Raw genomic sequence first — 45552 nt, 5'->3', positions numbered from 1 at the left:
GGACGCCGCGATCGACGCCCACGCCGCCACCTTCACCGACGACGACCGCACCCTGAACCAGAAGCGCGTCGACGCCCTCTACGACCTGGTCGTCAACCGGCCCGTCACCGAGACCGTCCCCGGCGGCCGGTCAGCAGCCGTTGTCCAAGTCACCGTGTCGCTGGACACCCTCATCGGGGCCGATGAGGAACCCGCCGTGCTCAAGGGCTACGGGGCGATCAGTGCCGGGCAGGCACGACAGGTGGCCTTCGCCCCCGGCACCATCTGGCGCCGCCTGATCACCCACCCGAAGACCGGGGTGCTCATCAAGACCGACCCCACCACCTACCGTCCCACCGCAGAGACCGAACGCCACGTCATCGCCCGCGACGCAACCTGCGTCTTCCCTTCCTGCCAGATGCCCGCCCACCGCTGCGACCTCGACCACATCCGCCCCTTCAACCACCAGGACCCGAAAGCGGGCGGGCCGACGGTGCCGGACAACCTGATGCCGCTGTGCCGACGCCACCACCTCCTCAAACACCGCGCCGGATGGGAAGTGGAACGCGACCCGAACACCGGTGAGGTCCACTGGACCGCACCGACCGGCCACACCTACACCAACCCACCCCACACCCCCACCACCTAACCGCCGGGCACTGAACCGCTCCGGGCCCCGGCCGGGACAGCCCCTCCACCACCGCGCGGAGGGGCCCCCACCCATGCCCAGAACCCCGAAGTCCGGCAACACCCCGCAACCGTCAACGAGAGGCCACCCATGGGCAGTTCGGCTGCGAGCGACAAGACACTGCGGGTGACGGTCAGCCTTCTCGACGGCCTTCGCGACACCCGGGGCCGGGGCGTGAGACCCCAATTCCTCCATCTGCGAAACCCGGCCACCTGCCGCGACGCCCCGTCGCCTCCACGCCCACCCGCGACCCTCGCCCCGCCACCCGCGGCCCCCGAACCCTACTCCCAGCCTCAGCCTCAGCCTCAGTGGCAGTCGACCCCGTCGCTACAGCCCACGACAGCCGCCCACCACCGCTACCACCGACAGCCCGCCACGACGGCGGGACAGCCGAAGAGATCAGGCGCGCGTGTGCCTCCCTCAGCCACCCACCGGCACCAGCCACGCCATCGCATTTCGAACCGACCCCGGCGGCATAAGGCCCCGGATAGACGACCGACCACGGGCCCGCCCTCGGCACGGATGCCGTAACCCCAGCCGCAGCGACACCCGACGGCCCGCGACGCACCCGCCACCACCATCGCGCCGCCCACCCGGCGCCGTAACCCCAACCCACCCACCACAGACGGTCTACGAGCACGATCGGGGCCCACCCCGACTCCTCGCGTCCGCCTTAACGACTCGCTTGCTTCCCAAGCGGGCGCCAAGCATCGGCCCATGTGCCGAGCCTGAGTAACTCGCTGTGCGTGTCCCTCCGTTGACGGGATCCCTCCGTCCGAGGTTCGTTCGCGGTCCATCCCCGGTCCGGCCTCATCCCCGGTCCGGCCTCATCCCCGGTCCGGCCTCGTCCCCGGTCCGGCCTCGTCTCCAGGTCCGGCCTCGTCCCCGGACCCGTGCCCAGCCCCGTCTCCAGCCCCGTTCCCGTCCCCGGCCCAGATGCCGGACCGGGCCGGGCTCGGGACCGGAGGTGGGAGCGGTCGGCGGTCGGCGGGCCGGGGCGGTGCCCGGTCAGCCCAGGGCGGACGCGAGGAGTTCGGCGGTCTCGGCGATCAGTGCGTTGTCCGGTGCGGCGTCGGGGGCGGGCTTGGTGGTGAGGACGGCCAGCACGATCGGGGTGCGGTCCGGCGTCCAGGCGACGCCGGCGTCGTTGTTGGTGCCGTAGTCGCCTCCGCCGGTCTTGTCCGCGAGGTCCCAGGCGGCGGGCAGGCCGGCGCGGAACCGCTCGCCGCTGGTGGTGTTGGCCAGCATCCACCCCGTCAGCCGCTCCCGGTCGGCGGGCGAGAGCGCGTCCCCGATGGTGATCCGGGTGTAGGTGCGGGCGATGGCGCGGGGGCTGGTGGTGTCCTCGACGCGCCACGGCTCCGCAGTGTTGAGTTCGGGCTCCCACCGGTCCAGGCGGGTGGTGCGGTCGCCGACGGAACGGCAGAAGCGGGTGACGGCGCGGGGGCCGCCGAGTTCGCGGAGAAGGAGGTTGGCGGCGGTGTTGTCGCTGAAGCGGATGGCGGCGTCGCAGAGTTCCCCGACGGTCATCCCCTCCGCCACATGGTCTTTGGTGATGGGGGAGTGGGTGACGAGGTCGGTCTCGCTGTAGCGGATGCGCCGGGCGAGGAACGCGCCGTTCCGGTCGTGGTCGCGGAGGATGGCCGCTGCGGCGACCGGTTTGAAGAGCGAGCACATCGGGAACCGCTCGTCGGCTCGGCGGACGACCGTCTCGCCGGTGTCCAGATTGCGCGCGAACACCCCCAGCCGGGCGCCGTGCTCGGACTCCAGCGCCTGGAGCCGCCGGGAGACCTCCCGCGCGCGCCGGGACGGCGAGGGTGCCGGTGAGGCCGGTGGCTTCGACGATGCCGCGGAGGCCGTTCCGCCCGAGGGGACGCAGGCGGCCAGAGCCGCCCCGGCGCCGAGGACGAACAGCGCGCGGCGGGCCGGGCGGGTTGTGTGTGCCGAGTTCAAGACCGTGACTCCCGGGTGTGAGGGGATGGTGATCGCCGACCGGATCCTGTGACGAGTGGACCAGACCAATCCCCTAGACGCACGGGGCGCATATTCGGTTCTGGCAACCGACGAACCAGCACGCGTCCGCCGCGGATGGGGCCGAACGGCCCGCTCCGGTCCCCGGAGGACCCATACGCTCCGCCGCTGTGCCGTCCTACGGTCGCGCAGCGGACCCGGCGCCGGCTCACTCCGCCACGGGCACCGGTGGACTCTCCGCGCCACGCCCGCCCGTGGCCGTCCGGCATTCGTCTCGTGAGGAAAACCGTTGCACCGTCCCCGTTTCCGCCCGCACGTCCGTCCTTGCCCCGAGCCCGCATCCGGCCGGGCGGCCGCTGTGCCGGTCGAGCTGTCCACCGTCCGCCCGGAGACCCCGCCGGGGTACCGGGGCACCGTCCACGTCCCGTTCTTCACCGCCGCCGTGGTGACCGTCCTCACCGTCGGCGCGTCCTGGGGCGTCCTCATCCTGTGGCGGATCGGCTTCGGTGAACGCTTCACCGGGGTATCCGCTCACGAGATCAACGCGCACGGCTACGCGCAGATCACCGGATGGGTCGGGCTGTTCATCATGGGTTTCGGCTACCAGGCGTTCCCGCGGCTGTGGCGCACCGTCCTCGCCGCGCCGCGCCTGGTTCCGGCCGTCCTGGCGGCGACTCTCTCCGGCCTGGTGATGGCCGTCGCCGGCATGGGCGCCGCCGGCTACCGGGCCGAGGGGGAGTGGGCCGTGGCGGCCGCCCTGACCGGCCACGCCCTCGTGCTCACCGCGTCCCTCGTCTTCGCCGCGCAGCTCCTCGTGACGTATCTGCGGAGCGGGGACCCGATGCGCCCGGTGACGGGTTTCATCGGCTCGGGGCTGTTCTGGCTCGTCGTTCAGGCGGCCTTCGGGCTCTGGCACACCGGGATGACCATGACGGCCGCCGACCGGGCCGACCTGCTGTGGTACATCGCCACCTACCAGGCCCCGCTGCGCGATGTGCAAATCCACGGGATGGCGCTGCTGACGGTCCTCGGGCTGTCGAGCCATCTCCTGCCGCAGCTGTTCGGGGTGCCGAGGACGCCGGATCGCCGGAGCTGGACCGCCCTGCTGCTGATCAACGCGGGCGTCGTCATCGAGGTTCTCGTCTTCATCGCCTACCGCTGGGCGGACGACCACCGGCTCGCCGCCCTCCTGATGCTGCCCTGGCTGATGATTGCCGGCGGGGTGGCGGCCATGGCGCTGCCGTGGCGCCTGTGGCGGCGGCTGCCCCGGAACGATCACCGGTCCGGCAAGTTCGTGCGGGCCGCCTACGGATGGCTGGCGCTCTCGCTCGTCATGCTGCTGATGATGCCCGTGTACCAGCTCGTCAGCGGCCTCGCGTTCAGCCATGCCTACTACGGGTCGGTCCGGCACGCGATCACCGTCGGATTCGTCTCGATGATGATCACGGGGATCGCGGCCCGCGTGGCGCCCACCCTGCGCGGCATCCACCCCGGCACCCTCGGCTCGCTCACGGGCCCCTTCGTCCTGCTCAACGCCGGCTGCGCGCTGCGCGTCTCACTGCAGACCCTCACCGACTGGCACCCGTTCTTCTTCTCCGTCGTCGGGATCAGCGGGCTGCTGGAACTCACCGCCCTCGCCTGGTGGGGCACCGGTCTGCTGAGGATCCTCCACGGATCCGCCGCATCCGGCCCCGGAGTGTCCCGGCCGGCCGTGCTGCGTCCGGTCTGATCCCGGGGTCCGCTCCCGCGCCGGTCCGGCCACGCCCGCCCGGCCCCGTTCCACCGGGGGCGGATGGCTCGCGCGCCGGCCGGAGCGCCGGCTCCGGCCGGCCGGACGCTGATCGGCCGAGCGGAACGACGGGTCGGGGCGGGGCGGGTCGGGGCAGGGCACCGGCCCGGGCACGACCGCCGTATTGGTTCAGACCAAGTAATTGCCGCAGCGTTGGCACGGCGTCAAGCTACCCGCATGGAACTGGAGTTGCGGCACCTCAGGACGATCCGGGCCATCGCCGACGCCGGCAGTCTCACCAAGGCGGCCACCGCGCTCGGCCTCGCCCAGCCCGCGCTCAGCGCCCAGTTGAGGAGGATCGAGCGTTCGCTCGGGGGAACCCTGTTCGAGCGCGGCCGGACGGGTGTGCGGACCACCGCTCTCGGTGAGCTGGTCCTGGACCGCGCGCGTGTCGTGCTGCCCGCCGTGCGCGAACTCCAACAGGAGGCCGTGCGGTTCGCGCGGGGCGGAGAGCCGTGCGGTCCGCGGACGCCGCTGCGGCTCGGAGGCACGCACGGGCCGCTGCTCGGAGGTCTCGTCGACCGGCTCGCCTCCGCGGACCCGGGCGTCACGGTGGTCACTCACATCTCGTGGTCGGAGCGTGAGATCGCCGCGTCGGCCGCCGAGGGCCGGCTGGACTACGCGCTCATCGGCGTGTGCGGGGAGAGCACACCGCCCGGCTCGGGGAACCTCGCGTGGACGGAGGTGGCCCGCGACCCGGTGTTCGTGATGCTCTCCACGGACCACCCACTGGCGGGCCGCCCCGTGATCGAGCTGGCGGAACTGGCCGCGGAGGCATGGACGGACGTGCCGGGCGACGGCTGCTTCGCCGACTGTTTCGCCACCGTCTGCGTCCGGGCCGGATTCACCCCGGCGCGCGTGTACGAGACGGACATCGCCTCCTGCGTCTATCTGGTCCAGTTGGGGCGGGCCGTGGGCCTGTGCCGGGCCACGTTCCCCGACACGCCCGGCATGGTGACGCGTCCACTGGCCGGCACGCCGCTCGTATGGCGCCACCTCCTCGGCTGGCACCCCGAGGCGCCCGCCGTGACCCGGGCGCCCGAAGTCGTCGCACATCTGCGTGCCGCGCACGGTGACGCGGTGGCCCGCAGCGCCAGCTACTCACGGTGGCTGACGGCGCGGCGCGATGCTCCATAACGCCGTGGAGGGGGCCGGCCGGTAGCTGCCGCGCGGAGGTTCCCGTTCCCTACGGTTTCGCCACACCTTCAACGAACCGGAGGGCACTTTCATGCTCCACAGACACGCCAAGGCAGCAGGTGTCGGTGCCGCCGCGGCCGCGCTCGTCCTGACGACCCTGCAGGGCGCGGCGTCCGCGCAGCAGGACGGCACGCCACCCGGCGCCGTCGCACACACCGCTGCGGACACGCTCGCGGTCTCCGCCGCCCAGCCGGAACTGCTCCGTGCCATGCAGCGTGACCTCGGGCTCACGCGTGCCCAGGCCGAGCGGCGGCTCGTGAACGAGGCCGAGGCGGGCGCCACCGCCGCCGTGCTCCGGCAGCGGCTGGGCGGCTCGTTCGCCGGCGCCTGGGTCGAGGGGGCCGACTCCGGCACCCTGACCGTGGCCACCACCCGGGCCGCCGACGCGGCCGCCATCAGGGCCGCCGGCGCCGAATCCCGGACCGTGACCCACAACCTGGCCGAACTCGACCGGACGAAGGCGGCACTGGACCGGGCCGCCGAGCGGAACTCCTCGACGGACGTGCCCGTCTGGTACGTCGACGTCCGGGCCAACGCCGTCGTGGTCCGGGCCGTGGAGAAGGCCGCCGCGCAGACCCTGATCGAGGCGACCGCCGCCGATCGGGACCGGATACGGGTCGTCCCGACCGGGGAACAGCCGCGCCCGCTCTACGACATCCGTGGCGGCGACGCGTACTACATGGGCGGCGGCGGCCGTTGCTCGGTCGGCTTCGCGGTCACCCGGGGCACCACACAGGGCTTCGCCACGGCGGGCCACTGCGGCCGGGCCGGCACCGCCACCAGCGGCTACAACCAGGTGGCGCAGGGGACGTTCCAGGCCTCGACGTTCCCCGGCCGGGACACGGCCTGGGTGGCGACGAACGGCAACTGGACCTCGACGCCGTACGTCAAGGGCCAGGGCGGGCAGAACATCCAGGTGACCGGTTCGGTGCAGCAGCCCGTCGGCGCGTCGATCTGCCGGTCCGGCTCCACCACGGGCTGGCATTGCGGCACGATCTCGCAGCACAACACCAGCGTCACGTATCCGGAGGGGACCATCTCCGGCGTCACGCGGACCACGGTGTGCGCCGAGCCCGGTGACTCCGGAGGCTCGTACATCTCCGGAAGCCAGGCGCAGGGCGTCACCTCCGGCGGTTCCGGTGACTGCCGCAGCGGAGGCACCACCTACCATCAGCCGGTCAACCCGCTGCTGCAGGGGTACGGGCTGACGCTGAAGACCACCGTGGACCCGGGCGACCCCGGCGACCCGGGCGACCCCGGTGAGCCGGGCGGGACCTGGGCGGCGGGCACCGTTTACCAGGCCGGCGCGCAGGTCACCTACGGCGGCGCGACCTACCGCTGCCTTCAGGGCCACCAGGCCCAGGCGGGCTGGGAACCCCCGAACGCCCCGGCGCTCTGGCAGCGCCTGTGACCGGCTGACCGGCTGACCGATACCGGCCGCCCGGGGGTCCGGGGAAGCGCGTGCCGTGGCTGCCGGCCACGGCACGCGCTGCGCCGGTTCGCGGTGTCCGGAACCCGTGCCGTGCCGTGCCCGGCACGCTTCCGGCCCTCGCCGGTCGGGACCCGGGTGGTGTCACCGCACCCGTCAACGGACCGTTCCGGCGTGGGGGGCCTCCCGCCGGGCGCGCTGCCCGCGGCGCGGCGGTGTGGTGCGGGCCGGTGCGCCGGGAATGGTCCCTGCGCACCGGCCCGCGGACCCGGGCCGCCCGGCGGGGGCGGAAGAGCGGCCCGGGCTGCTGTGGGGCTAACCGGTGTAGTGGCCGGTCAGCGGCCCGAGAGCGGTGGTCGGGCCCCGCCCGCGGGCGGGGTGTCGGCGTGGCGGGGCCGTGCGTTCCGCCTCCGTCCCGGAGCGGGGTGCCGGGTCGCAGACTCCCGGACCGGTGTCCGCCGGCCGTGAGGTCACGGGACGCACCTCGCCCGCCAGGGTCAGCACCGCCACCGCCGCCGCGGCGGTCGTCACCGAGCTCAGCACCCGTTCGTAGCGGTCCGGGACGCGCGGGCCCCGGCGCCGCCGGCGGTGAGACGTGCGAGCCCGGTGCGCGGGCGACGGCCCGGCCGGTGCGGCCGGCTCCGTGCCGACGGCCCAGGACGGGACCGGCGGCGGAGCCTGCGGTCCGGAGTACGGGGGCGGGGGCGGGGAAGAGGAGCGGAAGGACATCGGCGGCTCACCCCTCCCCGCCGGGCAGCCAGCGCACATCGGCGACGGAGACGACCGCCGTCCCCTCGGTGTAGAGCATGAACGGCACGTCGACATGGCGAAGGTCCATGCCGAGCGACGCCAACTCCGCCAGCGGCACGCTCAGTTCGTGCCACCGGCCCGGCTCCAGCCCCGCCAGGCGCTCCGTCAGGTCCACTCCCGGCTGGGCCGGGTAGTCGTCGTGACAGGCCAGCAGGAGCGGCTGCGAGGGGGGTTCGGCGATCCGCAGGCGGAAGGCCAGCCGGCCGCCGTCCTCCGCGTAGCCGCGCAGGTCCAGCGGCTGCGCGTCCGGCTCCGGCCGCTCGGCGTAGACGAAGGCCACCGGATAGCCCTTGAAAGCGAAGGTGAGGGTCCCCGGGGGATCGTCCGGGCCGCCCGGCTCGGAGCGGACGATCAGGCAGTCCACCGGCTCCTGCGGTGAGACGTCCACCCGGGACCAGGTGTTGTGGCCGCCGATCCGGAAGCGGTAGCCGGAGCCCGCGCCCAGCACCGGCAGTGGTCCGGCCGCCGGGGGCGGGGGAGTGGTGTCCACGAAGGTGTCGGGCGGCAGCGGGTGGCGGTGCGGGTCCGTGTCGTCCAGCGACAGGCCGTAGCCGTACGGGAAGAGCGGCGTGTGCTCGCCCGCGGGCTCCTGCTCCTCCGGCGGGACCCGGTAGCCGGGGATGTGCGGCGGGATCCGGTTGGCGGCCGACGCGCGGCGGCTGCCCGGCCAGGTGAAGCCGAGCCGGCCGCGGAAGTCGTGGGCCCGTTCACCGTCCGGGCCGGCGAAGAGGACGTCCGTGATGCCGCCGGCCTCGGTACCGGGCAGCCAGGCGACCGCGAAGGCGTCGGAGAGGTTGATCTCCTCGGTGGTGTAGAGGGGGCGGCCGGTGAGCATCACCGTCACCACCCGCAGCCCCGCCGCCCGCAGCCGCCGCAGGGTCTCCAGATCGCGGGCGTAGGAGGCCTTCAGCTCGGAGTAGGCGAGGGAACGCCACGGCTTGATCGTGCCGCGCATCTCGGCGTAGGAGTCCTCGCCGATGACGACCAGCGCCACGTCGTGCGCCGTCGGGTCCACCGCGTCCGGATACGGGTCCACCGTGCAGCGGCCCTCGCCGGTGATCTCCCGTACCGCTCCCGCGACGGTCGTGGCGCCCGGCAGGTCGGACAGTTCGACGTCGTTGCCCTGCCAGGTCAGGGTCCAGCCGCCGGTCTGCTTCTGGATGTCGTCCGCCCCGCTTCCGGCGACCAGCACCCGGGAGGTGCGCGGCAGCGGCAGCACCCCGCCGGTGTGCTTGAGGAGGACGAGCGACTTGCGCACCGCCTCCCGGGCCAGCGCCCGGTGCTCGGCGCAGCCGAGGACGGCGGTGTCGTGGGTCGGGGCCCGGTCGCGGGGCCGGGGGCGGTCCCAGAGGCCGGCGCGCATCTTCACCCGCAGCACCCGCGTCACCGCGTCGTCGATCCGGGAGGCCGGGATCTCCCCGGTGCGCAGCCCGGCGAGGGCGTTGCGGTACACCGACTGCCACGCCTCCCGGCCGGCGACCATCAGCACGTCCAGGCCGGCGTTCAGCGCGTAGTTGGCGTTGCCGATCGAACAGCCGGCGACCTCCGCGTGGGCGTCCCAGTCGCTGATGACGATGCCGTCGAAGCCCATCGCGCGCTTGAGCACATCGGTCAGCAGATAACGGCTGCCGTGCACCTTGGCGTTGTAGGGCGGGCCGTGCCGCGGGGAGTGGTCGTAGTTGGCCGGGTCCTCCCAGCTGCTGAAGGAGGCCATCACCGACTGGGCGCCCGCGGCCAGACCGGAGACGAAACCCGCGGCGTGGAGGCCCCGCACCAGCTCCTCGGAGGCGAAGCAGGTGCCGCGGTCGCCGCCGTCGGCGGTGCCCCCGTCGGCCACCCAGTGCTTGACGCAGGAGATGACCCGCGCCGCGGCCGTCAGGCCGTCCGGGCCGCCGCCGCCCTGGAGGCCGGCCACCATCTCGGCCGCGTAGGCGTACACCAGTTCCGGGTCCTCGGACCAGCCCTCGTAGTAGCGGCCCCAGCGGCGGTCGCGCGGGACGGTGACGGTGGGCGCGAAGGTCCAGTCCATGCCCGTCGCGGCGATCTCGCGCGCCGTGGCCGCGCCGATCCGGCGCATCAGCTCCGGGTCGCGGGCGGCGCCCAGGCCGATGTTGTGGGGGAAGATCGTCGCGCCGTACACGTTGTTGTGGCCGTGCACCGCGTCGGTGGCCCACATGAAGGGGACGCGGAACGGCCGGTCCGCGTACGCCGCTTCGGCGGCCTCCCAGTAGAGGTCGACCGTCTTCACCCAGTCCGCCGGGTCGGCGTGCCGGTTGCCGCCCGGCCAGATCCCCGCGCCGTTGAGCGCCGAGCCGATCTTGTACGCGCGGACGTCCTCGGGCGTCAGCTCGGCCAGCTCGGGCTGGATCAGCTGCCCGAGCTTCTCTTCGGGCGTCATCCGCGCCAGGATGCCGCGGACGCGTTCCTCGACGGCCGGGTCGGCCGGCACGGCGGACGCGACGCGCGGCCACGCGGGCCAGTGGGCGAAGGGGGGCACCGATCCTCCTCGGGTGCGGGCGGGGGCTGCGGACGGGGACCGCGGGGGCGGCTGCCGGCGGGGCCGGGCCGGGCGGTCCGGGCTGTGGCGGACCGGCCGTCAGGCCGGCACCCAGAACTGCTCGACCTCCCGGGCGCGGACGCGGGCGGCGAAGACGTCCGGCACGACCGGCCGGTCCTGCGCGGGGCAGTAGAGCGTCACCTGGGTGCGGTGCTCCGCCAGCGCGGCCCGCTTGGTCTCCAGGTGCTCGCGGATGTCGAGGGAGAGCAGCCGCTCGCCGCCGCCGGGCACGGAGCGGCCGGGCTCGTTGCGGTTGGTGAAGCCGAACTCGGCCTCCGTCTGCTCGTCCCAGACCACGAACTTCCGCAGCCGGGGCGTCAGTCCGAGCTCCTTCAGGCAGTCGAGGACGACCTCGCCCGTCAGCCGGTGGTCGGCGTTCAGCTCCCGGACGTCGTGCGGCAGGAACACCTCCTCGACATCCCGGTGGGCCTCCAGCACCGCGCGGACGCGGGCCCGGAACTCCGGCAGCGCCTCGGCGAGCGCGGTGTCGGTGAAGCCGAGGAACTGCACCCCGTCCTCTCCCAGGCCCAGCGCGCGGGCCGCCGCCTCCGCCTCCTTCTGCCGGATGCCGGCCAGCTCCTCCGGGGTGGGATCACTGTCGATGCCGAGGACGGCCTGGTGCGAGCGGGAGCCGTCGGTGGAGAAGACGATCTGCACCCGGGCGCCCTCGGCGGCGCGGCGGGCGATGGTGCCGCCGCAGGCGATCACCTCGTCGTCCTGGTGCGGGGAGAAGACCAGCACCCGGCGGGGCGGGCCGTCCGGGCCGTCGGCGTCCGCGCGTTCGGCGGCGAGGTGCTCCGCGCAGCCCGGCAGTCCGCGGTCGCGGATGATGTCGTTGATGGCGAAGAAGTGGTTGCCGTCGACGAGCGAGGTGATGGGTGTGCCGTACTTGGAGGCGAGGTAGCGGTAGTTGGCCGCGACCGAGCGCATGTTCTCGGTGTAGCTCTTGCTGTGCGGCACGTGCACGGCGCAGGCGTCGCGGTTCATGACGAAGACGGCGCCGTCGCGGTGCAGCCGGTAGGAGAGGTCGACGTCCTCGGCGCCCCAGGCGCGGTACGCGTCGTCGAACAGGCCCACGGAGCGCAGCTGCTCGGTGCGGGCGGAGACGTTGCAGGTCCACCAGACCAGCCAGGGCGCGGGCAGGGAGGCGAAGTCCTCGCCGTACTTGTCGTAGAACTCCTCGCGGATGTCCAGCCAGCGGCCCTCGCGCCGCAGCCCCGCCATGAAGGCGTCCGGGTCCGCGTAGTCGATGGCGCGTTCGATCTCGGCGCCGTCCTCGTTGTCCTCGTTGAAGCAGAAGACGTAGCCGCAGACGGCGACGGGCCGGTCGGAGGCGGCGTGGCTGTCCAGATGGGCGCGGAGCGCGCCGCTGTGCAGCAGCACACCGGAGTCGACGAGGACGCAGATGCCGCCCCGGGCGTTCGCGATCCCGGTGTTGCGGGCGCGGGCGACGCGGTAGCCCTCGTCGGGGTGGGCGAAGTAGCGCAGGGCGAGGCGGTCCTCGTACTCCGTCACCAGCCGCGCGGTGTCGTCCGTCGAGCCGTCGTCGACGACCAGCACCTCGAACCGCCCGGCCGGCAGGGTCTGCCGGGTGAGCGAGTCCAGGGTGTGCCGCAGCAGGCCCGCGCGGTTGTAGGTGGGGACGACGACGCTGACGTCCGGTCCGGGAGTGCTACTCATCTCTTCCTCCGGTGACGAGCAGAAGGGCGGCCACCGCGCTCAGCGCGGCGCAGGCCCAGAACACGTGGGTGAAGCCGAGCCACTGGGCGACGGCGCCGGCCGTCATCCCGCCGAGGAAGCTGCCCGCCTTGAAGGAGGCCCCGTAGAGGGCCGAGGCGGCGCCGATCCGGTCGGACATGGCGTTCTGCAGGATGATCACGGGGATGCTGAGCACGATCGCCGTCCACAGCGCGTTGGGCAGCTGGAGCAGCAGCAGGACCACCGGGGACTCGGTGAACGGCAGTGCGGCGAAGAAGAGCGTGGCGCACACGGCCGCGACGGTCACCAGGCGCCATTTGCCGATGCGTTCGGCCCTGGCCCCCGTGTAGATCATCAGGGGGATCTCCAGGGCGGCGGCGAGCCCGAGCAGCAGACCGGCGAAGCCCTTGCCCAGCCCCAGGTCCTTGGTGACGAACAGGGCGATATTGATCTGGTAGACGCTGTTGACGGTCAGCATCAGCACGATGACGGCCATCAGGGAGCGCACCCGCGGGGTGAGACCGGAGAAGGCGTTGCGGGGCGGGGCGGGTGCCGTGGGCGCGGCCCCGGTCTTCCCGGGCGCTGCCTTGGGCGGCCCGGTCTGTGCCGTTTCCGCCTTCCGCGGCCCGGCCGCGCCCTCCGGTACGCCCTCCGCGCCGCCGTCGTTCGCGGGGCCGCCGTCCGCCGTGCCGTCGTTCGCCGGGCCGCCGTCCGCGACGGGTCCGGGCCGGGCCGTCGCCGTGTCCGGCAGGGCCAGCACGCAGAGCACCGCCGACAGCAGGTAGAAGACCGCCGCGGCGAAGAACAGGCTGGAGAAGCCGCGGGAGGAGATCAGATAGAAGCCGAACGGCGGGCCGACGATCCAGGCCACCGAGGTCACCGAGCGGAGCGCCGAGTTGAAGAACGCGGCGTCCGTGCCCCGGCTGTCCGCGAACTCCCGCGTATAGGCGAAGAGTTGCGAGAAGACGGCGCCGCCGATACCGAAGAACAGGGCGCCCGTCACCAGCAGCGCGTAGTAGTCGCGCAGCAGCAGGTAGGCGACCGCGCCGGCGGCCGAGCAGGCCGCGCACAGCGCGAGCAGGGAGCGCCGGCTCGACATCCGGTCCGACAGCGCACCGACGACCAGGTCGGAGAGGATCTCCGAGGCCGCGCGCGCCGCGAAGAACAGCCCGATCATCAGCGGCGACACCCGCACCGCGTCGGACAGGAACAGGCTGGTGGAGGTGACGACCATGGCCCCGGCGACCCCGACCATGCCGGTGACGCCGATCAGGCTGTTGAGCGCGCCGTCCTTGAGGACGCCGGCGACGCGCGTCCTGGCGGTGGCGGTGGTGGTGGTGTGCACGCTTCTCCCTGGCGCGGAACGGTCACGGGACGGGGGTGCGGGGCGGGCGGGACGGCAGGGCCGCGGGACTCGCGGGAGGCCCTCAGGGGCCGCGGAGGCCGCCGGGTGTCACCCGGGCACGGCCGCCGGCTGCCGGGAGCCGCGCCGCTGCCGGTAGGGCAGCCAGGGCGGCAGTTCCCGGCCCTCGGGGACGAGCAGCGCGGCCTCGTAGTCCGCCCGGCCGATCTCCCCGGCGGCCAGCAGGCCGTCCCGGTCGGAGAGGGGGAGGGCGGCGAGGACGCGGTGCCGGAGATGGTCCAGGTCGAACAGTCCGTCGTAGGTCGCGGGGCGCGGCCGGACCGGGCCCCCGGGGCCCAGCCGGGACGGAGCCACCGTGCCGGACACCAGCCGCCAGTAGGCGGCGAAGGCGGTGCGCGGGTCGGGGAGGGTGCCGGCGGCGAGACCGATGCGGATGGTCTCCAGCCAGCAGTCGAGGTAACGGCGGTCGTCCAGGCGGGCCAGATGCCGCTCGCACCAGACGGCCATCGTCTTCGCGTCCGGCAGGACGGCCCGCCCCGCGAACACGGCCAGCGCCCAGGCGGCGATGGCCTCGAAGTAGGGGCATGCGGTGCCGAACCCCTCCGTGTCCACCGGGGTGTTGATGACGGCGAGGGTCGGGTCGTGCCGGAAGAAGTGGTGCTCGTAGAGGTCCTCGCGGCGGAAGCCCTCGATGAAGCCGTAGTCCGGCATCCCGTAGCCCAGGCACAGCACGACGTCGTCATAGGTGTGTTCGCTGCCGTCGGCCAGCACCGCCGTGCCGTCGGGCCGGAATCGCTCGAACGCCGGGCGGACCGTGATGCCGCCCCGGTAGACCCGGGGGATCGCCTTCTCGTTCACGTGCACGGCGCCGTGGAAGCCGTCCGCCGGCAGCAGGCCCGTCTGCCGGTACATCGCCATGTACTCGGGCAGCAGTTCGCTCAGCCAGGCCAGATAGTCCCGGTAGGGCATCTCCTCCAGCGCGACCCGGCCCGCGTACGAGAAGAGCGCGTCGTTGTAGACGCCCGCGCAGTCGCGCGGCAGGAAGAGGGCCCGGCCGCGCACCGACCAGTCCACCCGCGCGCCGGCGTCCGACAGTTCGGCGGCGATGTCCGCGCCGCTGACCCCGCCCCCGACCACCAGCACCCGGCGTCCGGCGAAGTCAGCCGTGCCCCGGTAGGACTTGGCCGTCCACACCCGGACCCGGGCGGCGGGGCCCGGCATGTGCTCCGGCAGCCGGGGCTCCCACAGCTCGCCGCTCGCGACCATCACCGCGTCGAAGACCTCGCCGCTCTCGCCGCCCCCGTGCCGGACGGTGACCCGCCACCCGTCCGCCTCCCGCGCCACCCGGACCACCCGGTGGCCGAAGCGGCAGACCGGCAGCACCCCGAACGCCTCGGCGTAGGACCGCAGATAGGTGTGCACCTGCGGAAGGGTGGGGAAGTCGTCCACGCCGCGGGGCGGGAAGTCGGAGAACGGGAAGCTCATCCGCGAGCTCTGCATCCGCACCCCGGGGTAGGCGCCGCCGGAGGCCGGATCCCAGATCCCGCCCAGATCGGCGTTCTTCTCGAAGACCACCACCTCATGGCCCTCGGCCAGCGCCTGCTTGGCACTGGTGAGGCCGGCCGGCCCCGCTCCGATGACTGCGATCCGCGAGCGTCTCCTGGCGCGGGGGAGCGACGCGGAACGGGGCGGGGCCGGCCGGGGTTCGGGTAAGGGCGACATGGCGTGGGGTCTCTTCCGGTGTGCCATCGGACGGCGTCAGATGAAGGGGTCGAAGTCGTCGACGGGTTCGGGCGGTTCGCGGTGCCGCAGCCCGTCGATCTCGACGTTCACGGGGTGCCGCGCGCAGTGGAACCGGCAGTCCTTCCGCGGGTCGATGACGGTGGTGTCGGCGCGGGCCCACATCTCCTCGAACGACATCTCCGCGATGTCGCCCAGCTTCCCCTTCTCGTGGCCCCGGTGGTACGGGCAGATGTAGACGCCGGTGGGCGTGACCGTGGTGCGCAGTTCGGCCACCGGGCAGGCCGCGTACTCCTTCTTCTGCACCGGGTCCGAACCGGAGCGCACCGCCAGCCAGTTGGAGGACCGGAGCAGCCGGAACGACTCGTCCTCCAGCTTGCGCAGCCGGGACCACTGCTCCTCGACGAGCTCCGTGTGCTCGGCGGCCTGGTTGACGGTGAAGTGGTCGGCGTCGAGCATCGCCTTCAGCTCGAAGTAGTCGCAGCCGATGTCCTTCGCGAGCTCGCCCGCCTGCTGCACCTCGGGGTAGTTGGTGGCCGTGAGCCGCCCCTCGCCGTCGAAGCGCTGCATCAGCAGGAACGAGTAGCCGAGCCGCCCGGCCTTGCGCTCGGCCAGCCGCCGCATGTCCGCGATGATCTGCGGGAACACACTGGACTTGCGGCGGCTGGGCCGGAAGACGTCGAACGTCGCGGGGGTCGCCGCGTCCAGGGAGACGCGGACCCAGGAGAGCATGGACGCCAGCTCGTCGAGGTAACGGCCGATCAGGGTGCCGTTGGTGACCAGCCCGATGCGGATGCCCGCGCCGTGCAGCACCTCGATGACGGTCCCGATGGACCGGTGCATCAGCGGCTCGCCGCCGCCGATCAGGATGACCGCCCGTACGCCGGAACCGGCCAGCTCGTGCGCCAGATCGGTGATCCGGTCCCGGGAGAACTGCCCCTGGTTCAGCACCCCCGAGCTGATGCACTCGGGGCAGGCGAGATCGCACAGGGTCGTCGGATCCAGATCGACGACCAGCGGCCACTTCAGCCGCCGCCCCCGCGCGACCTCGCGCGCCGCCGGAAGCACCGAGCGCTGGTACAGCTTGCCGACGAGGTCGAGCTTCCGCCTCACGTCGGCCGCCCCCAGCCCTCCCGGTAACTCCGGTTGTTCATCCACTCCGTACACGAGTCCCCCGTTCACTTGCGTGCGCTGTGCTGTGCAGTGCTGTGCTGTGCTGTGCTGTGTTGTGCCTGTTCCTGCCGTGCCCGCCCCCGCTGGTGCCGCGAGCGCGGTGTGGGTCAGCCGGTCCCGTCGCCGGAGAGGCCGTTGCGCAGGGCCACCCCGCCGTACCAGAAGGCGCTGTCCTTGGGCGTACGCAGCTGGGTGTCGAAGTCCACGTGGACGATGCCGAAGCGCTTGGCGTAGCCCTCGGCCCACTCGAAGTTGTCGAGCAGCGACCAGAGGAAGTAGCCGCGCACGTCCACGCCGTTGGCGATGGCCTGCTGCGTGGCGCGCAGATGCCCGTCGACGTAGGCGATCCGGTCGGCGTCGTGCACCTTGCCGTCGGGCGTGACCGGGTCGTCGTAGGCGGCGCCGTTCTCGGTGATCATGATCTTGATGCCGGGGTAGTCGCTGTTGATCCGCTCCAGGATGGTGCGGAGCCCCCGGGCGTCGATCTCCCAGCCGATGTCCGTCAGCGGCCGGCCGCAGGACAGGAACCGCACGTCCTCCGCGCCGGGCCAGCAGGAGCCGGGACCCTCGGCGGGCTCGCCGCCGCCCGCCACGTGGTAGGAGGTGTAGTAGTTGACGCCGAGGAAGTCGATCGGTGCCCCGATCAGCGCCTCGTCGCCCTCCAGGATGTGCTCCGTGCCGCAGACCCGCTCCAGGTGCGCCCGGATGTCGGCCGGGTAGCCGCCCTGCATCACCGGGTCGAGGAAGAGGCGGTTCTGCAGGATGTCGATGCGGTGGGCGGCGTCCAGGTCCGCCGGGGCGTCCGAGGCGGACGACACCGGGTAGAAGTTGAGCGTGGTGCCGATCTCCACCGGTCCGGGCGCCGCGGCGCGCAGGGCCGGGACGGCCAGGCCGTGGGCGAGCAGCAGATGGTGGGCGGCGCGCAGGGAGGCCGGCGGGTCCTGGACACCCGGGGCGTGCTTGCCCTCCCCGTACCCGAGGAAGGCCGCGCACCACGGCTCGTTGAGGGTGGTCCACAGCTTGACGCGGTCCCCGAGCGCCTCGCGCATGACCCCGGCGTACTCGGCGAACCGGTAGGCCGTGTCGCGGTTCAGCCACCCGCCCTTGTCCTCCAGGGCCTGCGGGAGGTCCCAGTGGTAGAGCGTGACCGCCGGCTCGATGCCGCGCTCCAGCAGCGAGTCCACCAGGCGCTGGTAGAAGTCGACGCCCCGCGCGTTCGCCGGACCGGAGCCGTCCGCCTGGATCCGGGGCCACGAGACCGAGAACCGGTAGGCGCCCAGCCCGAGTTCGGACATGAGAGCGACGTCCTCGGGGTAGCGGTGATAGTGGTCCGCGGCCACGTCGCCGGTGTCACCGCCGACGACCCGTCCGGGAGTATGCGCGAAGGTGTCCCAGATGGACTGTCCGCGACCGTCCGCGTCCGCGGCGCCCTCGATCTGGTAGGCGGAAGTGGCCACACCCCAGAGGAAGCCGGTCGGGAAGGCGGCGACCCGAGGCTCTGCCTCCGGTGCCACAGCGGTCTGTTCATCCTGCATTGTCACGTCCGGACCTCATCAACAACTGTCGAATACGGCTCGCAGCGCACCTGCGGAGCGAGTGGGAGCGTTCCCAAAATCGGGCGGAAAGCGACCACCTGGCCAGCCGGGGTCGCTGTGGGCGGGTGAGTAACGCGAAAAACCTCTGGGAGCGCTCCCATAAATGTGGCGGAGCTGACAGCCGGTGTCAAGATTTCAACGCGCTCCGCTCTTCTCCGGCGGGGGCGTGCAGACGCAACCCGGTCCACCGGTCGCACGCCGTTGAGCTGCCGGTTTCCCTGCCCGCCGGCGTGTGCGGGCCATAATTCCCCGGAAGGAAAAGCCCGGTCGCCCTCACCGGTCACGCCCGGCCCGGTCGTATCTCCGGCCCCGCCCGGCCCGGAAGTGCCCCCTGCCGGGGCGGCGGCGCGGCGCCGCGACGGCCGTCGTCGGCCCGGCCATTGCTTTCAACTAGTGAATCGCCGCTTCCGCTCCCGGTCCCGGCGCCGGTGCCGCGTATTTCCGCGGGCCGGAAATCACGGCATCCCGGGATGTGACCCGCCCGGAGTGCTCCGGCATTCGCGGGTGCCGCCCGAGCGGCCGGGCGGCACCCCGGGCACGGCGCACCCCTGCCCGGCGCGGCACCCCCCGTGCCGGGCGCGGCGCACCCGCATCCCGGCGTGATCCGACCCGCCGGGGCGTCGCGCACGTGCCAGGCGCGGGGGCCGCTGCCGGGGTGCGGGCCCGGCCACGGCTCCCTGCCGGGGCGGTCAGGCCGAGTTCCGGTGCACGAGCCGTGTTCCCAGCACCACATGCCGCTTCGCCGTCGTCCGGGAGCCGATCTCCTCCACCAGCACCCGGGCCATCGCCCGTCCCATCTCCTCGATCGGCTGCCGCACCGTCGTCAGCGGCGGATCGGTGTGGCGGGCGATCGCCGAGTCGTCGAACCCCACCAGGGCGACGTCCTCCGGCACCCGGCGTCCGGCCGCCCGCAGCGCGCCCAGCGCACCGGCGGCCATCACGTCCGACGCCGCGAACACGGCGTCCAGCCGCGGTTCCCGTTCCAGCAGTTCGGTCATCGCCCGGCGCCCGCCGCTCTCGGTGAAGTCGGCCTCCGCCACGAGCTGCCGGTCCCGCCCCAGCCCCGCGGACTCCAGCGCCTGGCGGTACCCGTCCAGCCGGCACTGGGCGACGTACATGTCGAGCGCGCCCGTGATGGTGGCGACCCTCCGCCGCCCGCCGGCCAGCAGATGCGCGACGGCGGACCGCGCTCCGCCGACATTGTCGGAGTCCACGTACGACACCGACTCCAGATCGGAGCGCCGGCCGCTGAGCACGGCCGGCAGGCCCAGATCCTCCAGCAGGTCCGGCAGCGGGTCGTGCTCGTGCACCGAGACGACGAGGACGCCGTCCACCCGCTGCGCCCGCAGAAACTGCGCGAACCGCTGCCGCTCCTTCGTCGTGCGGATCAGGGTCAGCAGCAACTGCATCTCGGTCTCGGCGAGTTCCGCGCCGACCCCCCGCACGATGTCGGAGAAGTACGGCTCGGCGAAGAGCTTGGTCTCCGCCTCCGGGACGACCAGGGCGATCGCGTCGGTGCGGTGCCCCGCGAGCGCCCGTGCCGCCCGGTTCGGTACATAGCCGAGTTCGGCCACGGCCTGTTCGACCGCGGCCTTGGTCTGGTCGCTGACCCGCAGCGAGCCGTTGATCACCCGGGACACCGTCCCCCGGCCGACCCCCGCTCGCGCGGCGACTTCCTCCAGTGTCGGTTGCCGGCTCCGCCGTCCGTTCACCGCCATCAGGCCTCCCCACCGTCGGCCCCGCCGGGCCGCCCCGATGGGTTGTGCGGGGGAGGCCGGCAGTGCCGGTTCAGGCCGTCTCCGGCCACTCGTTCGGACCGGCGCCCGGCCCGATCCCGCCCCATTTTTGGGAGCGCTCCCATGCTATCCGAGCCGCTGAAGTGAACACGCGTCGCCCCGGCCGCACCCGTCACGGGCCTGGGGTGCTGTCCGCGCCGTACGCGGAACGCGATCCGGCCGCGGGCCCGTTCGCGGCCCGGGGCCGCCGGGCGGGTTCCGGCCCGCCGGGGCCGGAACGTCGGGCTCGGCCCCGTCGTGCCGGGCCGTCATGCCGACCGTCGCGCCGGCCGGCGCCGTGCCGCCCGGCCCGTGCGACCGCCCGTCCCGTGTAACGAACCGCGAACGAATCCGTGAAATCGCGCGCGCCGTCGCCCCGCGCCCCCGCACTCCTCCCTTCGGGAAGTGATGGACCTTCGTCGGGCAATCGCGCCGGTCCACACGGTGGTTGGGGCCCCGTGAGAGCTTCGGCACCCCGTCCCGCCTGCCCCGACGCACGCCCCATCGCAGCTCCGGGTGGCCGTTAGGACACATGCGCACAACGAAACCGTATTCACGTCTTGACACTTTCCCGCTGAGGCGCAAGCCTTCGGGCATGGCGCGAGTGGGAGCGCTCCCACCCCTCGCCAGGCGGAGTCGGGCCTTCCGGGGGGAGGCCTGCACTCGGCGACGTCCAGCACCACCAGGGCCGCCGGTCCGGAAGGGACCCGAACCGGCCGGTCAGCCCCCTCGTGGTCCGAGCCGGTCGGCGTCTCGGCGGCGCGCGTGCCGCCCCAGCCGCCCCCGGACGGACCGTCCCGTGGCATCAGCCAGAGATCCACCTGGACAAGGAGAGTGGAATGCGCACTTCCAGCAGGACCCGCGGCCGTAGCCGCAGAACCGCGATAGCGGCGGTGGCCGGGCTCGCGACCTGCGCAGTCTTGATCACCGGATGCAGCAGCGACTCCGAAGGCGGGGCCGGCAGCGACGGCAAGATCGAGCTGCGCGTCGGCACCTTCGGGTCGTTCGGCTACGACAACAAGACGGGCGCCAAGCTCTACGCCGAGTACGAGAAGCTGAACCCGAACATCAAGATCGTCGAGAACAACGTCTCCGACGGTCAGAAGTACTGGGACACCCTGAAGCTCCGGCTCTCCCAGGGCAGCGGCCTCTCCGACATCCAGGCGATCGAGGTCGGCTACATCGCCGAGGCGACGAGCCCGGCCATGGCCGGCAAGTTCGTCGACCTCGCCACCGCGGACGGCGTCTCCACCGCCAGCTTCCTGGACTGGAAGATCAAGCAGGCGACCACGCCCGACAACAAGGTCGTCGGCCTCGGCACCGACATCGGCCCGATGGCGATCTGCTACCGCAAGGACCTCTTCGAGAAGGCCGGTCTGCCGACCGACCGCGAGGAGGTGGGCAAGCTGTGGGAGGGCGACTGGAAGAAGTTCATCGAGCAGGGCAAGAAGTACAAGGCCAAGGCGCCCGAGGGCACGGCCTTCCACGACTCCGCCAGCGGCCTGTTCAACGCCGTGATCTCCAGCTCGCCCGAGCAGTACTCCAACTCCCGCGGCCAGCTCGACTGGGAGAACAGCTCCGGCGTCGAGAAGGCATGGGACCTGGCGTCCGAGGCGGCGGAGGCGGACCTCACCGCCAAGCTGCGTCAGTTCGACGAGAAGGGCTCCTGGAACGCGGCGTTCAAGAACTCCAAGTTCGCCACGGTCGTCTGCCCGAGCTGGATGACGAACATCATCAAGGACCAGGCGGGCCCGGAGAACCAGGGCAAGTGGGACATCGCCGCCCCGCCGGTGGCCGCCAACTGGGGCGGTTCCTTCCTCTCCGTGCCGAAGGCCGGCAAGAACACCAAGGAGGCCGCCAAGCTCGCGGCCTGGCTGACCGCTCCGGAGCAGCAGGCCAAGGTCTTCGCCAAGGCCGGTCTGATGCCGTCCACCACGAAGGCCATGGAGTCGGAGGAGGTCAAGACCGCCAAGATCGACTACTTCGGTGACACCCCGGTCGGCGAGATCTACTCCGCCGCCGCCCAGAAGATCGAGCCGGCGCCGATCGGCCGCTACGACGGCCAGGTGAAGACCTTCATCACCGACAACGGCATCCTCGACATCGAGCAGCGCGGGACGGACCCGGACGCGGCCTGGAAGAACGTGAAGAACCTGATCGCAGACAAGATCGATCAGTAACGGGACGGCGGGCCGCCCGCCCGGCCACGCGCCGGCGGGCGGCCCGTACGCCTGAGTCACCGTCAGAACCGATCCCCGTGGAAGGACGCCACTCGTGGCTACCTCCGTACGGGCGGCCGCGGACGGCAGTCCGCCCCCCGCGCCGCCCGCCCCCCGACCAGCACGGCGCCGCAAGGCCCCCAGCGCCTGGCGCAGCAAGCTCTACCGGCTGGACGTCAAGGCGACCCCCTACACGTTCATCGCCCCGTTCTTTCTCACCTTCGCCGCCTTCGGGCTCTTCCCGCTGATCTACACCGGCTGGCTCTCCCTGCACCGGGTGGAGCTCGGCGGCGAGGCGGAGTGGCGCGGTCTCGAGAACTACACCGGGCTCACGGACAGCGACTTCTTCTGGAACGCGCTGGCCAACACCTTCACCATCGGCGTCATCTCCACCGTGCCGCAGCTGCTGATGGCGCTCGGTCTGGCGCATCTGCTCAACTACAAGCTCCGCGGCCGCGGTTTCTACCGGGTCGCGATCCTCGCGCCGTACGCCACCTCGATCGCCGCCGCGACGCTCGTCTTCGCGCAGCTGTTCAACACCGACTACGGCATGATCAACGGCTTCCTCGGCCTCTTCGGGATCGACGCGGTCAACTGGGAGACCGAGAAGTGGCCGGCGCAGATCGCCATCTCCACCATCGTCACCTGGCGGTGGACCGGCTACAACGCCCTGATCTACCTGGCCGCGATGCAGGCCGTGCCGAACGACCTCTACGAGGCCGCGGCGCTGGACGGCGCCTCCCGCTGGCGGCAGTTCATCAGCGTCACCATCCCGTCGATCCGTCCGACGATCCTCTTCACCGTCGTCGTCTCGACGATCGGCGCCACCCAGCTCTTCGGTGAACCGCTGATCTTCGGCGGCAGCCTCGGCATCGGCGGCGGCAGCGCCAACCAGTACCAGACGCTGAGCCTGCTGATGTACGAGAAGGGCTGGGTCACCGGCTCCCTCGGCCAGGCCTCGGCCATCGCCTGGGTGATGCTGCTGCTCCTGCTGCTCGTCGGCGGGGTGCAGGCCCTCATCTCCCGCAGGAACCGCAAGAAGACGGGGGCCTCCTCATGACGCACGCCCTGACCAAGGCCCCGGCCGAGGCCGGCGGCCGCCGGAAGGCTCCGGTCCCGCGCCGCGGGGGGAAGGCCGGCCGGGCCGGCGGCCAGAACCACGCCGGCCCGCTCACCTACATCGTGCTCGCGCTGGCGGCGTTCTTCTCGCTCTTCCCGCTGTACTGGAACCTCGTCGCCGCCTCGCACACCGGCGAGCGCGTCGTCCAGGCGCCGTCGCCACTCCTCCCCGGCGACCAGCTCTTCACCAACCTCGAGATCGCCTGGAACCAGGTCCACATGGGCCAGGCGCTGATCAACACCACCATCGTGGCGGGCACGGTCGCGATGAGCACGGTGCTCTTCGCCACCCTGGCCGGATTCGCCTTCGCCAAGCTGCAGTTCCGCGGCCGCAACATCCTGCTGGCGGTCGTCATCGCGACGATGACCGTGCCGCCGCAGCTCAGTGTGATCCCGCTCTACCAGATCATCACCGAGCTGGGCTGGGTCGACCAGCTGCAGTCCGTCATCCTGCCCACCCTGGTGGCCGCGTTCGGTGTCTTCTTCATGCGCCAGTTCCTGCTGGAGGCGCTGCCGGTGGAACTCGTCGAGGCGGCCCGGATGGACGGCGCGAACAGCATGCGCATCATCTGGCATGTGGTGTTCCCCGTCGCCCGGCCGGCGATGGCGGTCCTGGGGATGCTCATCTTCGTCCAGTCCTGGAACGACTTCTTCTGGCCGTTCATCGCGCTGACCCCGGACGGGAACCCGACGCTGCAGGTGGCCCTCGCGGGCCTCGGCGCCGGCAACCACACCGTCAACCACGCGGTCGTCCTGACCGGTGCGCTGATCGCCACGATCCCGCTGCTGGCGGTCTTCGCCCTGCTGGGCAAGCACGTGGTGGGCGGCATCACCGCGGGAGCCGTCAAGAGCTGACCCGCGCCGGCCCGCACACCGGAGCGCCGGAGCCCCCGCGGAGAGACCACCGCGGTGGCTCCGGCGCTGACTGGTGGCGGGGCGACGGGGCGGACGGGGTGCCGGGGTGACGTCGACTCGCCGCGGCGGGTCCCCGCGCCGCTCTCCGGGCCTCGGCCCGCCGTCCCCGGTCCCCCCCCGTTCCAACCCGCCCCGCACCGGCACCGCTTGTACGCCCCCGCGCCACCTGCACGACCCGCACCGCAGTACGACCCGCACCGCAGTACGACCCGCACGGCACCACCCGCACCGCACCGTTCCCGCTCCGCACCGCCACCGCTGCGCCCGATCCGGGCACCACCCCCCACCGGTCCCCGGGCCTCTCCCCGCCGTCCGCACCGAGCCCAAGGAGTGCTCTCCCATGACCGCGCACGAAGTCCGGTCCGCCGCCTCGGCCCGCTCCTTCCCGCCGGGCTTCGTGTGGGGGGCGGCCACCGCCGCGTACCAGGTCGAGGGTGCCGCGACCGAGGACGGCCGCACCCCCTCCATCTGGGACACCTTCAGCCACACCCCCGGCAACGTCTTCCGCGACCACACCGGCGACGTGGCCGCCGACCATTACCACCGGATGCCGGAGGACGTCCGGCTGATGCGCGAACTCGGCATCGGCGCCTACCGGTTCTCCGTCTCCTGGCCCCGGGTCCAGCCCACCGGCCGCGGCCCGGCCGTGCAGCGCGGTCTCGACTTCTACCGGCGGCTCTGCGACGAGCTCCTGGCGAACGACATCCAGCCCGCGGTGACCCTCTACCACTGGGACCTGCCGCAGGACCTGGAGAACGTCGGCGGCTGGCCCCGCCGCGCCACCGCCGAGCGCTTCGGCGACTACGCCCAGATCGTCGCGGAGGCCCTCGGCGACCGGGTCTCCCTGTGGACCACCCTCAACGAGCCCTGGTGCAGCGCCTTCCTCGGCTACGGCTCCGGCACCCACGCCCCGGGCCGCACCGACCCGGTGGCCGCCCTCCGCGCCGCGCACCACCTCAATCTGGGCCACGGCCGGGCCGTCGCCGTGCTCCGCGAGACCCTGCCGCCCACCGCGCAGATCGGCGTCACCCTCAACCCGCACCTGGTCCGGCCGCTGTCCGAGACGCCGGAGGACCTGGAGGCCGTCCGGCGCATCGACGCGGTCGGCAACCGGATCTTCACCGGCCCGATGCTGGCCGGGGCGTACCCGGAGGACCTCTTCGCCGACACGGTGCGGCTCACCGACTGGTCCTTCGTCCGCGACGGCGACACGGCCGCGATCCACCAGCCGCTGGACGCGCTGGGCATCAACTACTACACCTCCCGCGTCGTCTCCGCCGCGCGCCCCGACGGGCGGACCGCGCGCGGCACCGCGCGCCCCGCCTCACCCTGGCCCGGCGCGGACGGCGTCGTCTTCCACCAGCCGTCCGGCGAACGGACCGCCATGGGCTGGCCCGTCGACCCCACCGGCCTCTACCACCTGCTGATGAGCTTCACCGCCGACTTCCCCGGCCTGCCGCTGCTGATCGCCGAGAACGGCGCGGCGTACGACGACCGGCCCGGCCCCGACGGCACCGTGCACGACCCGGAGCGCATCGCCTACCTCCACCGCCATCTGGACGCCGTCCTGCGGGCGCTGCAGGACGGCGCCGACGTGCGCGGCTACTACCTCTGGTCGCTGCTCGACAACTTCGAGTGGACCTACGGCTACGGCAAGCGGGTCGGGGCCATCTACATCGACTACGAGACCCAGGCCCGCGTCCCCAAGTCCAGCGCGCGCTGGTACGCCGGGGTCGCCCGCACCGGACGTCTCCCGGACGAGGTCCCCCTCCCGCTGCCCGGGCAGGCGCCCATGCCGTTCCCCGAGCAGAACTCCGCACCACTCCCGGAGCGGATCTCCGGGCGGCCGGTTCGCGAGGGGATCCCCGGGCAGCTCTCCGAGTAGTCCGGACGGCCCACCGGGCGCCGGCGCCCGGCACCCGGACCGTTTCCGGACAAGCCCGCTTCCGTATGAGCCGTCTCCGCCCGAGCCGTCTCCGTACCGGTTCCGCACGCGTTCCGCACAACAGACACGACAGACACGACAGACACGACAGACACGACAGACACGACAGACACGACAGAGAGGACATCCCCTCCCCATGACCGACACCGGCAGTCCGCGGGCCCTCCCGCGCTTCCCCGCGAACTTCCGCTTCGGCGCCGCCACCGCCGCGTACCAGATCGAGGGCGCCCACGACGAGGACGGCCGCGCGCCGTCCATCTGGGACACCTACTGCCGCACCCCCGGCAAGGTCGAGGGCGGCGCCACCGGTGACACCGCCTGCGACCACTACCACCGCTACCGCGAGGACATCGCCCTGCTGCGGGACCTCGGCGTCGACAGCTACCGCTTCTCCATCGCCTGGCCGCGGGTCCGCCCCGGCGGCGACGGCGAGGTCAACAAGGCGGGCCTGGACTTCTACGACCGGCTCACCGACCTCCTGCTGGAGGCGGGCATCACCCCCTGCGCGACCCTCTACCACTGGGACCTGCCGCAGGCCCTGGAGGACCGCGGCGGCTGGCGGGTCCGGGAGACGGCGGAGCTCTTCGCCGAGTACACGGCCGTCGTCGCCGGGCGGCTCGGGGACCGGGTCGGCCGCTGGATGACCCTTAACGAGCCCTTCTGCAGCGCCTTCCTCGGCTACGCCCGGGGCCGGCACGCGCCCGGCGCGAAGGAGGGTCGCGGGGCCCTGGCGGCCGCCCACCACCTGCTGGTCGGCCACGGCCTGGCCGTACGGGCGCTCCGCGAGGCCGGGGCCCGGGAGGTCGGCATCACGCTCAACCCCGAACTGCTGGTCCCCGAGAGCGACACCCCGGCCGACCACGCGGCGGTACGGCGCGCGAGGACCGTCCACAACGACATCTGGCTGGACCCGCTGTTCGCCCGCCGCTACCCGCGGTACGAGCGCGAGACCTGGGGGGAGCTCGCGGCCGACCCGTCCTGGCGGCTCGACGGCGACCTGGAGCTGATCGGGCAGCCGCTCGACTTCGCCGGCATCAACTACTACCGCCCGATGACCGTGCGCGACACCCCGCACACGGAGCCGGACCCCGCCGCGCGCACCGCCGTGGACATCGGCGCGGCCGAGCTCTGGCGCGAGGACGTGCGGCGGACCACCATGGGCTGGCCCGTCGTCCCGGAGGCCCTGCGGGAGCTCCTCACGGAGCTCACCCGGGAGTACCCGTCCCTGCCGCCCCTCCTCATCACGGAGAACGGCTCCTCGGAGGCCGACACCGTGGCGGACGACGGCGCCGTGCACGACGCGGACCGGGTCGCGTACCTCCACGACCATCTGCGGGTGCTGGCGGACACCATCGCCGCCGGCGTGGACGTCCGGGGTTACTTCGTCTGGTCCCTGCTGGACAACTTCGAATGGGCCTTCGGCTACGACCGGAGATTCGGGATCGTCCGGGTCGACTACGAGACGCTGGAGCGCACCCCGAAGGACAGCTACCACTGGTACCGGTCGCTGATGGCGGACCACCGCGCCCGGCACGGCGCCGCGTCCGGCAGCGCACCCGGCGGCGCCGGGCGGTAGCCGGACACGCCGCGTCCCGCCGCGGGTGGCCGCGGCGGGACGCGGACGGGGGAGGGCTCCGGAGGGCTCAGGCGGCGCCGCTGCCGTAGGGCGCGTACAGGTCGAGCAGCCGGGTGCGGGCGGCGGTCAGCCGGTGTGCGACGACTCCGGCGACCGCGGTGGACAGTGCCCGCCCCAGCACCGGGTCCTCCTCCAGCAGCTCCAGCACCCGGGCCGCCTCGAACTGGTAGGCCCGTACGGGGCTGAGCGCCTCGGCGCCGAAGTTCCACCGGCGGGGCGGGATGAGCCAGGACCAGCCGAGCAGATCGCCGGTGCCGAGCGTCTCCACGGCGGGGGAGCGGCGGCCGGGCACGTGCACGTCCACCGTGACGCTGCCGGACTTGATCAGCCAGAAGCGATCGGCCGTGCGGCCCTCCTCGAAGATCCGCGTCCCGGCCGGGAAGACGACCTCCCGGGCCAGCTCCATCAGCCTCTCGCGCTGCTCCTGCGTCAGCGCGGCGAGTACGCCGTTCCTGTTGGTCATCATCCGCTCCCTTCACGCATTCCGGTGTCCCCCTACGATGATCCGCCCCCGGGGCCGCCGCCGTACGGGGCCGAAAGTCCCCGAATCGGGGTGCCGTCCCGCCCTGATGGGGAACAGGGGAGGATGCGACGGTGGAGCCGCGAGGCCGGCGCGGTGGCCGGCGCGAGAGGAGACGGTGGAGCGATGGAACTGCCCGTGGTCGTGGGTGTCGACGGTTCGGAGCACAGCCTGGCCGCACTGGACTGGGCGGTGGACGAGGCCGCCCGCCACGGGACGGCGCTGAGGATCGTGCACGCCTCCCTGTGGGGTGAGTACGAGGGGTCGGAGTCCCCCGCGGGCACCGCCCGCTTCGCCGAGCCGCTGCCCGTCGAGAAGATCCTCGGGGCCGCCGAGGAGCGCGCCCGCAAGCGGAACCCCCGGCTGGAGGTCACCGCCGAGGCCGTGTCCGAGGACCCGGCGGCCGCCCTGGTCCGCGCGGGCGAGAGGGCGTCCCTCCTGGTCACCGGCAGCCGCGGCCGGGGCGCCATCGGCGGTCTGCTGCTGGGCTCGGTCGGCCTGGCGGTGGCGGCCCGCGCCGGCTGCCCGGTGGTCGTGGTCCGCGGCGCGGAGCACGCGCCCGCCGGTTCCGGCGGGCGGATCGTGCTCGGCGCGGGCGACGAGACGGACGGCACCGCCGCCGCCCGGTTCGCCCTCCGCGAGGCCGCGGTCCGCGGCGCCGGGCTGACGGCCGTACGGGCCTGGCGCCGCCCGCACGAGCCGATGCGGCACCCGCTGCTCACCGGGAGCCCCGGCCAGGCGGAGGAGGAGCGCGCCGAGTGGATCCTGGAGGAGCTGCTGCGGGAGCCGCGGCGCGAGCACCCCGGGGTCGAGATCACCCACGAGATCGCCGAGGGCCCCGCGCGCAAGGCCCTCCTGGATGCCTCCCGCACCGCCGATCTGCTGGTCGTGGGCGCGCGCCGGCGCGAGGGACACCTCGGTCTCCAGCTCGGCATCGTCAACCACGCCGTGCTGCACCACGCCGAATGCCCCGTGGCCGTCGTCCCCGAGCGGCCCTGACCCCGCTCCCGCCCGGGCCGGACCCCGTCCGCCCCGGGCGGGGCCCCGCAGCCGTACCGCACCGGAGAGGGAGCCCTTGTGGAGCAGGACCCCGCGACGGACGACCCCGCGACGGACGACGCGGCCCCGGGCAGCGACCGGGGCCCCGGCCCCGAGCCGCGGCGGCCCGCCGCGCCCGCCTTGTCCGTCCCGCCCGGCGTACGGGCCTGGGTGCTGGACACCGACGGGGTGATCACCGACTCCGCCCGGGTGCACGCCGCGGCCTGGAAGGCGGCCTTCGACACCTGCCTGCGCGACCACCCGCCGCCGGACCCCGCCGACCGCCGGCCCTTCGACCCCGGCGAGGACTACCGCCGCCACGTCGACGGCAAGGCCCGCCTCGACGGAGCCGCCGCCTTCCTCACCGCCCGCGGGCTGCGCCTGCCCGCCGGGGACCCCCGGGACCCGCCCGGCACCGGCTCGGTGCGGGCCGTCGCCGCCCTCAAGGAGCGCCTCTTCACCGAACGCCTCCGGGCCGGCGGCATCGAGGCCTATCCCGGGACCGTCCGGCTGCTGCGTGCCCTGCAACGGGCCGGGGTGCCCCGCGCCGCGGCCTCCGCCTCCCGGCACGCCGGGGAACTGCTGGAGAGCGCCGGGGTGCGGGACCTGTTCGACGCCCTCGTCGACGGCCACGAGACGGCCCGGCTCGGACTGCCCGGCAAACCCGACCCCGCGCTGTTCCTGGAAGCCGCCGCCCGGCTGGGCGTACCGGTCCGGGAGACGGCCGTCGTCGAGGACGCGCTCGCCGGGGTCGAGGCGGGCCGCCGCGGCGGCTTCGGCCTGGTCGTGGGCGTGAACCGGACGGAGGACGAGGGCGCCGCCGGGGAGCTGCGCCGGCACGGCGCCGACCGCGTGGTCCGCGACCTCGCCGAACTCCTGCCGGACCCGGGATCCGGCCCCGGCTCGAACCCCGGCCGCCCCGGCCCGATCCCCGGCCCGCAGACCGAGAAAGGCCCGGAATGAACGACTGGACCTGGCGGTACGAGGGCTACGATCCCGCCGAGGAACGCCTCCGCGAAGCCCTGTGCACCCTCGGCAACGGCTACTTCGCCACCCGCGGCGCCGCCCCCGAGTGCACCGCCGACGGCGTGCACTACCCCGGCACCTATGTCGCCGGCTGCTACAACCGGCTCACCTCCACCGTCGCCGGGCGCGAGGTCGAGAACGAGGACATGGTCAATCTGCCGAACTGGCTGCCGCTGCGCTTCCGCGCCCACAGCGACGGCGACGGCGACGGCGGTGACAGCGCGGGCGGCACGGCGGGCACCACCCCGGAGACCGCGTGGTTCTCACCCGACACCGAGGGCCTCCTCAGCCATGAACAGTCCCTCGACCTGCGCACCGGCACCCTGACCCGCACCCTCCGCTGCGAGGACGCGGCGGGCCGCCGCACCCGCGTCGAACAGACCCGCTTCCTGCACATGGCCGACCCGCACCTCGCCGTGCTGCGCACCGTGCTCGAACCCGAGAACTGGTCGGGCCTCCTGGAGGCCGAGTCCGGGCTCGACGGCGAGGTCACCAACTCCGGGGTGGCCCGCTACCGCGACCTCGCCGGGCGTCATCTCACCGACGTCACCACCGGTATCCGGGAACCGGACACCGTCTGGCTGCACTGCCGCACCACGCGCTCCGACATCGGCATCGGCATGGCCGCCCGCACCACCACCACACCGCAGCCCCACTCCTCCCGGCTGGAACCCGGCACCGCGCACACCCGCCGGCTGCTGCTCCTGGCCGCCGCGCCCGGCAGGCCCGTCACCGTCGACAAGACCGTCGCCCTGCACACCTCCCGCGACCCGGCCATCGGCGACCCGCTCCAGGCCGTCCTCGACCGCGCCGCCCACGCCCCCGGCTACCCGGACCTGCTCGCCTCCCACCGCCGGGCCTGGCACGAGCTGTGGGAGCGCGCCGAGCTGGACGTCCCCGGCGAGGCCGGCCGCATCCTGCGGTTCCACCTCTTCCACGTCCTGCAGACCCTCTCGCCGCACACCGCCGAACTGGACGTCGGCGTGCCCGCGCGGGGTCTGCACGGCGAGGCGTACCGGGGCCACGTCTTCTGGGACGAGCTGTTCGTACTGCCGTATCTGAACCTGCACTTCCCCGAGGTGTCCCGCGCCCTGCTGGACTACCGGCACCGGCGGCTGCCCCGCGCCTGCCGCTCCGCGCGCGAGGCCGGGCGTCTCGGGGCCATGTACCCGTGGCAGAGCGCCAGCGACGGCCGCGAGGAGACGCAGGAGGTCCACCTCAACCCGCGTTCCGGCCGCTGGCTGCCCGACCACTCCCGGCTCCAGCACCACGTCGGCTCCGCGGTGGCGTACAACGTGTGGCACTACTGCGAGGCCACCGGCGACACCGGCTATCTGCAGACCAAGGGCGCCGAGACGCTGACGCAGATCGCGCGCTTCTGGGCGAGCAGCGCCGAGTTCGACCCGGCACTGGGCCGCTACCGCATCCGCGGGGTCGTCGGCCCCGACGAATACCACGAGGCCTACCCGGACGCGACCGCGCCGGGCCTCGACGACAACGCGTACACCAACGTCACCGCCGCCTGGGTGCTCACCCGCGCCCTCGAAGTCGTCCGTGCCCTGCCGGAGCCGCGGCGCCGGCAGCTCTTCGAGGAGACCGGGACGGACGCGGGTGAACCGGACCTCTGGGAGGAGGTGTCCCGCCGGCTGCACGTGCCCTTCCACCGGGGCGTCATCAGCCAGTTCGAGGGCTACGGCGAACTCGCCGAGCTCGACTGGGACGGCTACCGCCGCCGCTACGGCAACATCCGCCGCCTGGACCGCATCCTGGAGGCCGAGGGCGACAGCACCAACCGCTACCAGGCGTCCAAACAGGCCGACGCGCTGATGCTCGGCTACCTCTTCCCGCCCGCCGAACTCGCCGGGATCTTCCGGCACCTGGGCTACGAACTGGACGACGACACCTGGCGGCGGACCGTCGACCACTACCTGCACCGCACCTCGCACGGCTCGACGCTCAGCGGCCTGGTGCACGGCTGGGTACTGGCCCGGGTGCGGCGCGCCGAGGCGTGGGACTTCTGCCTGGAGGCGCTGAAGAGTGACGTGGCCGACCTCCAGGGCGGCACGACCGAGGAGGGCATCCACCTCGGTGCCATGGCCGGCACCCTCGACCTCGTGCAGCGCGGCCTGACCGGGATGGACCCGCGCGCCGACGCGCTCGTCCTCGACCCCGCGCCGCTGCCCGAGCTGTCCGAGTACTGCTTCACCGTCCGCTACCACAACCACTGGGGACTGGCCATGCGGCTGAGCCCCGGCCAACTCCGGGTCGACGTACCGGAATCCGACGAGCCGCCGGTGCGGCTGGTGCTCCCCGACCGGTCCGTCACGCTCCACCCCGGCGAGTCCTGCACGCTGGAGCTGACGGAGCTGACGGAGCTGACGGAGCTGACGGAGCTGACGGAGCTGACGGAGCCGACGGAGCCGACGGAGCCGTAGGGCCTGCCGGTGTGCCCGTGCCGGCTGCGGCCCCGGCCGGGCCCGGCGACGCACGGCGGGGGACCCCGCGGTGCGCGGCGGTCCACGGGGTACGGAAGACTCGGACCGGGCACACGCACGGCAGCGTCCGCGCGGCGCCGCCCGCCCCGCCCCGCTTCCGCCCGTCCCGCGCTCGTACGCACCCTCGATCCACGCCCGTACCACGCCCGAACCCACGCCCGTACTCAGCACCTGGAGGTAACTCCCATGCCCCGACCCGTCGTCGCCGGTCTGGACGGCACCCGGGCCAGCTTCGCGGCCGCCGACTGGGCGGCCCGGGAGGCGCTCCACCGCGAGCTGCCGATGACCCTGGTCCACGCCTGGAGCTGGGAGCCGGTCGATCCGCCCGTCACCCCGGACGAGGAGACCCAGCGCGAGGCGGCGCGGCGGATGCTGCACGAGGCCGCGGCCGGGCTCAAGGAGCGGTACCCGGATCTGGACCTCACCGTCGAACAGCCTCCGGCGCCCGCCGTCGCGGCGCTGCTGGAGCGGAGCGAGCACGCCGAGATGACGGTGCTCGGCACCCGGGGCCACACCGGTCTCCTCGGTTTCCTGCTGGGATCGGTCGGCCTCCAGGTGCTGGGCCGGGCCGCCGGGCCGGTGGTGATGGTGCGCGCGGCAGAGGACGAGAGCGACCGGCCGGAGCGGCGGGTGCGGGACGAGGTCGTGGCCGGCCTGCACCAGTTGACGGCGAGCGGCGAACCCGTCTTCGCCTTCGCCTTCGCCCACGCGGCGGCGCACGGCATGCGGCTCCGCGCCGTACGGGCCTGGAGCCTGCCCACGGTCTTCAACTACAGCCCGGCGGCCATGAAGCTCGCCGACGAGTCCGGCGGCATCGAGGCGCACGAGAAGAAGATGCTGCACGACGCCCTGAAGCCCTGGCGGGAGCGGTACCCGCAGGTGGAGGTCGTCGAGCACGTGGAGATCGGCGCCGCCGCGGAGGTGCTGCTGACGGCCTCGGCGCGGGCCGGGCTCATGGTCGTCGGCCGGCGCGAAACCCCGGGCCGCGGCCGCCGCGAGACCTCGGGCCGCAGCCGCCATCTGGGCCCGGTGGCGCACGCGACGCTGCACCACGCCGACTGCCCGGTGGCGGTGGTGGCCCACGACTGAGCGTCGCCCGGAGCCCGCGGGCCGGGGCCCGGGTTTCCCCGGGTCCGGCAGCGCGGGCTCCCGGTTCCGTCCCGCGCGTTCCGCTACGGCAGCGGCGTGCCGCCCGTCGCGTTCATGATCTCCGCCGTGATGAAGCTCGCCTCCTGCGAGGCGAGGAAGACGAACGCCGGGGCCATCTCCGCCGGCTGGGCCGGGCGCCCGAGCGGGGCCTGCTTCCCGAACTCCTCCGTGTCCGGCATCGTCGCCGGGATCAGCGGGGTCCAGACCGGGCCGGGCGCCACCGCGTTGACGCGGATGCCGCGGTCGGCGAGGTACTGCGCCAGCCCCTGGGTGAAGGTCACGATGGCGCCCTTGGTGGTCGCGTAGTCCAGCAGGTGCGGGCTCGGCTTGTACGCCTGCACGGACGTGGTGTTGATGATGCTGCCGCCTTCCGGGATGTGCGGCAGGGCCATCTTCGAGAGCCAGAACATGCCGTAGAGATTGGTGCGCAGCGTCCGGTCGAACTGCTCGGTGGTGATGGCCTCGATGCTCTCCGGCTGCGCCATCTGGAACGCCGCGTTGTTCACCAGGACGTCGATCCGCCCGAACTCATCGACCGCCCGGTCCACCAGGGCGCGGCAGTTGGCCTCCTCGCGGATGTCGCAGGAGACGGCGACCGCCCGCCGCCCCGCGTCCTCGACGAGCCGGACGGTCTCCCGGGCGTCCTTCTCCTCTTCCTCCAGATGGGTGAACAGGACGTCGGCGCCCTCGCGCGCGAAGGCCAGGGCGACAGCCCGCCCGATACCCGAGTCGCCGCCGGTGACGACCGTGCGCCGGCCCTCCAGTTTGCCGCTGCCCCGGTAGGACGACTCGCCGTGGTCGGGCTCGGGCCGCATCTCCTCGGTGTGGCCGGGGTGCGGCTGGTCCTGCTGCGGGAAGTCCGGCCGCGCGTGTTGCGTCACGGGATTCCGCTGGTTGTCGCTCATCCGAACCGCCTGATTCCTCTGCGTCTGGGTGTGCATCGGGTGCCCTGCCGCCCGCCGGGAAAACCGCGCCGGCGGCCATGCGCGGGAAGCACGCGCGGAGGACGGGCAGGGGGTGCGCGCACCGGCGCGGCCCGCGCCGAAGGAATATGCCCCCGGCTGAACACACCGCCGTCCGCGCCCGTAAGAGAGGGGCAGGCGGGCTGGCCGCCGCACGGGCTGAGGAGGTCTCCCTCGTATGACCGCGCATCGCACGGCTGTGCCGGCCGTACTCGCCGGTGCCGTCGTCCTGCTGCTCACCGGCCCGGCCGCGGCGCCGGCGGCCGCCCACGGTGCCCCGACCGGCCCGCTCAGCCGGGCCGCCGCCTGCGGACCGGAGGGCGGGCCGTACGCGCGCTCCGCCGCCTGCCGCGCCGCCGTCGCCGCCAACAAGGGGCAGCCGCTCGGCGCCTGGGACAACCTCCGCCGTGCGGACACCGGCGGCAGGGAACGCGAACGCCGGGTCATCCCGGACGGACGGCTGTGCAGCGCGGGCCTCGACGCCCACCGCGGCCTGGACATCCCGCGCACCGACTGGCCGGTGACGGAGCTGGCCGCCGGCTCACGGCTCACCCTCGGCTACGAGGGGACGATCCCGCACCCCGGCACCTTCGACCTCTACCTCACGCGGCCCGCATACGACCCGTCGAAACCCCTGACCTGGTCGGACCTGGACACCAAGCCCTTCGCGTCCGTCACCGGACCGGAGCTCCGGGACGGCTCCTACCGCGTCCGGGGCCGTCTTCCCGCCGGCCGCACCGGGCGCCATCTGCTCTACACGGTCTGGCGGACCACGGACTCCTCGGACACCTACTACTCCTGCTCCGACCTCCTCCTCGTCCCGTCCGGGACGGCGGCGGGCGGGTTCGGTGGCGACGGCGGCCCGGGGGAGCGGCCCGCCCGGGGACAAGGCGAACGCGGCGGGGAGGCGGCGGCCGGCGCGGCCGGGAAGACCCCGGGGCCGGAGCAGGCCGGCCCGGACGCCGCCGGCACCCCGGAGCCGGCCGGGGACGGGAAACCGGCCGGGGACGAGTCCGCCGTCGGGGACACCGCGGGCGGAGCGCCGGACGCCGGGGAGGACACCGCGAGCCCGGCCTCGCGCACCGTCGCCTCGTCCCTCTCCGCCGCGGATTCCTGGCTCCTGCCGGCGGGCGCCGCGGCGGTCCTCACCGGCGGCGCCGCCATGGTCGCGCTTCTCCTCCGCCGCCGGCGCACCTGACCACTCGCCACCGGGACGGGCCGCGCCCGCCCCGGGGCCGGGAAGGCGCCGGCCCCGCCGATCCACCGCCGCCGCGGACGTGTCCGCGGCGCACCGAACCGACAAGGAGCTCCCCGCCGTGTCCCAACCGCTCGATGCCGGCGTGCTGCGCAGCACCGCGCACAGCCCGTCCTGGGCCATGCTCAACCGCCTTTCGGGGAACGACACGTCCGGTGGCGCGGCCGGGGCCGGTGCCGTGCGGCCGCCCGCTGCGGCCGAGGGGTCCGGGAGGATGGCGGCCCCCGTGCCGCCGCAGCCGCCGCAGCCGACGCCGCTGAACCCGGTGGCCCCGTACGGCAACGGCGCGGCGCCGCAGCCGCCGGGCGGTGCGCAGCAGCGGCTGGACTTCTGCATCCCCTGCAACCCGTACTTCCCGACGCCGCACATGTTCGGGCGGCTGCGGGACTCCCTGGAGACGATCCTCAAGTACTACCCGAGCGACGCCGACACCGTCACCGCCGAGCTCTGCACCGTCCTCGGCCTGAACCCGCAGACCGTCGCCATGGGCAACGGCTCCACGGAACTCATCACCTGGATCGACCATCTGCTCGTCAAGGAGAGCCTGGCCGTCCCCATCCCCACCTTCGGCCGCTGGACGGACCAGCCGATGGAGACCGGCAAGCGGGTGGACATGTTCCCGCTGCGGGAGGAGCAGGACTTCGCGCTCGATCTGCAGGAGTACGTGCGCTTCATCCGGCGGCGCGGCTCCCGGGTGGCCGTGGTGTGCAACCCCAACAACCCCGACGGCGGGTATCTCCGCCGCAGCCAGATCATCTGGCTGCTGGATGAACTGGCCGATCTCGACCTGGTGGTGATCGACGAGTCGTTCATCGACTTCGTCGACGCCGAGCGCGCCCCGTCCGTCGCCGACGAGGCCACCATCCGGCCCAATGTGGTCGTCCTCAAGAGCCTCGGCAAGAACTTCGGCCTGCACGGCATCCGCTTCGGCTACTGCGTCGCCAACCCGGCCCTGGCGGCCACCATCCGCGACGCGCTGCCGAAGTGGAACCTCAACGCCTTCGCCGAGACCGTGGTCTTCATGCTCAAGGAGTACGGCGCCGAGTACCAGCAGAGCCTGACCATGCTGGCGAGCGACCGCGCCCACATGGCCATGGCCCTGGCCGCACTGCCCGAGCTCGTGGTCTTCCTCTCCCAGGGCAACTTCCTGCTGGTGAAACTGCCGAACGGGGTGGACGGAGCCGCCCTGCGGGACCGGCTGCTCACCGAGCACGGCCTCTACGTCCGCGAGTGCGGCAACAAGCTGGGCAGCAGCAGCCGCTTCCTCCGCCTGGTCGTCAGGCCCTCGGCGGACGTGGAGAGACTCGTGGCGGCCCTGCGCACCTGCCTGTACGGCACCCGGCCGTCACCGCAGCAGCAGCCGCAGCCGTCCCAGCAGGCGCCGCACCAGGTGCTGGCGGCGCTCCCCGTGGGAGCGGCGGTGTCCTGACGCGGCGCCGGCCCGGCCCCCGTGCCCCGGAGGGCCGGGCCGGCGCCGACGGTGCCGCCCGACGGCGGCGGGTGGTGGGGTGGCGGAGCCCGGCGGTGACGCGGCGGGCTGACGGGCCGGGGAACCGGCGGGCACGGCAAGCCGGATGCCCCGTCACCGGAGGCCCGGTCACCGGCGGGGCGCTCACCGGCGGGACCGTCACCGACAGGACCCGTCACGGTGGTTCATGAGAATGTTGGGGCACAGCGAGACGACCGGCCCAGGAGGCGGCAGGATGGCGCTATCGGCCCGAGAGGTGTTGGACGAGGCGGTGCGGGAGCTGGCGCCCGACTCCGGGGGCAACCGCTTCGTCGCCCGCGTCGCGGAGGGCACCGCGCCCCCGGAGACGATCGGGCTCTTCGCCCTCGAACAGCGGCACATCATCGGCTCCGACCGCCGCAGCTTCCTCCACCTGGCGGACCGGGCCGCCGCCGAGCCGGCCGTCGAGGCGTTCTTCACCGGCCTGGCGCAGGGCGAGACCCTGGCCCTGGACCGGCTCTCCGATCTGGAAGAGGCCTGCGGCCTCGACGCGGACACCGTCCGTGACCACGAACCCCTGCCCGGCTGCCAGACCTACCCGGCGTACGTCTCCTGGCTCGCGCTCAACGCCGAACCGGTCGAGGCCGTCATCGCCGTCACCGCCAACTTCGCGGCCTGGGGCAACTACTGCGCGGAGATGAGCCGCGGGCTGCGCCGCCACTACGGCTTCACGGACGCGGCCTGCGGCTTCGTCGACTTCTTCGCCACCCCCGCGCCGGAGGTCACCGAACAGGCCCTGGACGCCGTGCAGTCCGGCCTGGACTCCGGACAGCGGTTCGGGCGGCGGGCGGTGCACCACTACGGGCAGCTGCTGCAGACCTACGAGCTCATGTTCTGGGACACCCTCGCCCAAGAGGCGGCCGCCCGCCGCCCGGAGGAGCCCCGCCGGGCCGCCGGCACCGGCCGCGCCGGCACCTGAACGGGGCTGTGCCCGTGCCGGGCGGCGTCCCGGGCGGCGTTTGAACGGGGCTCAACGCCCGGCGTCCGAGCGCGCGGCCCCGGTACGGGCATCGCCGGTACAGGCACTGCCGGAATGAGCAGTGCCGGAACGAGCGGTGCCGGTACGGGCCGACGGCCGACACCCCCGGCACCCGCCGAGGGCCGACCGCCGACCCGCAATGCTCACCGCCGCCCGGTCATGCTTGCCGGTCGTGTCCCCCGGTCAGGACTCCCGGCTCCTGCGGGTCCGCGAGCGGTTCTCCTTGCGCACGGCCTCCAGCAGCTCCTGCCGCGACATCTTCGACCGGCCGGTGATGTCCATCCGCTGGGCCAGTTCGTACAGGTGCGCCTTGGACGCCTGCTCGTCGACGCCCTCGCCGGTCGGCCCGCTCTGCGGCCGGGGCTGGGCCGCCCGCCGGTCGGACGGGCCCTTGCGGCCGCCCTCCTTGCGTTCCCAGTGGTCGCCCACCTTCTCGTACATGTGCTTGAGCGCGCCGAAAGCCACCCGGTGCGCGCGCTCGCCCTCGCCGTACTCCTCCACGGCCGAGTCGTGCGCCTTGATCCAGGTGCGCTGCGCCTTCTCGTCGGAGCGCTCCAGGGTCGAGGGGAGTTCCTTGCGTCCCGGCACGGGGACCACCTGCCTTCTCCGTCCGTCACCTGTCGTCCGGTTCATCTGGTTCATCTGGTTCGTCCGGTCGGTCTCGATCCGGCCGGATCCCTCCCGGGTACCCGGCCGCGGCCCCCTGATGCCCGCCGCCCCGGTCGCCGCCCGGATATGGGATCTTGTTCTGATCACCGGACCCGGCTGCCCCGCGGCGGGGCCCGGCCGCCGCCGCGCGGGCGGCCACCACCGTCACCACTGGCATCACTGTCACCACCACTGGCCCCATGGGGAGGAACACCACACCATGAGCACCGTCGGATCCGTTCTCGTCATTGGCGGCGGCACGGCCGGAAACGGCCTCACCGTGCTGCTGCGCCGGGCCGGTATCGAGGTGGAGCTGGTCGAGTCGGCGGCGGACTGGAACGCCCGGACCGGCTCCGGCCTGACCCTGCAGGGCAACGCCCTGCGGGTGCTGCGCGAGATCGGCGTCTGGGAACAGGTGCGCGACCAGGGGTTCGGCTTCAACACGCTCGGGATGACCGCCCCGGACGGCACGCTGCTCCGGGTGATGCCGGACCTGCGCACCGGCGGCGACGACCTCCCGGCCACCCTGGGCATCCGCCGCCCCCGGCTCCAGCGCGTTCTGATGGAGGCCGTCCGCGCCTCCGGGGCCCGGGTCCGGCTCGGCACCACGGTCTGCTCGCTCGACCAGGACCGGGACGGTGTCTCCGTACGCTTCACCGACGGCGGCTCCGGCCGCTACGACCTCGTCGTGGCCGCCGACGGCCTGCACTCCGCGACCCGCGCGCTGATCGGGATACCGGACCGCCCGCAGCCCACCGGCATGGGTATCTGGCGGGCCACGGCGCCGCGCCCCGAGAGGGTCGAGCGCACCGACCTCACCTACGGCGGCCCGTGCTGGATCGCCGGCTACTGCCCCACCGGCGAGGACTCCCTCTACGCCTACCTGGTCGAGCCGAAACGCGACCCCGCCGCCCTCGACCCGGCGCGGCACGCCGAGGAGATGCGGGCTCTCGCGGCCGGCTACGGCGGTGTCTGGGAGGAGATCGGCGAGCACCTCACCGACCCGGCGCGGGTCCACTACACCTGGTTCCACCGGCTGCTGGTGGAGGGCCCGTGGCACCGCGGCCGCGTCGTCCTCGCCGGGGACGCCGCCCACGCCTGCCCGCCGACCCTGGCCCAGGGCGCCGCGATGTCCCTGGAGGACGTCTCCGTCCTGGCCGGTCTCCTCACCGGCCCCGCCGCGGCACGGTCCTCCCTCGACGAGCTGCTCACGGCCTACCGGGAGCGGCGCTTGCCGCGCGTGCGCCGGGTCGTGGACGCCTCGGTCCAGCTGGGGGAGTGGCTGATGAGCGGTGACCGCGACGCGGACGCCCCGGGTCTGATCGGCCGCACCATGACGGCCCTGAGCGAGCGGCCGTAAGGGCGCCGCGTCGGCGCACCGCAACCCGGCACATCGGCCCATCGGCACACAAAGGGTTCGAAGGGGCGGGTTTGAGGGGGCGCGTTCCGTGTTAACCGGTGGCGGAGGCCGCGGGTGAGTGAGTGCGGAATGGCACCGGCCCCGGCCGGACGGAGGCATGACCGTGAGCCCTGTGAAGGAGATGCTGAGGACCTACCCGGCCGATCTGGGCGCCGTCGACCGCGAGGCGCTGCAGCGCTGCATCGAGGAATGCCTCGCCTGCTCGCAGGCGTGCACGGCGTGCGCGGACGCCTGCCTGTCGGAGGACGACCCGGCCTCGCTGCGGAAGTGCATCCGGACGAACACGGACTGCGCCGACGTCTGCGACACCACGGCCCGCGTGCTCTCCCGGCACACCGAGTACGACGCCAACATCACCCGCGCGGTCGTCCAGGCCTGCGCCACCGTCTGCAAATCCTGCGGTGACGAGTGCGGCCGGCACGCGGACATGCACGAGCACTGCCGCGTCTGCGCCGAGGCCTGCCGCCGCTGCGAGGAGGCGTGCAACGCGCTCCTGGCGAAGCTGGGCTGAGAAGCCGCCACGGCCGCCACCGGCGAACGCACGGCGCCTTGAGGGGGAACATGCGGGCCCCGAACACAGCCGCACACGACGGAACCCTCGCGGGGTCCGGCCGGACCGCGCCCGGCCGGGCCCCGCGCCGGGGTCGGCGGTACGCGCCGCGCATGACATCCGGACTCACCTCCGAACGGCATCCTCCGGTCTCCCCGGAGAAGTGGCACGGCCACGAGCGGAAGGGAGTGCGATGAAGGGTGCCCTGCGCTTCGACGGGTGGATCGCGGGGGTCGGGACCGCCTCCGGTACGCGCGTGGTGGTGGGGCACTGGCCCCGGTCGCCGTTCGGGCCGTTCAGTGACGTCATGGTCGAACGGGCGGACGGGGAGCGGCTGTTGCTCGCGCCGACCCGGAAGGTCGCGGACTTCGTCGGCGGCGTCTACCGCTTCGACGGGGTGCTCGTCACCCCGGTGGCGGTCGCCACGGCCGGGGCGGTGTGGAACGTCACGGCCGGGCCGCTGAGCCTGCGGTTCACCACCGGGCGGCGCGGCCCCCTCGGGTGGCTGCTGCGCTGCGTGCCCGCGCCGCTCGCCGCCCGTCCCGCCTGGGTCGCGCTGACCGACCTCCCCGCCCGGTTGCTGCCCGGGGTGCGGGCCAGGGGCAGCGCCGCGGGCGGGAGCCGCGAGTGGTACGGGGCGCGGGATCTGCTGCCCGTCGTATCGGCCGCCGCCCGGTACGAGGGCGGGGACCTGGGCGCCCTCGCGCCCGTCGCGCCGCCGGTCCGGTTCGGCTTCGGCTCCGCCCCGCGCACGCCCGCCCTGGTGCGGGTCGTCACGACGGTGGTGCCGGGGCGCGGGTGAGGCGGCGGCTCCGGGCGGGAGCGCGGCCCGCGGCGGGGCGGGCGGATGCGGTGCGGCGGCGCCTGCCGCGCCTGCCGCACCGGTCGTGCTTGCGGAGCCGTGCGCCGTGCTTGCCGTGCCCTGCCGTGCGGCACCCCCGCCGTGCGGCACCCCGGCCCGTTGAGGCCCGCTCCGCGCCGGGGCCCTACGCGCCGGTGGCGCGGGCGTACGTCAGGAAGGCCGCGCCGCTCTTCAGGACCGTGTGGTCGGTGAGTTCCCAGCGGCGGGGGTCGAAGGCGGCCCCGGGGGAGAAGAGCGGGATGCCGTTGCCGGCGGTCAGCGGGCTCAGCTTGATGATCAGTTCGTCGATCTCGCCGTAGAGCGCTCCGGCCAGCTCGCCGCCGCCGATCAGCCAGATGTCCTTGGGGCCGCCGGCGGCGCCGCCGTCCCCGGCCGTCCCGCCGGTTTCCCCCTTGAGCTCCCGGACCTTCGCCACCGGGTCCCCGGGCACGAGTTCGACGGCCGGGTCCGGGCTCTCGCTCAGGGTGCGGGTGACCACCAGGTGCCGCAGGTGGGGGTAGGCGTCGGTGATGTCGGCCTTGAGGCCGATCTCGTAGGTGCGCCGGCCCTCGATGACGGTGTCGAAGCGCTTGGACTCCCCCGTGACGGACAGCGCGGCCCGCGCCGGGGCGGGCAGGGTCTCCGGGTACTCGGCGATGATGTGGGCGAGGTAGTCCTCGGGGATCGGCCAGAAGCCGCCGGGGCCGGTGGGGTCGGAACCGTCCGGGCCCGCGATGAAACCGTCGAGGGTGGAGGCGATGTAGTAGACGAGCTTGCGCACGGGGGACCTTTCGTCGATCGGCCGGCGGCGGTGGGCGGCTCCCGCGTCCGGACGCCGGGTGAGGCGGCCGGTGGTCCGTCGGCCGTACCGGTCTCCGGTCGCCCGTCGTCGGGGCCTGCGTGACCGTGATCTTCGCACGTGTGCCCGGTCCGGCGGGGCCGATCAGCCGCAGAAGCCGCGGATCAGCGCCCGCGCGGACGTCGTCGCCCGCTCGGCCACCCTGTCCGCGGCCTCACCGGGCTCGCCGAACAGGCCGCTGAGCAGCAGGGCGGCGTAGCCGCGGGTCAGTGCGGCCAGGGCCTCCAGGAGGGTGGTGGCCAGTTCGTGGCCGCCGTCGGGGACGAGCGCGAACGCGTCCGGCAGCAGCATGTCGATGAACGCCCGCCCGCTGTCCCGGAGTTCGGGGTGGGCCGCGCGCAGTTCGGCGTGGAAGAGGATGTCGAAGCCGCCCCGGAAGCGCGCGGCCGCCCGGACGTGGACCTCGCCCACCGCGGCGATCCGGTCCTCCGGGGTGCCGAGGTCCGCGGCCGCCTCGGCGTACATCTCGTTGACCCGCCGCGAGACCTCCAGCGCGGCGGCCGCCAGCAGCGCGTCCCGGTCGGCGAAGTGGCGGTACGGGGCGCCGGGGCTGACGCCGGTGCGGCGCGCGGCCTCGGAGACGGAGAAACCGCGGACCCCCGCCTCGTCGACGATCTCCAGCGTCGCGCGGACCAGCGCGGCGCTCAGATCGCCGTGGTGGTACGTGTCGCGCCGTCCCTTCGCCCTGGTCACCATCCGCTAGAGCCTACTCAAAGTCCAGGGGGAAGCCGCGCCGGGTGAGCCCGCCGGTCACCCCGGTGCCGGTGGTTCCGCCGATACCGGGACCCCGGCGGGCCGGGTGTGCGAGGACGGCCCCGGCGGTGCCCCTGAACGCCGCCCCGGGGCACGGGAACGGGGGCGCCGCCCCCGGACCGGAGCCCGGCCGGGCCCGGTCCGGAGCCGCCGCCCCACCGCCGTTCACCCCACCGCCGTTCACCCCCGCGCCGTTTCCCTCGCCGCCGTGAGGGCCCGGCGGGCGTCCTCGATCCGGATGGGCAGGTCGCGGGCCCGGGCGCCGGTCGCGTGGTGGAACGCGTTGGCGACGGCCGCCGCCGCGCCGACGATGCCGAGCTCCCCGATCCCCTTGCCGCCGACCGGGTTCAGCCGGTCGTCGCGCTCGTCCAGGAAGACGGCCTCGACGCCGCGCACATCGGCGTGGGAGGCGATGTGGTAGCCGGCGAGGTCCGGGTTCGTGAAGTCCCCGAACTCCTGGTCGACCTCGGCGCCCTCCAGCAGCGCCATCGACTGGCCCATCAGCATCCCCCCGACGAGCTGCGAGCGCGCTGTCAGGGGGTTGAGGATCCGGCCGGCCGCGAAGACGCCCAGCATCCGGTCCACCCGGATCTCCCCGGTGTCCGTGTCGACCCGCACCTGCGCGAACTGGGCGCCGAAGCAGTGCCGGGACAGCTCCGCCCGGCCCGCGATGTCCTCCGCCGTGTCGGCGCGCACCTCCAGCCCGCCCGGCGGTACGGCGCCCCCGGCCGCCGCCAGTTCGGCCGTCAGCGCCCGGCACGCCTTGTCCACCGCCCAGCCCCAGGACGCGGTGCCCATCGAGCCGCCCGCGAACGCCATCGAGCCCATCGAGGCCCGGCCGATCTCCAGCCGGACCCGGCCGGGCGCGGTGCCGAGGGCGTCCGCCGCCACCTGCGTCAGCACCGTACGGGCGCCCGTGCCGAGGTCGGCCGCGCCCACCCGCACCCGGTACGTGCCGTCGGCCTCGGCCCGGGCCAGGGCCGACGAGGGGAAGACGTAGTCCGGGTGGTGGGAGGCGGCGACGCCCGTGCCGACCAGCCAGCGCCCCTCGCGGCGCGAGGCCGGTGCCGGGTCGCGGTCCGCCCAGCCGAAGCGGGCCGCGCCCTCCCGCAGACACGCCACCAGGCCGCGGCTGCTGAACGGCAGCCCGTTCTCCGGGTCGGTCTCCGGCTCGTTGACGATCCGCAGCTCGACCGGGTCCATGTCCAGCTCGGACGCCAGTTCGTCCATCGCCGACTCCAGGGCGAACATGCCCGGGGTGTGGCCGGGGGCGCGGAACCAGACGGGCGTCATCACGTCCAGCCGGGCCAGCCGCAGCGCCGCCCGGTGGTGCGGCGCCGCGTACATCATGCGGGTCGAGGAGACGACCTGCTCGACGAACTCGGTCGACCGCGAACTCTGGATCACCGCCTCGTGGTCGACGGCGGTCAGCCGCCCGTCGCGGCCGGCGCCGAGCCGTACCCGCTGGATGGTCGGCGTCCGGTAGCCCGTCAGTGAGGGCATCTGGCGCCGGTGAACGGCGATCTTCACCGGCCGTCCGACCGCCCGCGCGGCCAGGGCAGCCAGGATCACCGCGGCCCGCGGGGAGCCCTTGGAGCCGAAACCGCCGCCGACGTGCTCGGAGACGATCTCCACCGCGCCCGGGTCCAGCCCGAACAGCGCCGCCAGCGTCAGGGAACTCATGAACGGGGCCTGGTCGGCGTTGTGCAGTACCAGCCGCCCGTCACCGTCCCAGGCGGCGATGGTGGCGTGCGGCTCCATCGGGCTGGGGAACTGGGCGGGGGTGGTGTACCGCGCCTCGACCCGGACCGGCGCCGCGGCCAGCGCCCCGTCCGGGTCACCGCGCTCCACGAACCCCGGGGTGCCGTCGTTCGTCGAGACCTCGGGTGTGTACAGCCCGTCGTCGTCCTCCCGGAGCACCACGTGGTGCGGCTCCCGCTCGTAGGTCACGG

The 45552-nt window shown here is 73.7% G+C and carries 32 protein-coding genes and 1 pseudogene (1 of these 33 only partly in view); 19 read left to right on the top strand and 14 right to left on the bottom strand.

The genetic code is table 11. The features are described from left to right. Nucleotides 1–628: HNH endonuclease signature motif containing protein (locus IF83_RS0126320; protein WP_030548306.1), on the top strand; the 628-nt coding region annotated here is incomplete at its 5' end. Nucleotides 629–1675: 1047 nt separating this feature from the next. Here IF83_RS0126320 and bla read toward each other — a convergent pair. Beyond that, nucleotides 1676–2620 carry a class A beta-lactamase gene (gene bla, locus IF83_RS0126315; RefSeq protein ID WP_030548304.1) on the bottom strand — a complete coding sequence of 315 codons (945 nt, stop codon included), beginning with the start codon at nt 2618–2620 and terminating at the stop codon, nt 1676–1678. A 376-nt stretch (nt 2621–2996) separates the two neighbouring features. On the opposite strand from bla, the gene IF83_RS0126310 reads away from it, so the two are divergent. The 3 genes from IF83_RS0126310 (at nt 2997) to IF83_RS0126300 (ending at nt 7035) form a co-directional block, all read left to right on the top strand. Beyond that, complete coding sequence (locus IF83_RS0126310; protein WP_030548302.1) at nt 2997–4367, top strand: hypothetical protein; 1371 nt, start codon at nt 2997–2999, stop codon at nt 4365–4367. A 237-nt stretch (nt 4368–4604) separates the two neighbouring features. Then, on the top strand, nt 4605–5564 hold the full coding sequence (locus tag IF83_RS0126305; RefSeq protein WP_030548300.1) for a LysR family transcriptional regulator: 960 nt from the start codon (nt 4605–4607) through the stop codon (nt 5562–5564). 91 nt (nt 5565–5655) lie between these two features. Next, nucleotides 5656–7035, top strand: a complete 1380-nt coding sequence (locus IF83_RS0126300) for a carbohydrate-binding protein (RefSeq protein ID WP_030548298.1) — start codon at nt 5656–5658, stop codon at nt 7033–7035. A 754-nt stretch (nt 7036–7789) separates the two neighbouring features. Here IF83_RS0126300 and IF83_RS0126290 read toward each other — a convergent pair. The 7 genes from IF83_RS0126290 to IF83_RS0126260 all read right to left on the bottom strand — a co-directional run bounded on the left by IF83_RS0126290 (nt 7790) and on the right by IF83_RS0126260 (nt 19707). Continuing rightward, on the bottom strand, nt 7790–10360 hold the full coding sequence (locus IF83_RS0126290; protein WP_037681425.1) for a glycoside hydrolase family 3 protein: 2571 nt from the start codon (nt 10358–10360) through the stop codon (nt 7790–7792). Nucleotides 10361–10459: 99 nt separating this feature from the next. Next, entirely contained in the window at nt 10460–12100 is a 1641-nt protein-coding gene (locus tag IF83_RS33890; protein ID WP_158711108.1) for a PIG-L family deacetylase, read from the bottom strand. Then, complete coding sequence (locus IF83_RS0126280; RefSeq protein WP_030548291.1) at nt 12093–13463, bottom strand: MFS transporter; 1371 nt, start codon at nt 13461–13463, stop codon at nt 12093–12095. Before IF83_RS0126280 ends, IF83_RS33890 begins: the two co-directional genes overlap by 8 nt. A 108-nt stretch (nt 13464–13571) precedes the next feature. After that, nucleotides 13572–15203, bottom strand: coding sequence for an NAD(P)-binding domain-containing protein (locus tag IF83_RS30690; protein WP_051723434.1), 1632 nt, complete (start codon nt 15201–15203; stop codon nt 13572–13574). Between the two features lie 36 nt (nt 15204–15239). Beyond that, nucleotides 15240–16334, bottom strand: coding sequence for a radical SAM protein (locus IF83_RS0126270; RefSeq protein WP_030548287.1), 1095 nt, complete (start codon nt 16332–16334; stop codon nt 15240–15242). Nucleotides 16335–16501: 167 nt separating this feature from the next. Next, nucleotides 16502–17929: a GH1 family beta-glucosidase gene (locus IF83_RS0126265; RefSeq protein WP_051723433.1), complete on the bottom strand. Its 1428-nt coding sequence runs from the start codon at nt 17927–17929 to the stop codon at nt 16502–16504. 749 nt (nt 17930–18678) lie between these two features. Beyond that, nucleotides 18679–19707: a LacI family DNA-binding transcriptional regulator gene (locus tag IF83_RS0126260; RefSeq protein WP_030548283.1), complete on the bottom strand. Its 1029-nt coding sequence runs from the start codon at nt 19705–19707 to the stop codon at nt 18679–18681. A gap of 896 nt (nt 19708–20603) precedes the next feature. On the opposite strand from IF83_RS0126260, the gene IF83_RS0126255 reads away from it, so the two are divergent. From IF83_RS0126255 to IF83_RS0126235, 5 genes are all read left to right on the top strand, one after another. Further along, complete coding sequence (locus tag IF83_RS0126255) at nt 20604–21944, top strand: ABC transporter substrate-binding protein (RefSeq protein ID WP_030548281.1); 1341 nt, start codon at nt 20604–20606, stop codon at nt 21942–21944. 94 nt (nt 21945–22038) lie between these two features. Then, the gene (locus IF83_RS0126250; protein WP_030548280.1) at nt 22039–23043 is read left to right on the top strand and encodes a carbohydrate ABC transporter permease; all 1005 of its coding nucleotides are present in this window, start codon (nt 22039–22041) and stop codon (nt 23041–23043) included. Next, entirely contained in the window at nt 23040–23957 is a 918-nt protein-coding gene (locus tag IF83_RS0126245) for a carbohydrate ABC transporter permease (RefSeq protein ID WP_030548278.1), read from the top strand. The genes IF83_RS0126250 and IF83_RS0126245 overlap by 4 nt, the downstream gene beginning before the upstream one ends. A gap of 400 nt (nt 23958–24357) precedes the next feature. Continuing rightward, a complete protein-coding gene (locus IF83_RS0126240) occupies nt 24358–25902 on the top strand; it encodes a GH1 family beta-glucosidase (RefSeq protein ID WP_078843886.1) in 1545 nt (514 codons plus the stop codon). A 196-nt stretch (nt 25903–26098) separates the two neighbouring features. Further along, nucleotides 26099–27538 (top strand): GH1 family beta-glucosidase, encoded by a 1440-nt coding sequence (locus tag IF83_RS0126235; RefSeq protein WP_030548274.1) that lies wholly within the window; start codon nt 26099–26101, stop codon nt 27536–27538. Between the two features lie 67 nt (nt 27539–27605). Here the strand turns inward: IF83_RS0126235 and IF83_RS0126230 are convergent, their stop codons facing one another. Continuing rightward, a complete protein-coding gene (locus IF83_RS0126230) occupies nt 27606–28064 on the bottom strand; it encodes a Crp/Fnr family transcriptional regulator (protein ID WP_030548272.1) in 459 nt (152 codons plus the stop codon). Nucleotides 28065–28244: 180 nt separating this feature from the next. On the opposite strand from IF83_RS0126230, the gene IF83_RS0126225 reads away from it, so the two are divergent. The 4 genes from IF83_RS0126225 (at nt 28245) to IF83_RS0126210 (ending at nt 33766) form a co-directional block, all read left to right on the top strand. Then, nucleotides 28245–29117, top strand: a complete 873-nt coding sequence (locus IF83_RS0126225; protein ID WP_030548271.1) for a universal stress protein — start codon at nt 28245–28247, stop codon at nt 29115–29117. A 180-nt stretch (nt 29118–29297) separates the two neighbouring features. Further along, on the top strand, nt 29298–30119 hold the full coding sequence (locus IF83_RS0126220; RefSeq protein ID WP_107046885.1) for an HAD family hydrolase: 822 nt from the start codon (nt 29298–29300) through the stop codon (nt 30117–30119). Then, nucleotides 30116–32617, top strand: coding sequence for a glycoside hydrolase family 65 protein (locus IF83_RS0126215; RefSeq protein WP_051723431.1), 2502 nt, complete (start codon nt 30116–30118; stop codon nt 32615–32617). Before IF83_RS0126220 ends, IF83_RS0126215 begins: the two co-directional genes overlap by 4 nt. A 246-nt stretch (nt 32618–32863) precedes the next feature. Further along, entirely contained in the window at nt 32864–33766 is a 903-nt protein-coding gene (locus tag IF83_RS0126210) for a universal stress protein (RefSeq protein WP_030548266.1), read from the top strand. An 83-nt stretch (nt 33767–33849) separates the two neighbouring features. Here IF83_RS0126210 and IF83_RS0126205 read toward each other — a convergent pair whose 3' ends face one another. After that, nucleotides 33850–34731 (bottom strand): SDR family oxidoreductase, encoded by an 882-nt coding sequence (locus IF83_RS0126205; protein ID WP_030548264.1) that lies wholly within the window; start codon nt 34729–34731, stop codon nt 33850–33852. A gap of 235 nt (nt 34732–34966) precedes the next feature. Here IF83_RS0126205 and IF83_RS0126200 point away from each other — a divergent pair, with 235 nt between their 5' ends. The 3 genes and pseudogenes from IF83_RS0126200 (at nt 34967) to IF83_RS0126190 (ending at nt 38469) form a co-directional block, all read left to right on the top strand. Continuing rightward, nucleotides 34967–35986 carry a lytic polysaccharide monooxygenase gene (locus IF83_RS0126200; RefSeq protein ID WP_030548262.1) on the top strand — a complete coding sequence of 340 codons (1020 nt, stop codon included), beginning with the start codon at nt 34967–34969 and terminating at the stop codon, nt 35984–35986. A gap of 271 nt (nt 35987–36257) precedes the next feature. Further along, a pseudogene (locus IF83_RS0126195) lies at nt 36258–37385 on the top strand (pyridoxal phosphate-dependent aminotransferase); the annotation flags it as partial. A 361-nt stretch (nt 37386–37746) separates the two neighbouring features. After that, entirely contained in the window at nt 37747–38469 is a 723-nt protein-coding gene (locus IF83_RS0126190) for a thiaminase II/PqqC family protein (RefSeq protein ID WP_051723428.1), read from the top strand. A gap of 243 nt (nt 38470–38712) precedes the next feature. Here the strand turns inward: IF83_RS0126190 and IF83_RS0126185 are convergent, their stop codons facing one another. Next, nucleotides 38713–39117 (bottom strand): ChaB family protein, encoded by a 405-nt coding sequence (locus IF83_RS0126185; protein WP_030548257.1) that lies wholly within the window; start codon nt 39115–39117, stop codon nt 38713–38715. A 280-nt stretch (nt 39118–39397) separates the two neighbouring features. Here IF83_RS0126185 and IF83_RS0126180 point away from each other — a divergent pair, with 280 nt between their 5' ends. The 3 genes from IF83_RS0126180 to IF83_RS0126170 all read left to right on the top strand — a co-directional run bounded on the left by IF83_RS0126180 (nt 39398) and on the right by IF83_RS0126170 (nt 41949). Next, nucleotides 39398–40537 carry an FAD-dependent oxidoreductase gene (locus IF83_RS0126180; RefSeq protein ID WP_030548255.1) on the top strand — a complete coding sequence of 380 codons (1140 nt, stop codon included), beginning with the start codon at nt 39398–39400 and terminating at the stop codon, nt 40535–40537. A gap of 181 nt (nt 40538–40718) precedes the next feature. Further along, a complete protein-coding gene (locus tag IF83_RS0126175) occupies nt 40719–41108 on the top strand; it encodes a four-helix bundle copper-binding protein (protein WP_394297380.1) in 390 nt (129 codons plus the stop codon). Between the two features lie 232 nt (nt 41109–41340). Beyond that, the gene (locus IF83_RS0126170; protein WP_030548251.1) at nt 41341–41949 is read left to right on the top strand and encodes a hypothetical protein; all 609 of its coding nucleotides are present in this window, start codon (nt 41341–41343) and stop codon (nt 41947–41949) included. A gap of 184 nt (nt 41950–42133) precedes the next feature. Here the strand turns inward: IF83_RS0126170 and IF83_RS0126165 are convergent, their stop codons facing one another. From IF83_RS0126165 to IF83_RS0126150, 3 genes are all read right to left on the bottom strand, one after another. After that, nucleotides 42134–42769 (bottom strand): dihydrofolate reductase family protein, encoded by a 636-nt coding sequence (locus tag IF83_RS0126165; protein ID WP_030548249.1) that lies wholly within the window; start codon nt 42767–42769, stop codon nt 42134–42136. A 162-nt stretch (nt 42770–42931) separates the two neighbouring features. Next, complete coding sequence (locus IF83_RS0126160; protein WP_037681415.1) at nt 42932–43543, bottom strand: TetR/AcrR family transcriptional regulator; 612 nt, start codon at nt 43541–43543, stop codon at nt 42932–42934. A gap of 237 nt (nt 43544–43780) precedes the next feature. Further along, nucleotides 43781–45552, bottom strand: partial view of a xanthine dehydrogenase family protein molybdopterin-binding subunit gene (locus IF83_RS0126150; RefSeq protein ID WP_078843884.1) — the 3' portion only. The gene runs 508 nt beyond the window's last position; the window shows 1772 of its 2280 coding nt (coding positions 509–2280); its start codon lies beyond the right edge, outside the window; the stop codon is at nt 43781–43783.

This window comes from Streptomyces albus subsp. albus (assembly GCF_000719865.1).
Taxonomy (GTDB): Bacteria; Actinomycetota; Actinomycetes; order Streptomycetales; family Streptomycetaceae; genus Streptomyces; species Streptomyces albus_E.
The sequence above is the reverse complement of the archived record's forward strand: the minus strand, read 5'-3'. Positions and strand labels throughout refer to the sequence as shown.

Excerpts from the sequence above, each read along its gene's own strand:
- IF83_RS0126305 (WP_030548300.1), top strand. The coding sequence starts at position 4,605 with ATGGAACTGGAGTTGCGGCACCTCAGGACGATCCGGGCCATCGCCGAC.
- IF83_RS0126300 (WP_030548298.1), top strand. The coding sequence starts at position 5,656 with ATGCTCCACAGACACGCCAAGGCAGCAGGTGTCGGTGCCGCCGCGGCC.
- IF83_RS33890 (WP_158711108.1), bottom strand. The coding sequence starts at position 12,100 with ATGAGTAGCACTCCCGGACCGGACGTCAGCGTCGTCGTCCCCACCTAC.
- IF83_RS30690 (WP_051723434.1), bottom strand. The coding sequence starts at position 15,203 with ATGTCGCCCTTACCCGAACCCCGGCCGGCCCCGCCCCGTTCCGCGTCG.
- IF83_RS0126265 (WP_051723433.1), bottom strand. The coding sequence starts at position 17,929 with ATGCAGGATGAACAGACCGCTGTGGCACCGGAGGCAGAGCCTCGGGTC.
- IF83_RS0126260 (WP_030548283.1), bottom strand. The coding sequence starts at position 19,707 with ATGGCGGTGAACGGACGGCGGAGCCGGCAACCGACACTGGAGGAAGTC.
- IF83_RS0126255 (WP_030548281.1), top strand. The coding sequence starts at position 20,604 with ATGCGCACTTCCAGCAGGACCCGCGGCCGTAGCCGCAGAACCGCGATA.
- IF83_RS0126245 (WP_030548278.1), top strand. The coding sequence starts at position 23,040 with ATGACGCACGCCCTGACCAAGGCCCCGGCCGAGGCCGGCGGCCGCCGG.
- IF83_RS0126240 (WP_078843886.1), top strand. The coding sequence starts at position 24,358 with ATGACCGCGCACGAAGTCCGGTCCGCCGCCTCGGCCCGCTCCTTCCCG.
- IF83_RS0126235 (WP_030548274.1), top strand. The coding sequence starts at position 26,099 with ATGACCGACACCGGCAGTCCGCGGGCCCTCCCGCGCTTCCCCGCGAAC.
- IF83_RS0126230 (WP_030548272.1), bottom strand. The coding sequence starts at position 28,064 with ATGATGACCAACAGGAACGGCGTACTCGCCGCGCTGACGCAGGAGCAG.
- IF83_RS0126225 (WP_030548271.1), top strand. The coding sequence starts at position 28,245 with ATGGAACTGCCCGTGGTCGTGGGTGTCGACGGTTCGGAGCACAGCCTG.
- IF83_RS0126215 (WP_051723431.1), top strand. The coding sequence starts at position 30,116 with ATGAACGACTGGACCTGGCGGTACGAGGGCTACGATCCCGCCGAGGAA.
- IF83_RS0126210 (WP_030548266.1), top strand. The coding sequence starts at position 32,864 with ATGCCCCGACCCGTCGTCGCCGGTCTGGACGGCACCCGGGCCAGCTTC.
- IF83_RS0126205 (WP_030548264.1), bottom strand. The coding sequence starts at position 34,731 with ATGAGCGACAACCAGCGGAATCCCGTGACGCAACACGCGCGGCCGGAC.
- IF83_RS0126200 (WP_030548262.1), top strand. The coding sequence starts at position 34,967 with ATGACCGCGCATCGCACGGCTGTGCCGGCCGTACTCGCCGGTGCCGTC.
- IF83_RS0126190 (WP_051723428.1), top strand. The coding sequence starts at position 37,747 with ATGGCGCTATCGGCCCGAGAGGTGTTGGACGAGGCGGTGCGGGAGCTG.
- IF83_RS0126180 (WP_030548255.1), top strand. The coding sequence starts at position 39,398 with ATGAGCACCGTCGGATCCGTTCTCGTCATTGGCGGCGGCACGGCCGGA.
- IF83_RS0126175 (WP_394297380.1), top strand. The coding sequence starts at position 40,719 with ATGCTGAGGACCTACCCGGCCGATCTGGGCGCCGTCGACCGCGAGGCG.
- IF83_RS0126170 (WP_030548251.1), top strand. The coding sequence starts at position 41,341 with ATGAAGGGTGCCCTGCGCTTCGACGGGTGGATCGCGGGGGTCGGGACC.
- IF83_RS0126160 (WP_037681415.1), bottom strand. The coding sequence starts at position 43,543 with ATGGTGACCAGGGCGAAGGGACGGCGCGACACGTACCACCACGGCGAT.